The sequence below is a fragment of the Vibrio sp. 1874 genome, from assembly GCF_033344395.1.
Lineage (GTDB): Bacteria > Pseudomonadota > Gammaproteobacteria > Enterobacterales > Vibrionaceae > Vibrio > Vibrio alginolyticus.
In genome coordinates, this window is sequence record NZ_JAWPOR010000004.1 from 1 (window position 1) to 57,671 (window position 57,671).

The 57,671-nt window shown below is 45.7% G+C and carries 57 protein-coding genes (1 of these 57 running past the window's edge); 49 read left to right on the plus strand and 8 right to left on the minus strand.

What is annotated here, in order from left to right:
- From R8N46_RS09880 to fliJ, 15 genes are all read left to right on the plus strand, one after another.
- The coding region (locus R8N46_RS09880; RefSeq protein WP_254661342.1) for a flagellin at positions 1–105 on the plus strand (105 nt) is incomplete at its 5' end.
- A gap of 288 nt (positions 106–393) precedes the next feature.
- On the plus strand, positions 394–1,524 hold the full coding sequence (locus tag R8N46_RS09885) for a flagellin (protein WP_005380449.1): 1,131 nt from the start codon (positions 394–396) through the stop codon (positions 1,522–1,524).
- A gap of 92 nt (positions 1,525–1,616) precedes the next feature.
- On the plus strand, positions 1,617–2,051 hold the full coding sequence (flaG, locus tag R8N46_RS09890; protein ID WP_005384493.1) for a flagellar protein FlaG: 435 nt from the start codon (positions 1,617–1,619) through the stop codon (positions 2,049–2,051).
- 21 nt (positions 2,052–2,072) lie between these two features.
- Positions 2,073–4,067: a flagellar filament capping protein FliD gene (gene fliD, locus R8N46_RS09895; RefSeq protein WP_047102855.1), complete on the plus strand. Its 1,995-nt coding sequence runs from the start codon at positions 2,073–2,075 to the stop codon at positions 4,065–4,067.
- A gap of 3 nt (positions 4,068–4,070) precedes the next feature.
- Positions 4,071–4,376, plus strand: coding sequence for a flagellar protein FliT (locus R8N46_RS09900; protein ID WP_206949749.1), 306 nt, complete (start codon positions 4,071–4,073; stop codon positions 4,374–4,376).
- A gap of 12 nt (positions 4,377–4,388) precedes the next feature.
- A complete protein-coding gene (gene fliS, locus R8N46_RS09905; RefSeq protein WP_005380457.1) occupies positions 4,389–4,799 on the plus strand; it encodes a flagellar export chaperone FliS in 411 nt (136 codons plus the stop codon).
- A 287-nt stretch (positions 4,800–5,086) separates the two neighbouring features.
- Positions 5,087–6,553: a sigma-54 dependent transcriptional regulator gene (locus tag R8N46_RS09910; protein ID WP_054575511.1), complete on the plus strand. Its 1,467-nt coding sequence runs from the start codon at positions 5,087–5,089 to the stop codon at positions 6,551–6,553.
- A 201-nt stretch (positions 6,554–6,754) separates the two neighbouring features.
- A complete protein-coding gene (locus R8N46_RS09915) occupies positions 6,755–7,786 on the plus strand; it encodes a sensor histidine kinase (RefSeq protein ID WP_005380459.1) in 1,032 nt (343 codons plus the stop codon).
- A gap of 36 nt (positions 7,787–7,822) precedes the next feature.
- Complete coding sequence (locus tag R8N46_RS09920) at positions 7,823–9,232, plus strand: sigma-54-dependent transcriptional regulator (protein WP_005394318.1); 1,410 nt, start codon at positions 7,823–7,825, stop codon at positions 9,230–9,232.
- Positions 9,233–9,354: 122 nt separating this feature from the next.
- Positions 9,355–9,666, plus strand: coding sequence for a flagellar hook-basal body complex protein FliE (gene fliE, locus R8N46_RS09925; RefSeq protein WP_005384482.1), 312 nt, complete (start codon positions 9,355–9,357; stop codon positions 9,664–9,666).
- Positions 9,667–9,680: 14 nt separating this feature from the next.
- Positions 9,681–11,423, plus strand: coding sequence for a flagellar basal-body MS-ring/collar protein FliF (gene fliF / locus R8N46_RS09930; RefSeq protein WP_005380462.1), 1,743 nt, complete (start codon positions 9,681–9,683; stop codon positions 11,421–11,423).
- Entirely contained in the window at positions 11,416–12,471 is a 1,056-nt protein-coding gene (gene fliG, locus R8N46_RS09935; protein ID WP_005380470.1) for a flagellar motor switch protein FliG, read from the plus strand. Before fliF ends, fliG begins: the two co-directional genes overlap by 8 nt.
- A 71-nt stretch (positions 12,472–12,542) precedes the next feature.
- Positions 12,543–13,343: a flagellar assembly protein FliH gene (fliH, locus tag R8N46_RS09940; RefSeq protein ID WP_005380472.1), complete on the plus strand. Its 801-nt coding sequence runs from the start codon at positions 12,543–12,545 to the stop codon at positions 13,341–13,343.
- Positions 13,344–13,346: 3 nt separating this feature from the next.
- A complete protein-coding gene (gene fliI / locus R8N46_RS09945; RefSeq protein ID WP_213901782.1) occupies positions 13,347–14,666 on the plus strand; it encodes a flagellar protein export ATPase FliI in 1,320 nt (439 codons plus the stop codon).
- Positions 14,667–14,672: 6 nt separating this feature from the next.
- On the plus strand, positions 14,673–15,116 hold the full coding sequence (gene fliJ, locus R8N46_RS09950) for a flagellar export protein FliJ (RefSeq protein ID WP_054575510.1): 444 nt from the start codon (positions 14,673–14,675) through the stop codon (positions 15,114–15,116).
- Between the two features lie 40 nt (positions 15,117–15,156).
- Here the strand turns inward: fliJ and R8N46_RS09955 are convergent, their stop codons facing one another.
- Positions 15,157–15,471 carry an NIPSNAP family protein gene (locus tag R8N46_RS09955; protein ID WP_017635953.1) on the minus strand — a complete coding sequence of 105 codons (315 nt, stop codon included), beginning with the start codon at positions 15,469–15,471 and terminating at the stop codon, positions 15,157–15,159.
- A gap of 280 nt (positions 15,472–15,751) precedes the next feature.
- Between R8N46_RS09955 and R8N46_RS09960 the strand changes: the two genes are divergently transcribed.
- The 31 genes from R8N46_RS09960 to R8N46_RS10110 all read left to right on the plus strand — a co-directional run bounded on the left by R8N46_RS09960 (position 15,752) and on the right by R8N46_RS10110 (position 44,565).
- Entirely contained in the window at positions 15,752–17,605 is a 1,854-nt protein-coding gene (locus tag R8N46_RS09960; protein ID WP_213972413.1) for a flagellar hook-length control protein FliK, read from the plus strand.
- 85 nt (positions 17,606–17,690) lie between these two features.
- On the plus strand, positions 17,691–18,194 hold the full coding sequence (gene fliL, locus R8N46_RS09965) for a flagellar basal body-associated protein FliL (protein ID WP_213972414.1): 504 nt from the start codon (positions 17,691–17,693) through the stop codon (positions 18,192–18,194).
- A 7-nt stretch (positions 18,195–18,201) separates the two neighbouring features.
- Entirely contained in the window at positions 18,202–19,248 is a 1,047-nt protein-coding gene (gene fliM, locus R8N46_RS09970) for a flagellar motor switch protein FliM (protein WP_005380478.1), read from the plus strand.
- 58 nt (positions 19,249–19,306) lie between these two features.
- A complete protein-coding gene (gene fliN, locus R8N46_RS09975) occupies positions 19,307–19,717 on the plus strand; it encodes a flagellar motor switch protein FliN (RefSeq protein ID WP_005380479.1) in 411 nt (136 codons plus the stop codon).
- Between the two features lies 1 nt (position 19,718).
- Complete coding sequence (gene fliO / locus R8N46_RS09980) at positions 19,719–20,132, plus strand: flagellar biosynthetic protein FliO (protein ID WP_115386228.1); 414 nt, start codon at positions 19,719–19,721, stop codon at positions 20,130–20,132.
- A complete protein-coding gene (gene fliP / locus R8N46_RS09985; RefSeq protein WP_005384464.1) occupies positions 20,119–20,988 on the plus strand; it encodes a flagellar type III secretion system pore protein FliP in 870 nt (289 codons plus the stop codon). Before fliO ends, fliP begins: the two co-directional genes overlap by 14 nt.
- Positions 20,989–21,012: 24 nt before the next feature.
- Complete coding sequence (fliQ, locus tag R8N46_RS09990; RefSeq protein WP_005380488.1) at positions 21,013–21,282, plus strand: flagellar biosynthesis protein FliQ; 270 nt, start codon at positions 21,013–21,015, stop codon at positions 21,280–21,282.
- A gap of 8 nt (positions 21,283–21,290) precedes the next feature.
- On the plus strand, positions 21,291–22,073 hold the full coding sequence (gene fliR / locus R8N46_RS09995) for a flagellar biosynthetic protein FliR (protein WP_005384463.1): 783 nt from the start codon (positions 21,291–21,293) through the stop codon (positions 22,071–22,073).
- Between the two features lie 3 nt (positions 22,074–22,076).
- Positions 22,077–23,207 carry a flagellar biosynthesis protein FlhB gene (gene flhB, locus R8N46_RS10000; RefSeq protein ID WP_005380490.1) on the plus strand — a complete coding sequence of 377 codons (1,131 nt, stop codon included), beginning with the start codon at positions 22,077–22,079 and terminating at the stop codon, positions 23,205–23,207.
- A 210-nt stretch (positions 23,208–23,417) separates the two neighbouring features.
- Positions 23,418–25,517 carry a flagellar biosynthesis protein FlhA gene (gene flhA, locus R8N46_RS10005; protein ID WP_054576339.1) on the plus strand — a complete coding sequence of 700 codons (2,100 nt, stop codon included), beginning with the start codon at positions 23,418–23,420 and terminating at the stop codon, positions 25,515–25,517.
- Between the two features lie 28 nt (positions 25,518–25,545).
- Complete coding sequence (flhF, locus tag R8N46_RS10010; protein ID WP_115386227.1) at positions 25,546–27,063, plus strand: flagellar biosynthesis protein FlhF; 1,518 nt, start codon at positions 25,546–25,548, stop codon at positions 27,061–27,063.
- A 14-nt stretch (positions 27,064–27,077) separates the two neighbouring features.
- On the plus strand, positions 27,078–27,965 hold the full coding sequence (locus R8N46_RS10015; RefSeq protein WP_005380498.1) for a MinD/ParA family protein: 888 nt from the start codon (positions 27,078–27,080) through the stop codon (positions 27,963–27,965).
- Positions 27,958–28,692: an RNA polymerase sigma factor FliA gene (locus tag R8N46_RS10020; RefSeq protein WP_005380499.1), complete on the plus strand. Its 735-nt coding sequence runs from the start codon at positions 27,958–27,960 to the stop codon at positions 28,690–28,692. The genes R8N46_RS10015 and R8N46_RS10020 overlap by 8 nt, the downstream gene beginning before the upstream one ends.
- A 45-nt stretch (positions 28,693–28,737) precedes the next feature.
- Positions 28,738–29,106, plus strand: a complete 369-nt coding sequence (gene cheY, locus R8N46_RS10025) for a chemotaxis response regulator CheY (protein WP_017635949.1) — start codon at positions 28,738–28,740, stop codon at positions 29,104–29,106.
- Between the two features lie 118 nt (positions 29,107–29,224).
- On the plus strand, positions 29,225–29,965 hold the full coding sequence (locus R8N46_RS10030; protein WP_005380502.1) for a protein phosphatase CheZ: 741 nt from the start codon (positions 29,225–29,227) through the stop codon (positions 29,963–29,965).
- 9 nt (positions 29,966–29,974) lie between these two features.
- A complete protein-coding gene (locus R8N46_RS10035; protein ID WP_213972415.1) occupies positions 29,975–32,209 on the plus strand; it encodes a chemotaxis protein CheA in 2,235 nt (744 codons plus the stop codon).
- 29 nt (positions 32,210–32,238) lie between these two features.
- Positions 32,239–33,351, plus strand: a complete 1,113-nt coding sequence (locus R8N46_RS10040) for a protein-glutamate methylesterase/protein-glutamine glutaminase (RefSeq protein WP_005384458.1) — start codon at positions 32,239–32,241, stop codon at positions 33,349–33,351.
- Positions 33,352–33,359: 8 nt separating this feature from the next.
- Positions 33,360–34,139: a ParA family protein gene (locus R8N46_RS10045; RefSeq protein ID WP_005380505.1), complete on the plus strand. Its 780-nt coding sequence runs from the start codon at positions 33,360–33,362 to the stop codon at positions 34,137–34,139.
- Complete coding sequence (locus R8N46_RS10050) at positions 34,129–35,181, plus strand: chemotaxis protein CheW (protein WP_065274746.1); 1,053 nt, start codon at positions 34,129–34,131, stop codon at positions 35,179–35,181. Before R8N46_RS10045 ends, R8N46_RS10050 begins: the two co-directional genes overlap by 11 nt.
- A gap of 35 nt (positions 35,182–35,216) precedes the next feature.
- Complete coding sequence (locus R8N46_RS10055; RefSeq protein ID WP_005380507.1) at positions 35,217–35,711, plus strand: chemotaxis protein CheW; 495 nt, start codon at positions 35,217–35,219, stop codon at positions 35,709–35,711.
- A 13-nt stretch (positions 35,712–35,724) separates the two neighbouring features.
- Positions 35,725–36,219, plus strand: coding sequence for a DUF2802 domain-containing protein (locus tag R8N46_RS10060; protein WP_213972447.1), 495 nt, complete (start codon positions 35,725–35,727; stop codon positions 36,217–36,219).
- A 290-nt stretch (positions 36,220–36,509) separates the two neighbouring features.
- Positions 36,510–37,127 (plus strand): cytochrome c biogenesis heme-transporting ATPase CcmA, encoded by a 618-nt coding sequence (gene ccmA / locus R8N46_RS10065; protein ID WP_005380511.1) that lies wholly within the window; start codon positions 36,510–36,512, stop codon positions 37,125–37,127.
- A gap of 1 nt (position 37,128) precedes the next feature.
- Entirely contained in the window at positions 37,129–37,797 is a 669-nt protein-coding gene (ccmB, locus tag R8N46_RS10070; RefSeq protein ID WP_005380512.1) for a heme exporter protein CcmB, read from the plus strand.
- Positions 37,798–37,906: 109 nt separating this feature from the next.
- Positions 37,907–38,650: a heme ABC transporter permease gene (locus tag R8N46_RS10075; protein WP_005380513.1), complete on the plus strand. Its 744-nt coding sequence runs from the start codon at positions 37,907–37,909 to the stop codon at positions 38,648–38,650.
- Between the two features lie 11 nt (positions 38,651–38,661).
- Positions 38,662–38,868, plus strand: a complete 207-nt coding sequence (gene ccmD / locus R8N46_RS10080) for a heme exporter protein CcmD (RefSeq protein WP_005380515.1) — start codon at positions 38,662–38,664, stop codon at positions 38,866–38,868.
- The gene (gene ccmE / locus R8N46_RS10085) at positions 38,865–39,350 is read left to right on the plus strand and encodes a cytochrome c maturation protein CcmE (protein ID WP_005380516.1); all 486 of its coding nucleotides are present in this window, start codon (positions 38,865–38,867) and stop codon (positions 39,348–39,350) included. The genes ccmD and ccmE overlap by 4 nt, the downstream gene beginning before the upstream one ends.
- Positions 39,347–41,323, plus strand: coding sequence for a heme lyase CcmF/NrfE family subunit (locus R8N46_RS10090; RefSeq protein WP_017635943.1), 1,977 nt, complete (start codon positions 39,347–39,349; stop codon positions 41,321–41,323). The genes ccmE and R8N46_RS10090 overlap by 4 nt, the downstream gene beginning before the upstream one ends.
- 1 nt (position 41,324) lies before the next feature.
- Positions 41,325–41,879: a DsbE family thiol:disulfide interchange protein gene (locus R8N46_RS10095; RefSeq protein ID WP_005380518.1), complete on the plus strand. Its 555-nt coding sequence runs from the start codon at positions 41,325–41,327 to the stop codon at positions 41,877–41,879.
- Positions 41,876–42,361 carry a cytochrome c-type biogenesis protein gene (locus tag R8N46_RS10100; protein WP_318098464.1) on the plus strand — a complete coding sequence of 162 codons (486 nt, stop codon included), beginning with the start codon at positions 41,876–41,878 and terminating at the stop codon, positions 42,359–42,361. Before R8N46_RS10095 ends, R8N46_RS10100 begins: the two co-directional genes overlap by 4 nt.
- On the plus strand, positions 42,361–43,575 hold the full coding sequence (gene ccmI / locus R8N46_RS10105; protein ID WP_017820807.1) for a c-type cytochrome biogenesis protein CcmI: 1,215 nt from the start codon (positions 42,361–42,363) through the stop codon (positions 43,573–43,575). Before R8N46_RS10100 ends, ccmI begins: the two co-directional genes overlap by 1 nt.
- Before the next feature lie 216 nt (positions 43,576–43,791).
- Entirely contained in the window at positions 43,792–44,565 is a 774-nt protein-coding gene (locus R8N46_RS10110; RefSeq protein ID WP_206954207.1) for a VacJ family lipoprotein, read from the plus strand.
- Positions 44,566–44,639: 74 nt separating this feature from the next.
- Here the strand turns inward: R8N46_RS10110 and R8N46_RS10115 are convergent, their stop codons facing one another.
- The 4 genes from R8N46_RS10115 to R8N46_RS10130 all read right to left on the minus strand — a co-directional run bounded on the left by R8N46_RS10115 (position 44,640) and on the right by R8N46_RS10130 (position 49,122).
- Complete coding sequence (locus tag R8N46_RS10115) at positions 44,640–45,956, minus strand: outer membrane protein transport protein (RefSeq protein ID WP_213972416.1); 1,317 nt, start codon at positions 45,954–45,956, stop codon at positions 44,640–44,642.
- A 309-nt stretch (positions 45,957–46,265) separates the two neighbouring features.
- Positions 46,266–47,525, minus strand: coding sequence for an outer membrane protein transport protein (locus R8N46_RS10120; RefSeq protein WP_318098463.1), 1,260 nt, complete (start codon positions 47,523–47,525; stop codon positions 46,266–46,268).
- A gap of 297 nt (positions 47,526–47,822) precedes the next feature.
- The gene (locus R8N46_RS10125; protein ID WP_025767180.1) at positions 47,823–48,554 is read right to left on the minus strand and encodes a DUF3379 domain-containing protein; all 732 of its coding nucleotides are present in this window, start codon (positions 48,552–48,554) and stop codon (positions 47,823–47,825) included.
- Complete coding sequence (locus R8N46_RS10130) at positions 48,547–49,122, minus strand: sigma-70 family RNA polymerase sigma factor (RefSeq protein ID WP_005380528.1); 576 nt, start codon at positions 49,120–49,122, stop codon at positions 48,547–48,549. Before R8N46_RS10130 ends, R8N46_RS10125 begins: the two co-directional genes overlap by 8 nt.
- A 719-nt stretch (positions 49,123–49,841) precedes the next feature.
- Between R8N46_RS10130 and fadI the strand changes: the two genes are divergently transcribed.
- Together fadI and fadJ are read left to right on the plus strand one after the other, a co-directional pair.
- Positions 49,842–51,149 (plus strand): acetyl-CoA C-acyltransferase FadI, encoded by a 1,308-nt coding sequence (gene fadI, locus R8N46_RS10135; RefSeq protein ID WP_005384447.1) that lies wholly within the window; start codon positions 49,842–49,844, stop codon positions 51,147–51,149.
- Entirely contained in the window at positions 51,149–53,260 is a 2,112-nt protein-coding gene (gene fadJ, locus R8N46_RS10140; RefSeq protein WP_115386223.1) for a fatty acid oxidation complex subunit alpha FadJ, read from the plus strand. The genes fadI and fadJ overlap by 1 nt, the downstream gene beginning before the upstream one ends.
- A 62-nt stretch (positions 53,261–53,322) precedes the next feature.
- On the opposite strand, the gene R8N46_RS10145 is transcribed toward fadJ, so the two are convergent.
- Together R8N46_RS10145 and R8N46_RS10150 are read right to left on the minus strand one after the other, a co-directional pair.
- Positions 53,323–53,577, minus strand: coding sequence for a CG2 omega domain protein (locus R8N46_RS10145; RefSeq protein WP_065274741.1), 255 nt, complete (start codon positions 53,575–53,577; stop codon positions 53,323–53,325).
- A 166-nt stretch (positions 53,578–53,743) separates the two neighbouring features.
- Positions 53,744–56,521 carry an insulinase family protein gene (locus R8N46_RS10150; RefSeq protein WP_213972418.1) on the minus strand — a complete coding sequence of 926 codons (2,778 nt, stop codon included), beginning with the start codon at positions 56,519–56,521 and terminating at the stop codon, positions 53,744–53,746.
- Between the two features lie 374 nt (positions 56,522–56,895).
- On the opposite strand from R8N46_RS10150, the gene sixA reads away from it, so the two are divergent.
- Entirely contained in the window at positions 56,896–57,360 is a 465-nt protein-coding gene (gene sixA / locus R8N46_RS10155; RefSeq protein WP_005380537.1) for a phosphohistidine phosphatase SixA, read from the plus strand.
- A gap of 93 nt (positions 57,361–57,453) precedes the next feature.
- Here the strand turns inward: sixA and smrB are convergent, their stop codons facing one another.
- Positions 57,454–57,671 carry the 3' end of an endonuclease SmrB gene (smrB, locus tag R8N46_RS10160; protein ID WP_005380539.1) on the minus strand. 313 nt of this gene lie beyond the right edge of the window, so the window shows 218 of its 531 coding nt (coding positions 314–531); the start codon falls outside the window, past its right edge; the stop codon is at positions 57,454–57,456.

The window sequence follows — 57,671 nt, forward strand, 5'->3', positions numbered from 1 at the left end:
GAAACGACGGCAATGACCAAATCACAAATTCTATCGCAAGCGTCAAGCTCAATCCTTGCGCAAGCGAAACAAGCGCCAAACTCAGCGCTAAGTCTGCTAGGTTAATTTCAAACCTAAGACGAGAACCTCATTGGCTCGTGGTGAGAGATGAGCGAGTAAACCCAGCTTCGGCTGGGTTTTTTTCTGTCTTTTGGGGCCCCAGGATTTCTGCGAATCACGACATTAGAGCTTCATCACATTTCAGTAAGCCAAAGAAAATAATCGCAAAAAATTGAAAATTTCTTCTAAAGGATATTCATCGGTCGCCGTTAAAGGGACTGAGAGAAATGAGATGTACCTAAGTGAGGTGAGAGACACGACGGTACATTCACTAAAGCCTTAAGGAGAACAATTATGGCGATTAACGTTAATACTAACGTTTCTGCGATGACTGCACAGCGTTACCTAAACCAGGCAGCTGACGGTCAACAAAAATCAATGGAGCGTTTGTCTTCGGGTTATAAAATCAATAGCGCGAAAGACGATGCTGCAGGTCTACAGATTTCAAACCGTTTGAATGCACAAAGCCGTGGCCTAGATATGGCAGTGAAAAACGCAAACGACGGTATTTCTATTGCACAGGTTGCTGAAGGTGCAATGAATGAATCTACCAACATCCTACAACGTATGCGTGATCTTTCGCTTCAATCGGCGAACGGCTCTAACTCAAAAGCAGAACGTGTAGCGATCCAAGAAGAAGTAACAGCGCTAAACGACGAGCTAAACCGTATTGCTGAAACTACCTCTTTCGGTGGTAACAAGCTTCTAAACGGTACTTACGGTACTCAATCTTTCCAAATCGGTGCGGACTCAGGTGAAGCAGTGATGCTTTCTATGGGTAACCTACGCTCAGACACTTCAGCAATGGGTGGTAAGAGCTACGCAGCAGAAGAGGGTAAAGACGCATCTTGGACTGTTGGTGAGAAAACAGAGTTCAAAATGAGCTACACCAACAAGCAGGGTGAAGAGAAAGAGCTATCAATCAGCGCTAAGCAAGGCGATGATATTGAGCAGCTAGCGACATACATCAACGGTCAAAACGATGATGTAAAAGCCTCTGTTGGCGAAGATGGCAAACTACAAGTATTTGCTTCTTCTCAAAAAGTTGAAGGTGATGTTGAGTTTTCTGGCAACCTAGCAGACGAGATCGGCTTTGGTGGCCCGAAAGACGTAACAGTGAAAGACATCGATGTAACCACAGTAGCTGGCTCTCAAGAAGCAGTAGCGGTTATCGACGGTGCTCTTAAGTCCGTAGACAGCCAACGAGCTTCACTCGGTGCTTTCCAAAACCGCTTCAACCACGCAATCAGCAACCTAGACAACATTAACGAGAACGTTAACGCGTCTAAAAGCCGTATTAAAGATACTGATTACGCGAAGGAAACCACTGCGATGACTAAGTCGCAAATTCTTCAGCAAGCAAGTACTTCAATCCTGGCTCAAGCGAAGCAGTCTCCATCTGCAGCGCTAAGCTTGTTGGGCTAAGTGGTAAACCCAGCCTGAGGTCAACACCTTAGAGCTGGGGCACCAAAGCGATAGATTCTATCGTTAGCCCATAAGGTGGAAGGGAGATTGTAATGGATATATCCTCCTACGCATCGAACATCCAGCCTTACGGCACGCCAAATGGCACAAAGTTTGCAAATAAAAATGGCAATGATATAGGCACGTCTAGCCCAGCAAATTCAAATGGTGAGATTTCGCCGCAAAAAGCGAAAAACACCGAATACGACTTCTCTGTTCAAGCTGCGATCGAGATGGCTGAAAGCCGTCAAGAACTGAACAAAGAAGAACGTGAAAAATTGGTCGCACAAATGAATGAATTTGTAACGTCCATAAACAAAGGAGTCGCATTTCGAGTGGATGAAGAATCCGGACGAGATGTGGTGACGATTTATGAAGCCAATACCGGTGACGTGATTCGTCAAATTCCTGATGAAGAAATGCTAGTGGTATTGCGTCGCCTAGCTGAGCACACAGCCAACAGCGGGTTGTTGACTGAAAAAGTGTAAGTCGTTTTTAGAGGTGATTTGATGAGTTTAGGCCCTTTGGGGATGTCTGGCGGCATGGATATTAATTCCATGGTCAGCAAAATTGTGGATGCCGAACGCGTACCAAAGCAGCAACGCATCGACAACGAACGCACGACAATTAATGCCAGTATCAGTGCTTACGGGCGACTCAGAGAATCATTGGATACGATGAAAAATCTCATGGCGAACTTTCGTCAGGAGAAAGCATTTGCCGTTCGCACTGTCGAAACGACCAATGACAATATCGTATCTGCCACGGCAACCACAGATGCTATCGCTGGCAAATATGCTATCGATGTGTTGCAGCTTGCTCAGAGCCATAAAGTCGCTTCTGACGTATTGCCAGAAGACGCAAAATTTGGCCCTGGTAAGCTGCAGATTTCGCTTGGTGATGAGCGTTTTAATATCGATGTTCGTTCCCGATCTAAGCTCATCGATGTCGTACGTGGCATCAATGGCGCTAAAGATAACCCTGGCGTTCGTGCATCTCTTATTAACGACGTCGAAGGTCCACGCCTTATCCTTGCTTCTAACCTCTCTGGTAAGGATCATCAAATCAGAGTCAGTGTGGAGGCAGAAAAAGGCAACCCTCTTAAATATTTCGAATACCAAACACTTGAAGACCGCGTCAACGCGCTTGAAGAAGCTCGTTCAGCGGCGGAAGATGTCTTAGGTCCTCTTAAATTTCCGGAACAACCAGCAGAAGAGCTGGATGCAAACGGCAATCCTCTACCTCCAGAAGAGCAAAAAGCGGCAGACGATGTACAAGATGATGCATCGCAAGCGCCAATCTCTGCGGCGGGTGCAGAAGCAGCCAAAGCTGGTCAAGAAGCCATTGATGAAGCCAACCGACGCGCGAGTTTACGCCCTGAAGACAGAATTCCAGGGTGGACAGAAACTGCGTCAGGTACTTTGTTGGACTCTTATGAAGAACCAGAGCTCGAACTCGACGAAAAGGCAATCGAGAAGGCACCAGATGTACCAGGCTGGAATAATGCCGCATCGGGCACCCTAACCGATTCTTACGTTACGACGAAAGAGGCTAAGCAGCTTCTTGAGCAAGAAAAAGCGGAAATCGAGCAAAAAATTGCGAGTGAAAAGCAAGCGTTAGACGAAAAAGTGGCACGTGGTGAACTTTCCGAAGCGCAAGCTAAGCAAATTCATCGCGCTAAACTTGATCCTCAAGAACGTGAGCGTCTGGAAAAAATTGATGAAGCAGAAGCGAAAATCGCAAAGGCACAATCTGCTTTTGAAGAATACCTTGGAATGACAGAAGTACAAGCAGGGCAAGATTCAGAAGTTCTGCTTGATGGCGTGGCAAAGCTATCTAGCCACAACAATGTGATTGAAGATGCGATCGAAGGTGTTGATTTAACACTAAAAGGCAAATCAGAACCGAATAAACCGCCTGCTGAAATTGGTGTCGAGTACGACCGTCAAAGTGTACGCAACGATATCGAAAACTTTGTGGCAGCGTATAACTCGTTTTATCAAACCTCCCAAGCGTTGGCGAGTGTGGATCCGGTAACTGGTCAAAAAGGGCCGTTGTCAGGTGACAGCACCGTACGCAGTGCAGATTCACGATTAAAATCGGTTTTTTCTACTCGAATCGATAAAGCACCTGAAAACCTAAAGTCCTTAACAGAATTTGGCATTACGACCACACGTCAAGGCACACTAGAAATCAACTATGACATGCTAGACCGCCAGTTGAACAATAACTTCAACGAGTTAGAAAAGTTCTTCGGTGGCAACACAGGTTTTGCTAAACGAGTAGAAGATGCGATTCACGGTATCACAGGTATTACAGGCAGTATTCGTACTCGAGAAAAAAGTCTCACAGAACAAAATTACCGTTTGAGTGACGATCAAGCGGCATTAGATCGCCGCATGGAAAGCCTAGAGAAGCGTACTCATGCGAAGTTTACCGCGATGCAAGATGCGACCGGTAAAATGCAAGGCCAGTTAGGCGCTTTGATGAGTGCGTTGGGTTAATAAATGCAAAAAGAACTCATGGAAATTAGTGATATAGATCAACTAATTACGCAAGAATTAGAAAAAATTGATTTTAATGCTGAAGAAATTCTTCGCTTGGTCGATATCAGGGAACGGTTATTGCAAAACCTGTTACCAATTATTCATCAAAATCCTTTGGTTAGGCAGGATGCAGAGTGGCAAGCATTGCTAACTCGTACCAAAAGAATTGTCGAGCTGATGCAATCGGAAACGTCAAAGGTCGGAAAAGAGCTCCATAAGTTTCGTTATGGCCAGCGTTCACTTCAGCAGTACAAAAAATTTATTTAAAAGAGGATTACTATGCGCGGTTCTTTGCAAGCATACAAAAAGGTATCAGTCGACAGCCAGCTTAGCGCGGCTTCTCCGCACAAAGTCATTCAAATGCTTATGGCTGGTGCGATTGAGCGCCTTATTCAAGGTAAAGCAGCCATGCAAGCAGGCAATATTCCAGCAAAAGGTGAGCGCTTGGGTAAAGCGTTAGACATCATTATCGCGCTACGCAGCTGTCTATCTATGGATGACGGTGGTGATATTGCTTCAAACTTAGATTCACTGTATGAGTTTATGATCACGCAAATTTCTGCTGCTAACCATCAAAATGAGCCTCAGCTGATCGACGACGTTATCGATATTATCCGTGAGATCAAGTCCGCTTGGGACCAAATCCCAACAGAGTTTCATAATCTTACCGCTGCTGAAGTTGGTATTTAATAGTCAAAACAATGCGTTAAGATACTAGACGAATATATTTGTCAATTGCGCAACGAGTTGTGTAGCAAAGTTTCTATCAAGCTCACACCTCTCCATTGCTTGGTTGCCTTATTTTTATATTCAAATAAAATAGAAGCCATTAGTAGCCCTAATGGCTTTTTTGTTGCTGATTTTCCTATTTTGTCTATCGTAAATTGAGTGTGGTGGTTCTGCCTTCTTTAGCACCCAATTGCGCAAATCAAGGTTTGGCCGCAACGCACCTAAAATAAAGGCAATCATTCTTACTTATGCATGGTTTGGCAAAGCTGCTTGTAATTGATGATGACGCATCAAGTCGTTTAAATTTAAGCAATATATTGGAATTTGTTGGAGAAAATTGCGAAGCGGTCAGTTCTGATCAGCTCAGCGATGTTGATTGGTCTAGCGTATGGTCGTGCTGTATTGTTGGTAATATTCCAGCAGGTCAAGCGGCGAGTACGGTTATCTCTCATTTAAACAGCGCTTACCACATCCCTCTTCTAGTCATGGGCCGTTTTCCTTTGCCTGTTGATGATCTTCCAAATTTTGTTGGTGAACTAGAGCTGCCGCTTAATTACCCACAGCTTAGTGAAGCGTTACGCCACTGCAAAGATTTTCTGGGGCGAAAAGGAGTGAATGTTGTTGCTAGTGCACGCAAAAACACGCTTTTTCGCAGCTTAGTTGGTCAAAGTAGAGGTATTCAAGAAGTTCGACACCTGATTGAGCAAGTATCAAACACAGAAGCAAACGTGTTGATCTTAGGTGAGTCCGGTACGGGTAAAGAAGTTGTTGCGCGTAACATCCACTATCATTCTTCATACCGCGATGGCGCATTTGTACCTATTAACTGTGGTGCAATACCGCCTGAGCTCCTAGAAAGCGAATTATTTGGTCACGAAAAAGGCGCGTTTACTGGTGCGTTAACTGCCCGTAAAGGTCGATTTGAGCTCGCAGACGGTGGCACGATCTTTCTTGATGAGATTGGCGATATGCCAATGTCGATGCAAGTAAAGTTGCTTCGTGTATTGCAAGAACGCTGCTTTGAACGTGTAGGTGGCAATAGTACCATCAAGGTAAATGTTCGAGTGGTGGCGGCGACACACCGTAATCTAGAAAATATGATTGAAGAAGGCACGTTCCGAGAAGACTTGTTCTATCGCCTGAACGTGTTTCCAATTGAGATGCCAGCGCTGAAAGAGCGCAAACAAGATATACCATTGCTGCTGCAAGAACTGATGACACGTTTAGAGGCGGAAGGCGGACAACCTATCTGCTTTACACCTCGTGCAATCAACTCACTTATGGAGCATCACTGGCCGGGCAACGTACGCGAGTTGGCTAATCTTGTTGAGCGAATGATTATTCTGTATCCAAATAGCTTGGTGGATGTAAACCATCTACCAACCAAATATCGCTACAGTGACATCCCAGAGTTCCAACCAGAGAGCAATCCATTTGTTTCGGTGGAAGAGCAAGAGCGTGACGTATTCCAAGATATCTTCTCTGAAGATTTTAGCTTTGAAGATCAAGACGACCTTGATCACAGCATGAACGCCCCGCAAGCGCTGCCACCGGAAGGGGTTAATTTGAAAGAGCTGCTGGCTGATTTAGAAGTTAATATGATCAGCCAAGCATTAGAAGCGCAGGGTGGCGTTGTAGCAAGAGCGGCCGACATGCTGGGTATGCGACGTACTACGCTGGTGGAAAAAATGCGTAAGTACAACTTACAGCGCTAGGTAAAGTGAAGTTTTAAGACGATATCTGAATAATCACTTGGGCTGGTTAACATCGCTTTTCTGGCATCCAAAACCGTTATCTCTGAGTGTCAACTTATTGTCGATGGCTTAACGTCCTGATAAATATAAAAAAAATAGCTTGGTACGCTAATTGCTTACCAAGCTATTTTAGTTTTAGCGGCGATATTTCGACAGGCAGTAATGGATAACAACACCAATCAATCCCATTTAGATTCCGTAGAGAATCAGGTTGAGCGCTACAAACAGGTGCTCGATGTGATGCCTGCTGGAGTGATTTTGCTCGATACGTACGGAGTAGTGCGTGAAGCAAATCCAGAAGCGCACCGAATTCTTGAGATTCCACTGGTTAACGAAAAATGGTTCAACGTTATCCAGGCGGTGTTTGACCCACGTGAAGATGATGGCCATGAAGTTTCCCTGCGGAATGGCCGTAAAGTTCGACTCGCCATCTCGGCGTCCACAACAGGTCAATTGATCCTGATTACCGATTTAACCGAAACCCGTTTACTTCAAGCTCGTGTCAGTGATTTACAGCGCTTATCGTCGTTAGGACGTATGGTTGCGTCGCTTGCTCACCAAGTAAGAACGCCGCTGTCGAGCGCTATGTTATATGCATCCAATTTGGGAGCGCCAAATCTTCCTCCAGCGACAAAAGATCGCTTCCAAACCAAATTAATGGATCGACTGCACGATTTGGAAAAGCAGGTTAATGATATGCTGCTTTTTGCTAAAGGTGGTGATAATAAAGTCATTAAGCCATTCACGATTGCCCAGTTGGTAGCGGAATATCAGCCGATGGTCGAAACCGCGCTAAAAAACAACAGTATTGATTACTGCCTAGAAGTGGAAGAAGAACAAACTGAGCTACTAGGCAATGCGAACGCCATTGCATCCGCATTAAGTAATCTGGTCATGAATGCGATTCAAATGTCTGGTAAAGAATCGCAAGTCGATATTTTTTTCCGCCCGGTAAATGGTGAGTTACGCATTTCTGTGCAAGACAGCGGACCGGGAGTGCCCGAAGAACTGCAAGCCAAAATCATGGAGCCATTTTTTACCACACGTTCTCAAGGAACTGGATTAGGGTTGGCAGTTGTTCAAATGGTTTGCCGTGCCCATGACGGTCGATTGGAACTTATTTCAGAGCAGGGTGATGGAGCCTGCTTCACCATGTGCATTCCGCTAGAGCGAGTGCAAACAGAAGCGCAATAAGCGGCTTTTGGTAATAACAATTTCTGGAGAATCATAATGGCGCAAAGCAAAGTGCTGATCGTAGAAGACGATGAAGGTCTTCGTGAAGCCCTAGTCGATACTCTGGCTCTGGCAGGGTATGAATGGTTGGAAGCGGACTGTGCTGAAGATGCACTGTTGAAGCTGAAATCGAATACGGTTGATATCGTCGTTTCTGATGTGCAAATGGCGGGTATGGGTGGCTTAGCTCTGCTCAAAAGCATCAAGCAGAATTGGCCTAACTTACCAGTATTGCTAATGACGGCGTACGCCAACATTGAAGATGCCGTGTCTGCAATGAAAGATGGCGCGATTGACTACATGGCGAAACCATTTGCACCAGAAGTGTTGCTAAATATGGTCAGTCGTTATGCACCGATAAAAAGTGATGACAACGGTGATGCTATCGTTGCTGATGAAAAAAGTCTGCGTCTACTTGCGTTGGCCGATAAAGTGGCACGTACAGATGCGAATGTTATGGTGCTAGGTCCTAGTGGCTCAGGTAAAGAAGTGATGTCGCGCTATATTCACAACGCGTCAAATCGTAAAAATGGTCCTTTTGTCGCAATTAACTGTGCTGCGATTCCTGACAATATGCTCGAAGCAACACTGTTTGGCTATGAAAAGGGCGCATTTACTGGTGCTGTTCAGGCATGCCCAGGAAAGTTTGAACAAGCGCAAGGTGGCACAATCTTACTTGATGAAATCAGCGAAATGGACCTGAACCTGCAAGCGAAGTTGTTGCGTGTTTTGCAAGAGCGAGAAGTAGAGCGCCTAGGCAGTCGCAAAAGCATCAAGTTAGATGTTCGTGTGTTAGCGACGAGTAACCGTGATCTTAAGCAATACGTGTCAGAAGGAAACTTCAGAGAGGACTTATATTACCGCCTGAATGTATTCCCAATTGCGTGGCCTGCACTTAAAGAACGTAAAGGCGATATTGCACCGCTTGCCAAGCATCTTGCTGAGCGTCATTGCAGCAAAATGGGCATGCCAGTGCCTCAATTCTCGACCGTTGCGTTAGAAAAACTATTGCAATACCCTTGGCCGGGTAATGTTCGTGAATTGGATAACGTGGTTCAACGAGCGCTGATATTAAGTGAAAATGGCGACATCGATGCAGAGCACATTTTGCTTGAGGGCGTAGATTGGCAAGATGCCAATAGCTTGCAACACGTGGTGCAAAACGCAGATATGGTCGTGCCCAATGTTAAGCCAGTTGCTCAAGCTGAGAGTGTCAGCCGCCCAGTAACTGGTGGAGAAGGCTTAGGCAGCGAGCTGCGCGATCAAGAATACGCCATTATTTTGGAGACTTTGGTTGAGTGTAATGGTCGACGCAAAGAAATGGCGGAGAAACTGGGTATAAGCCCTCGAACCTTGCGCTATAAGCTTGCCAAAATGCGTGATGCTGGTATAGATATCCCGAATTAACACAGACAACGGCCATAAGACAAAAAGTGTAAGTAAATTGATTGCCAATGTCTTATGGCACGTTAATTGCTGTGTCAATAATCAGTTTTGTTAATAGTCAATCTTTTGGCTTAGAGGTGCTAATGAAAATTGATGGTATTCAGGCAGAAATGCGCGCCATGATGGTAGAAGCAACCAATACGGCTCCTACTGCAAGTGGGGCGAAAGTTGGAGCGGATTTTAACGATCTCCTAACTAAAGCCATCAATAACGTGAACACACTTCAAAAAGCATCTGGTGATTTACAAACCCGTTTTGATCGTGGTGATGCCGATGTATCCCTTTCTGACGTTATGATCGCTCGTAACAAGTCTAGTGTCGCTTTTGATGCGACGGTTCAAATTCGCAATAAACTCGTTGAGGCATATAAAGACCTCATGAACATGCCAGTGTAATTTAGGTAATAAGTGTGGCAGACAAGTCTACAGATTTAACCGTCACTGAAGGCGGCTCAGATGGTGCACTGGTAGCAAGTTCCGATGTGGATGTGGAGAGTCAAAATCCAGATCTAGAGGAGCGCAGTGCGTCAAAATTCGATATGGCAGTGGGCGACCTCGATTTACTTCGTCAGGTTGTGCTTGTGCTGTCGATCTCCATCTGTGTTGCATTGATCGTGATGCTGTTCTTTTGGGTCAAAGAACCGGAGATGCGCCCACTTGGTGCGTATGAGACCGAAGAATTGATCCCCGTTCTGGATTATCTGGACCAGCAGAAAATCAATTATAAGCTTGATGGCAATACTGTTTCTGTTGAATCGAGTGAGTACAACTCGATCAAACTTGGCATGGTTCGTTCCGGCGTTAACCAAGCTACAGAAGCAGGCGATGATATTTTGCTGCAAGACATGGGTTTTGGTGTTTCACAACGTCTCGAGCAAGAGCGTCTCAAACTCAGTCGAGAGCGCCAATTGGCTCAAGCGATTGAAGAAATGAAGCAAGTTCGCAAAGCACGAGTGTTATTGGCACTGCCAAAGCACAGCGTGTTTGTGCGTCATAACCAAGAAGCGTCTGCGTCGGTATTTTTGACATTGTCGACAGGCACGAACCTTAAGCAACAAGAAGTCGATTCTATTGTCGACATGGTGGCTAGTGCCGTGCCGGGAATGAAAACTTCTCGAATTACCGTCACAGATCAGCATGGCCGCTTACTCAGCTCAGGCTCCCAAGATCCTGCTTCTGCAGCGCGACGTAAAGAACAAGAATTAGAACGCAGCCAAGAGCAAGCGCTGCGCGAAAAAATTGATTCCGTACTATTACCGATTTTAGGTTATGGCAACTATACGGCGCAGGTTGATATCCAAATGGATTTCAGTGCGGTTGAACAAACTCGCAAACGCTTTGATCCGAACACCCCTGCGACCCGCAGTGAGTACGCACTCGAAGATTACAATAACGGTAACATGGTAGCGGGTATTCCGGGTGCGTTGAGTAATCAGCCTCCAGCGGATGCCTCTATTCCGCAAGATGTGGCTCAAATGAAAGATGGTTCTGTCATGGGGCAGGGGTCAGTTCGTAAAGAGTCCACGCGTAACTTTGAGCTAGATACCACCATCAGCCACGAGCGAAAGCAGACCGGGACGGTGGCTCGTCAGACCGTTTCTGTTGCGATTAAAGACCGTCGTCAAGTTAACCCTGATACGGGTGAAGTGACTTATACCCCAATGTCCGAATCTGAAATCAATGCCATTCGCCAAGTATTAATTGGTACCGTTGGCTTTGATCAAGGTCGTGGCGATTTACTGAATGTATTGAGTGTAAAGTTTGCTGAGCCAGAGGCTGAGCAGCTAGAAGAACCACCAATTTGGGAGCACCCTAACTTCAGTGATTGGGTTCGTTGGTTCGCAAGTGCATTAGTGATTATTGTGGTTGTGTTGGTTCTGGTTCGCCCAGCAATGAAGAAATTGCTTAACCCTACCAGCGATGATGAAGACGAAATGTACGGACCAGACGGCTTGCCGATTGGTGCGGATGGTGAAACTAGCTTGATTGGCAGTGACATCGAAAGCAGCGAACTGTTCGAGTTTGGCTCAAGTATTGATTTGCCAAACCTTCATAAAGATGAAGATGTATTGAAAGCGGTTCGCGCTCTGGTTGCGAATGAACCTGAACTGGCTGCTCAAGTAGTGAAAAACTGGATGAATGACAATGGCTAACGATATCGTACCTCAAGATGACAACGCCGCGGGAATGCCAGTAGAGCTGGATGTTTCAACCATTACTGGCGAAGAAAAAGCGGCAATTTTGCTACTGAGCCTTAATGAACAAGATGCAGCTGGCATTATCCGTCACCTAGAACCAAAACAGGTTCAGCGTGTTGGTAGTGCGATGGCTCGCGCGAAGGATCTCAGCCAAGACAAGGTATCTGCTGTTCATCGTGCGTTTTTGGAGGATATCCAGAAATACACCAACATTGGTATGGGCAGCGAAGACTTTATGCGTAATGCACTGGTTGCCGCTCTTGGTGAAGACAAAGCCAACAACTTAGTTGACCAGATCCTACTTGGTACGGGCTCAAAAGGTTTGGATTCTTTGAAATGGATGGACCCACGCCAAGTGGCGAGCATTATTGTCAATGAACACCCACAGATTCAAACTATCGTATTGTCTTATTTAGAAGCAGACCAATCTGCAGAGATTTTGTCTCAGTTCCCTGAGCGCGTGCGTTTGGATCTGATGATGCGTATTGCCAACCTTGAAGAAGTTCAGCCATCAGCATTGGCAGAGCTGAACGAAATCATGGAGAAACAGTTCGCGGGTCAAGCGGGTGCACAAGCAGCCAAAATTGGCGGCCTGAAAGCAGCAGCGGAGATCATGAACTACCTAGACAACAACGTCGAAGGTTTGTTGATGGAACAAATTCGCGATCAGGACGAAGACATGGCGACGCAAATCCAAGACCTAATGTTTGTCTTCGAAAACTTAGTCGAAGTGGACGACCAAGGTATTCAGAAGTTGCTGCGTGACGTACCACAAGACGTGTTGCAAAAAGCACTCAAAGGTGCAGATGACTCGTTACGTGAGAAAGTCTTCAAGAATATGTCTAAACGTGCTGCTGATATGATGCGTGATGATATAGAAGCGATGCCGCCAGTACGAGTGGCAGATGTAGAAGCCGCTCAGAAAGAAATCTTAGCAATTGCCCGTCGAATGGCGGATGCTGGTGAGCTCATGTTGTCTGGCGGTGCTGACGAATTCTTATAATTTCTATTGCTTCGCAATTATCCTATTGCGGAGCACCCTCACTTCTTAATCGAACACACAATAGGTAACCCATGGCTGGCGATAGAAAACGTGGATTTATCCGTCCTGATGAAGATGATTCGATGATCGAACCTCAACGTTGGGGGCTGCCTGATTATGGCGAGCCTAAAGCCAAACAAGCAAAACAAACCGCGTTCAACTATGACCCGGGATGGGTGCCGAATTTTGATGAGCCTGAAGAAGAGCAGCCACTTGCGCTAACCGAAGAGCAAATTGAACTGATTAAGCAAGGTGCTTATCAAGAAGGCTTACATCAAGGTCAGGAAGCTGGCTTTAAGCAAGGTTACGACAAAGGTAAAGAAGAAGGGTTGCAAGCCGGCCATGCTGAAGGTCTCGAGCTCGGAAAAGCTGAAGGGGTAACTGCAGGGCAAGAATACATTCAGCAGCAAGTTGAAACTTTTATGAACTTGGCCAATCAGTTTGCTCAACCTTTGGAGTTGATGAATGCTCAGGTTGAAAAGCAGCTGGTGGATATGGTGCTCTGCTTAGTCAAAGAAGTGGTGCACGTTGAAGTACAAACCAACCCTCAAATTATTTTAGATACAGTGAAGCAGTCGGTCGAGGCGCTACCAATATCAGGCCACCCTATTACCTTGCACCTGAATCCAGAAGATGTCGCGATTATTCGTTCAGCTTATGGTGAAGAAGACCTTGATTGTCGCAACTGGACGTTAGTTGCTGAACCATCGCTCAATCGAGGTGACGTCCAGATTGAAGCCGGTGAATCAAGCATTAATTATCGCATGGAAGAACGCGTCAAAAGCGTATTGCACAGCTTTTGTGGCGCAAACCGTCATCAAGAGGGTGAGTAATCCATGCAAGCACTCGCTGACCGCTTAAAAAGCTACAAAGTTGAAGGCCTTACGACGCGCCCTGTCGCCTCTGGCAAACTGGTGCGTGTGGTTGGGTTAACGTTGGAAGCAACCGGCTGTCGCGCACCAATTGGCAGTTTATGCTTAGTGGAAACCATGTCAGGTCAGATGGAAGCCGAGGTTGTCGGCTTTTCAGGTGACAACCTATTTTTAATGCCAAGCGAACAAATTACGGGCATTTTACCTGGCGCGAGAGTCACCCCTTTAACCAGTGACGCTGGTTTGCCTGTCGGCATGGAGTTACTTGGGCGCGTGATAGACGGGGTTGGGAATCCACTTGATGGACTTGGCCCTTTGTATACCGATCACCGTGCCTCTTTTAATGCCGAGCCGATCAACCCGTTGGCTCGAAAACCAATTTCTGAACCGCTCGATGTTGGCCTAAAAGCCATCAATGGTTTGTTGACGGTTGGTAAAGGTCAGCGTATCGGTCTGTTTGCAGGTTCTGGTGTGGGTAAATCGGTCACGCTTGGCATGATGACGCGAGGCACCACCGCACAGGTTGTGGTCGTCGGCCTGATAGGTGAGCGTGGACGTGAAGTTAAAGAGTTCATCGAAGAGATCTTGGGTGAGGACGGTCGTCGCCGCTCAGTGGTGGTCGCGGCGCCTGCCGATGCTTCACCTCTAATGCGCTTAAAGGGGTGCCAAACGGCATTAACGATTGCTGAATACTTCCGGGACCAAGGGTTAGATGTTCTGCTATTGATGGACTCGTTGACTCGTTTTGCACAAGCACAGCGTGAAATCGCACTTTCTGTTGGTGAGCCGCCAGCGACGAAAGGCTACCCGCCTTCTGTATTTGCCAAGCTGCCAGCGCTGGTTGAGCGAGCGGGTAATGGAAGTGCCGAACAAGGCTCGATTACGGCGTTCTTTACCGTGTTGACCGAAGGGGATGATTTGCAAGATCCGATAGCGGACGCATCGCGAGCCATTCTTGATGGCCATATTGTACTTTCTCGTGAAATGGCGGATGCAGGCCATTATCCGGCGATTGATGTCGAGAAGTCGGTGAGCCGTGTTATGCCGCAAATCACGACCGAAGAGCACGTTCTGATGTCAAAAGCGGTGCGACAGGTCTTGTCTATTTGTCGCAAGAATCAAGATTTGGTCTCGATTGGAGCGTACAAACCGGGTACCGATCCTGCTATTGATGGCGCATTTACTTTGAAACCGAAGTTAGACGAATACTTGCGGCAGAGCATGAAAGAATCGGTGCCATACGATATGTGCGTCAATATGCTTAGAAACATTTTGGGTGGGTGATAGCGCATGAATAATGCGATGGAGTTTCTACTTGAGCAAACTAAGGATCGTGAAGACCAAGCTGTGCTTGCACTGAACAAAGCGCGTTCTGAACTCGAAGATTATTACCGTCAGGTTGAACAAATTGAAAAGTATCGGCTTGATTATTGCCAGCAACTCGTCGACCGTGGTCAGGCGGGCCTAACGGCAAGTCAATATGGGCACTTAAATCGATTCCTTACCCAGCTAGATGAAACTTTATCTAAGCAAAAGCAAGCAGAAAGTCATTTCAAAGAGCAGGTTGAAAACTGTAAAGAATATTGGTTAACCGTGCGTAAAGAACGCAAATCCTATGAGTGGATGATAGACAAACGCGAAAAAGAGAAACAACTTGCTGAAGCTAAGCGCGAACAAAAGCAAATGGACGAGTTTTCCACCTTACTTTACAGTCGAAAACCACATAGTTTCTAAAGGTTATCGGTTCGATATTGCATTACGGTGTTGCAGCTGACTACATTTCTACCGATTCAAGTAAGGTAACTTTGATTGAGTCTTGTTCAATTAACTCAAACACCTTCGGTCGAATCTCGCGAACCCACCACTCGTTGTATGTTTTTTCGTAGAGAGCCTGGCGTGCTTGTTCATTGTCGAACTCTCTAAGCCAAACAAAATAGTCATGTCCATCATCACCAGTGTGGACGTAAGTATTCAGTACACGCATGCCTTGTGAACGTTGATAGGGCAACAGTTCTTCCTTCATCCAACTTAGCCACTGTTCTGTTTTGCCTGCTTTGATTCTATATTGGCGTAATTCTGTGATCTTCAAAGTGATTCCTTAATTGTTAAGCCAAGTGTCTGTTTACGCTTATCGTTTTTCAAAGTCAATCAAGTAGCTGTACATCATGTTAGGAACCAGGTTCTCGGATAGTACTGTTGATGTTTGTTCCATAAACATGCCATCTATTAGCTTACCGAGAATTGACTCAATATTGTGGTGTGATTTTTGCATTTTAGCTGTCAGTGTCGGGTCTTTTTGACCTTTGTTTGCCGCTAGTATTGCTGTCTGTCAGCGATACGCTCAGAGCCACGAGAACGAGAGTTTCTAAATGAGTGTGAATTTGTCCCATGTATCTGCGACTACCAAGACGCCAGTTTCTGATGTGTCCGCTAAAGCGTCCGCAGAGAGCACTGAGAGCAAGGGATTTTTAGAAACGTTAACCGATGCGTTTGCTAGTAAACAAAAGCCCGAAAAAGTAGCAACAGAATCGACAGTAGTTGAAGAAAAAGAAAGAGCGGATGTAGGCAGTACTTCTTCTGCTAACGTCTCGGACGAATTGTTGGCGCAAGAAAGCCAAGAATCCGTCAGTGACGAGCCCCATGGTTTTGATGAAATATCAGCAAACAAACCGAATGCAACCTTAAGTGAAGAAGCAAGTTTACAAAAGGCGAGTAACAGCACACCTTTGGAGAATGATGTTGAAGCTATTGAAAAAGTGAAATCAACATCAATCGATACGAGCAACCCATCAAATACAGTGGACGTAAAAAGCACGATGGGCGAAGGACAACAGCTTCTTGGTCGAATTGAACAAGCGAATCAAACCCTGAATGCGAGTAATGCATCCATCGATAGTGGCAAAGTTTTGCCTCAGAGCGCGAATTTAGTGCATTCGTTCCACGAGCAAGCAACCGTTTCGACACACCTTGATGAGCTGGCTTTGAATGAAACGCCATCAGTTCATTCGCTTGAACAAGCACAGATGATCCCAGGACAAGACTTAGAGCCAATTTTAGATAAGAATGGTCAACCTATCGATGTCGACAAACTTTCGCCTGAGTTTGCTGCTTGGCAAGAGCTAGCGAAACAAGCCAGCCATCCGACGGCTAAGAGCGCAGTCAGTGGTGAAGTAGCTAATGATCTGTCGCCGTTGTTAACAGACGTTGATGGTTCCAACATCGACGCGCTTCCACGAGTCTCCTTGGATGAACTTGAAGTTATAGATACTAAGTTGGCGCAAGGAAAACCACTGACTCGGCAAGAAGCTCAGATCATTGAAGGGTTGAAACAAGGAAGGATCACGGCGGATATTCCTGAGCAAGACCTTGCCCAATTTGTTGCGCTCCCTAATGACATTAAACAGATTCTCGCAGAGCAACAAGTACAACATAATTTAACTCGCCAGGCTGGAGCTATGGCAGTGTCTCAGCAAATCCAGCATGCAGCGGCTCAAGCCCTCCAGCCACAAGCTACTCATAGTGGAGATAAAGTAGCATTATCTTCAACGCCCGATACGTTGATAGCCGCGCAAGTGCCGACGTCGCTTCAAGGTGTGAAAGACGGAGAGATTAGCCAGAAAGTGATGAACGCAGCATTGGCGACTGGTGCGCTAAAGGCGCCTGCGGATAGACAAGATAAGCCGGATCTCCAACACGGTTTCGCTGGACAGCTTCAGGCTATGGCAGGTCAGCAAGGAATTAATGTACAGCAACAAGCGCGTATTGATGCTGCACAACAAGCTCAGCTTCCGTTGCAACTAACTAAAGAGCTAGCCAACGAGCAAGTTGCGGAAAAAGTGCAAATGATGATGTCGAAGAATCTGAAAAATCTCGATATTCGTCTTGATCCACCAGAGTTAGGTCGTATGCAAATTCGTATGACCATGAATAATGACGTTGCCAATGTACATTTTACAGTGAACAACCCGCAAGCTCGTGACATTATTGAACAGACGCTCCCTCGTTTGAGAGAAATGCTAGCGCAACAAGGTATGCAGCTGGCTGATTCTTCCGTCCAGCAACAAAACAGCGGGCAACAGCAAGGTAGGTATACTGCTGAACAACATGCTCAAAGCGCGCAAAGTGGCGGTTTCTCTGGACAGTCCGAAGAGGGTTTTGAATCTGATGTCAATCTGGATTTGAATGTCGCTTCAAAGCGTGATGGAATTAGTTTTTACGCATAAAAGGCCGTTTAACGGCAATGGAATATGGTTACCAAGCAACTCACTAAAACGTCTTGGTAACTCAAAAGAACAATAAGAGACAAGAATGGCAGAAGAACAGTTACAAGGGGCCGATGCGCCGAAAGGAAAAAGCAAGTTACTTATCATCATCATCGCTGTTGTAGTATTACTACTTGGTGGCGGGGCAGCGGCATTTTTTCTAATGGGCTCTGATGAACCTGCTCAGGCTGAATCGTCTCAACAGGCTCAAGTGAAGGCATCGGATGCTGCGCCCATCGCGTATGTGAATCTTCCTCAGGCATTTGTATTTAACGTTACTGGGGATAGCCGCGATAGGTTGGTTCAAATTAAAGCGCAGTTAATGGTTCGCGGTGCAGAAAATGAAGGGTTGGCGCGGTATCATTCGCCACTGATTGAAAGCTCTATGCTATCAACGTTTGCTTCCGCGACGGTTGATCAATTGCGCTCTCCTACAGGACGAGTGGAATTGCGCGATCGTGCTTCCGAAGATATCAAAGCAGCGCTGAATGCTGCGGTCGGTAAGCCAGTGATTGAAAAAGTACTGTTTACAGATTTTGTTATTCAATAGGTAAAACGTGACCGATCTATTAAGCCAAGACGAAATTGATGCGCTATTGCATGGGGTTGACGATGTTGATGACGTCGATGAACCGATAGAAAACGACACTGAGGGTGCCGTCAATTTTGATTTCTCGTCGCAAGACAGAATCGTACGTGGTCGAATGCCGACGCTCGAACTTATCAACGAGCGCTTTGCACGGCACATGCGTATTAGTCTGTTTAATATGCTGCGTAAAACGGCAGAGGTGTCGATCAATGGCGTGCAGATGATGAAGTTTGGTGAATACCAGAACACATTGTACGTGCCAACCAGTTTGAACATGGTGCGTTTTCGTCCGTTAAAAGGCACTGCGTTGATCACCATGGAGGCTCGTTTAGTCTTTATTCTGGTAGAAAACTTCTTTGGCGGTGATGGTCGATTCCACGCCAAAATCGAAGGCCGTGAATTTACCCCAACGGAACGCCGCATCATTCAGTTGTTACTGAAAATTGTATTTGAAGATTATAAAGAAGCGTGGTCGCCAGTGATGGGGGTAGAGTTCGAATATCTCGACTCTGAAGTAAACCCAAGCATGGCAAACATTGTCAGCCCGACAGAAGTGATTGTCGTGAGTTCATTCCATATAGAAGTTGACGGCGGTGGCGGCGATTTTCATGTCGTTATGCCTTACTCCATGGTTGAGCCTATTCGTGAACTATTGGATGCAGGTGTTCAGTCCGACAAGATGGAAACGGACGTTCGCTGGAGCTCAGCACTACGTGAAGAGATCATGGATTGTCCGGTTAACTTCCGCGTGAACTTGCTCGAAAAAGACATTTCTTTGCGTGATCTCATGGAGCTGCAACCGGGCGATATCATCCCGATTGAAATGCCAGAACATGCGACGATGTTTGTAGAAGACCTACCGACCTATCGCGTAAAAATGGGTCGTTCGGAAGACAAATTAGCGGTGCAAATTTCTGAGGAAATTGAGCGCCCACATGTCGTCAAAACAGATTTAGCTTTCTTAGGTAAAGACATCATGTCTGAGCTTGAGAGTGAAGACGATATAGACCATTAAGATACCTTATTAAACAGACATGCTATGGCATGAGTAAGGCGTAACACAGGATAGAAAAATGGAACCAAGTGACGATCAAAAGCTAGCAGACGAATGGGCAGCCGCTCTTGGCGAAGACCCGTCTGCCCCTTCTGTAGACGTAGATGAAGTATTGGCTGCGCCACTGGAAGAGCTAAAAGACACTTCAAGCCCAATTAGCGAAGATGAGCGTCGTAAACTCGACACTATTATGGATATCCCGGTGACGATTTCGATGGAAGTCGGTCGTTCTCAAATTAGCATTCGGAACCTGTTGCAGCTTAACCAAGGTTCGGTTGTTGAGTTGGATCGTCTAGCCGGTGAGTCGCTCGACGTATTGGTTAACGGTACTTTGATTGCTCACGGCGAAGTCGTGGTCGTCAACGATAAGTTTGGTATCCGTTTGACGGATGTGATCAGCCAAACTGAACGAATTAAGAAGCTGCGTTAAGATGAGTCGTTCAATCAAAATGCGATTGAAGCAAATCACTGGAGCACTGAGCTTAATGCTAAGTGCTCCTTATGCATTGGCTGCCGCACCAAATAATCTGGATCTTGCGACGACACTTGGCTCGCTTGTGCTTGTAATCGGCGTGATTCTTTTGCTGGCTTGGTTGCTGAAACGTATGCAAGTGCCAGCGATGGGACAACAAAAGGGCTTGCGTATAGTGAGTCAGTTGCCAGTGGGTACAAAAGAAAGAATCGCAGTAGTTCAAGTGGGTGAAGAACAGTTTTTGGTTGGGATTACTAGCCAATCGATCCAAACTTTAGCCAAGTTAGATAAGCCACTGAAAGAGGAAGAGTTGGCGACCAATGCTTTTGCGACTCAATTTAGCCAGCTGATCAAAAAACATGACAAAGGGTAATCCAATTCGTTTGCTCCTGAGTACGTTGTTACTTTTTGTCGGCGTGCTGTTTTCTTCATTTACCTTTGCTGAAGCAGAGGAGTCAGCGCTGCCAGATAACTTAGCCGATGGAAGTAGTGTTACAGTTCAGGCTATGCAAAGTGATACTGGTGCTAGCCGTGCTATGTCCGTTTCTAGTGGCGGTGGTATTCCAGCATTCACCATGACCACGAACCCTGATGGCAGTGAAGACTACTCGGTTACACTACAAATTTTAGCGTTAATGACCATGCTTGGCTTCTTGCCTGCCATGGTGATTCTGATGACCTCATTCACTCGAATTGTAGTGGTGATGTCGATATTGCGTCAGGCAATGGGTTTGCAACAAACGCCTTCTAATCAGGTCATTATTGGTATTGCGCTGTTTTTGACCTTTTTTGTTATGTCTCCTGTCCTGAACGAAATCAACGACAAAGCTGTTCAGCCTTATTTGAACGAGCAAGTTACGGCGCGAGAAGCGTTTGATGCAGCACAAGCGCCAATGAAAGCATTTATGCTTAAGCAGACCCGAATCAAAGATTTGGAGACGTTCGTAACCATGTCTGGAGAGCAAGTCGAGGATCCAGAAGATGTGTCGATGGCGGTGTTGATTCCGGCTTTTATCACCTCAGAGCTAAAAACTGCATTCCAAATTGGCTTTATGCTCTTCTTGCCGTTTTTGATTATTGACCTTGTAGTCGCTTCGGTACTGATGGCAATGGGTATGATGATGTTGTCACCAATGATTGTTTCGTTGCCGTTCAAGTTGATGTTGTTCGTATTGGTCGATGGTTGGAACTTGATACTCTCGACACTTGCGGGCAGCTTTGCCCTTTAGATAAGCGCAGATAGAGGATAAGACATGACACCAGAAATGTTTGTCGAGCTTTTCCGTGAAGCACTTTGGATGGTGCTTATCATGGTCTGCGCCATTATCATCCCAAGCTTGCTTATCGGCCTTGTAGTTGCGATTTTTCAAGCTGCGACATCCATCAACGAACAAACATTGAGCTTCTTACCGCGTTTGATTGTCACGCTTTTGGCCCTGATGCTGTTTGGGCATTGGATGACGCAAATGTTGATGGAATATTTCTATGGCTTGATTGAACGCTTACCTCAGGTGCTTTATTAGAGGCGCCTATGGAGTACCCCACTAGCGTTGTCTTAGATTGGATCGCAAACTACTTCTGGCCCTATGTTCGTATCTCATCCATGTTGATGGTGATGACAGTAACCGGGGCCCGATTTGTTTCGCCAAGAATCCGCCTTTACCTCGGTTTAGCCATCACTTTCGCTGTCATGCCAGCCATCCCCGCCGTACCTCAGGACATTGAGCTACTCTCGTTTCGTGGCTTCATGACCATTGCCGAGCAAATGATCATCGGCATAGCGATGGGTATGGTTACTCAATTTATGATTCAAACCTTTGTCCTACTTGGTCAAATATTGGGTATGCAATCAAGTTTGGGCTTTGCTTCTATGGTTGATCCTGCAAATGGTCAGAACACGCCATTGCTTGGTCAGTTATTCATGTTCTTAACGACAATGTTTTTTCTTGCCACCGATGGACACTTAAAAATGCTGCAATTGGTGGTGTTCAGTTTCAAAACTTTGCCGATTGGCTCCGGCTCGCTCAACGCGGTTGATTTCCGTGAAATGGCAGGCTGGCTTGGTATTATGTTCCAAACGGCACTGAGTATGTCTCTATCTGGCATTATTGCGCTACTGACCATTAACTTGTCGTTTGGTGTAATGACCCGTGCCGCACCACAGCTGAACATCTTCTCGCTTGGTTTTGCTTTTGCTTTGATGGTGGGTCTATTACTTTGTTGGTACATACTGGCTGGTCTATACAGTCATTATGAAATGTTCTGGACAGTGGGTGAGGCGCAGATTTGTCGGCTTATTCGCTTGGAGTGCTAAGATTTGGCAGAATCAGACGGTCAGGAACGCACCGAAGAAGCCACGCCCCGACGGTTACAACAAGCCAGAGAAAAGGGGCAGGTCGCTCGATCTAAAGAGCTCGCATCAGCATCTGTGCTGATCGTTGGCGCCATTTCATTGATGTGGTTTGGCGAGGCGTTAGCACGTTCATTGTTTTCCATCATGAGCCGTTTATTTGATCTTCAACGAGAAGAGATTTTCGATACTGCAAAACTGTTTGATATCGCTTTGGGCGCGATGAGTGATTTGTTGTTCCCACTATTTTTGGTGTTAGCGACATTGTTTACCGCCGCCATGATTGGAGCAGCAGGTGTGGGAGGAATCAGTTTTTCTGCCCAAGCGGCCATGCCCAAGCTGTCGAAAATGAATCCGCTTAGCGGCTTAAAGCGAATGGTTGGAATGCAAAGCTGGGTAGAGTTGATCAAATCAATCCTTAAAGTGGTTCTGGTCACTGGTGTCGCCATCTATTTGATCCAAGCATCGCAGGCCGATCTGATTCAATTGAGCATGGATGTGTATCCGCAAAACATCTTCCATGCTTTAGATATTTTGCTGAACTTTATTTTGCTGATCAGTTGCTCGCTATTGATTGTGGTTGCCATCGATATTCCATTTCAAATCTGGCAGCACGCCGATCAGTTAAAAATGACCAAGCAAGAAGTCAAAGACGAATACAAAGAGACTGAAGGTAAGCCGGAAGTGAAAGGCCGTATTCGTATGTTGCAAAGGGAAGCGGCTCAACGTCGAATGATGGCGGATGTTCCTCAAGCTGATGTTATTGTTACTAACCCTGAGCACTTCTCGGTAGCGCTTCGTTATAAGCAGAAGACAGACCGTGCGCCAGTCGTGATCGCTAAAGGTACTGACCACATGGCGATGAAGATTCGAGAAGTCGCCCGCGAACATGACATTACGATTGTGCCCGCACCACCTTTGGCTCGTGCGTTGTACCACACGACAGAGCTCGAGCAAGAGATCCCCGATGGGTTATTTACTGCCGTCGCTCAGGTTTTGGCATTTGTATTCCAATTGAAGCAATACCGAAAACGAGGTGGACAGCGCCCGAAAATTCAAGATTATGATTTGCCAATCCCGCCCGAGCACCGTCATTGATACGAAAAGCGGTAAAGCCTTAAAAAAGCTCGTTTGATCAAAAGCTAAGCTCTATTTGAGTGTTTAGTCATTATTTTGGCGCTAATTCTGGTACATAGATTGCTTAAAACGCTTTAATTATCAACCCTACCTAAACTTTTAGGCTAAAGCGGTCGCGTATTAATAGTAAGAGCTTACGTGACGCTTCAATCGATTGAGATCTCTCGCAGTATGAAGTTAAGCCTGCCGTTTGCAGATAAATTGCCACGAATCCCTCAACGTGAAATGCCAGCTATTGGTGCTCCGGTGATGGTTTTGGCCACCCTAGCGATGGTGGTACTGCCGATTCCAGCATTTTTGTTGGATATGTTCTTCACCTTTAACATCGCGCTGTCGATGGTGGTGTTGTTAGTGACCGTTTACACACGTCGTCCTTTGGACTTCGCTGCTTTTCCAACGGTATTGCTGATCGCCACGTTGCTCCGCTTGGCTTTGAACGTTGCCTCGACTCGTGTCGTCTTACTGCATGGTCATGAAGGCGGTAATGCGGCAGGTAACGTAATTGAGGCGTTCGGTAACGTCGTTATTGGTGGTAACTACGCGGTCGGCCTAGTGGTTTTCCTCATCTTAATGATCATCAACTTTATGGTGGTGACCAAAGGTGCGGGTCGTATCTCTGAGGTAAGTGCTCGCTTTACGCTTGATGCGTTGCCGGGTAAGCAAATGGCGATTGATGCGGACTTGAATGCCGGATTGATAGACCAAGAGCAGGCAAGAGTTCGTCGTTTTGAAGTGACCAAAGAAGCGGATTTCTATGGCTCGATGGATGGTGCCTCGAAGTTCGTAAAAGGGGACGCGATTGCCGGTATTTTGATTCTGTTTATCAACATCGTCGGCGGTCTGTCGATCGGTATGGCGCAGTATGGATTGGGTTTCGGTGAAGCGATTGAAATCTATACCTTACTGACAATCGGTGATGGTTTGGTCGCACAAATCCCATCGCTATTGCTGTCGATTGCAGCGGCAATGATGGTGACGCGCCAAAACACCGATGAAGACATGGGTGAACAGCTGGTCTTCCAGATGTTCGACAACCCAAAAGCGCTGATGATTACTGCGGCTATTCTTGGTGTGATGGGCATCGTACCGGGCATGCCACACTTTGCGTTTTTGAGCCTGGCAGTCGCGGCCGGTGCAGCGGCATATTTCATCGACAAACGGCAGAAGCAGAAAGCGAAAGAGCCCGCTTTACCAGCAACAGCAGACGAAGGTGCAGAACCTTCCTCACAGCGCGAACTGTCTTGGGATGACGTCCAGCCAGTCGATATTATTGGCTTGGAAGTCGGTTATCGCTTAATCCCTTTGGTGGACAGAGACCAAGGTGGGGAACTGTTAGAGCGCGTAAAAGGTGTGCGTAAAAAGTTATCGCAAGATTTTGGGTTCCTAATTCCAGCGGTTCATATTCGTGACAATCTTGAGCTGACCCCAAACAGTTACCGAATTACATTGATGGGGGTTGCGGTGGGCGAAGCAGAGATTCGTCCGGATCAAGAGCTAGCGATTAACCCAGGTCAGGTGTATGGCATGATTGATGGTGAGCCAACCATTGACCCTGCTTTTGGACTGGAAGCCGTATGGATCCGAGAAGATCAGCGTGAGCACGCGCAGGCTCTGGGTTATACGGTTGTTGATTCATCAACGGTATTAGCGACGCACCTAAGCCAGCTATTGACCAACAACGCATCACAGCTAATTGGCCATGAAGAAGTAGAGAATTTATTAGAAATGTTGGGACGCAGCGCGCCTAAGTTGGTCGAGAACTTTGTTCCTGACCAATTACCATTAGGTGTGGTGGTGAAAGTCCTACAAAACTTGTTAAACGAGGCCATTCCAATCCGCGATATTCGCACGATTGTTCAAACTTTGGCTGAGTACTCAAGTAAGAGTCAAGAAGCTGACATATTGACGGCAGCAGTTCGAATTAGTCTTAAACGTCTAATTGTTCAAGAAATCAATGGTATAGAGCCTGAGTTACCAGTGATTACTTTGATACCTGAACTGGAACAAATATTGCATCAAACTATGCAAGCATCAGGAGGCGAATCCGCGGGGATTGAACCGGGACTCGCTGAGCGATTGCAGTCTTCACTAAGCCAAGCGACACAGGAACAAGAACTGAAAGGCGAACCTGCCGTTCTGCTTACTTCTGGTGTATTACGCTCGACGTTGGCTAAATTTGTGAAGAACACAATACCTAATCTCCGGGTACTGTCTTACCAAGAAATCCCGGATGAAAAACAGATCAGAATTGTGCAAGCCGTGGGTAACTGATCTCACGCATCATTAATGGATTCATAGTTTGAAAATAAAGCGATTTTTTGCCAAAGACATGAGAACGGCGCTGCTCCAAGTGAAAGAGGAGTTAGGCGCGGAAGCGGTGATCATGTCAAACAAGAAAGTGGCTGGTGGAGTAGCGATTGTTGCGGCGATAGATAGTGAATCTAATCCGCCTCAAGCAAGCGCAGCGTCACAGCAAAATCGCGGTGCTTCTCAATCGAATCGCTATAACGAACATCGTCAAATGTCATCGTCTTCTGCTGATCGTTACCAAGATCGTCATTTAGATGAAGATAAAATTAGCCTGAACAGTAATAACAGTAACAATGAAAAAACAGGCTCAATGACGCAGCGATTCGCTAATATGCTTAAGCAATATAGCGGTGGTGCAGCAGAGGCTGACGACCACGTAGCGGAAAATGAAGATTCGCTCTCTGCTTTGCTGCAACGCCAAAATAAGCATCGCGACGGCTACAACCAAGAAAAGCCAGCGCCATATCAACCAGATTCACCTTTGGCGAAGCTAATCGCACAGGACAATCGATTTGAACGTCCGACGCCCAAGCTGGACCCGACGCGCTATGACCGACGTCGCCCAAGTGATGAGCGTGACGAATCGGCCGATGAGCTAGAAAGCATGCGCGAAGAGATGACGTCAATTCGTCGTCTGTTGGAGCACCAAGTTTCTGGCCTGATGTGGCAAGAAGTAGAACGCCGTGAGCCGCTAAGAGCAATGCTGATTAAGCGCTTAGAGCGAATGGGCGTTTCTCCGGAGTTAGCAGACCAGATGGCCTGTTATATTCCGGAAGATACAAAGCCAGCGCGAGCGTGGAAAGCGTTATTGTCGCTGGTGGCGGATCAAATCAATATTCCTAAACAGGACATTTTAAAACGTGGTGGCGTAGTCGCATTGTTGGGTCCGACTGGGGTTGGGAAAACAACAACCGTAGCGAAACTCGCAGCACGCGCAGCCATGGAATACGGTGCCGACAATGTGGCCCTTGTGACAACAGACACATATCGCATAGGTGCACATGAGCAACTCTCAATTTACGGAAGAATCATGGGTTGTCCCGTAAGAGTTGCTAAAGATTCTAACGAGTTAGCCGATGTTATATATCAGCTAAGAAACAGAAGACTGATTTTGGTCGATACGGCAGGGATGGGGCAACGAGATGTGAGGCTTTCCGAGCAGCTCGACACTCTAATGCAAGAGAGCGGAGAAGTGATTCACAGCTACCTTGTTTTGCCGGCTACCGCACAACGTCGTGTTCTACAAGAAACGCTGGATCACTTCCGACGTATACCACTTTCGGGTTGTATTATGACGAAGCTTGATGAGTCATTAAGCCTAGGCGAATTCATCAGTGTAGTGATTCAAAACGCAATGCCAGTAGCTTACATCGCTAATGGTCAGCGCGTACCAGAAGACATTGTGATAGCGCAACCAAAATATATGCTTGCGAAAGCAAATGAACTGTTAGAGAAGTCGACAGAGAACGAACCTCACTTTTGGAACAGTGACAGTGAAGGACTCTAAGGCGGCGGACTACTATGACTGAGAATATGATACACGATCAAGCAAGCGGCCTCCGTCGCTTAACACAACCATCGTTGACCAAAGTGATTGCTGTTACTGGCGGCAAAGGTGGTGTGGGGAAATCAAACGTAACACTGGGTCTGGCGATTTGTATGGCTCGCCAAGGCAAGAAGGTGATGGTTCTCGACGCTGATTTAGGTCTGGCCAATGTGGACGTGATGCTCGGAATTCGTGCAAAACGTAATCTAGGACATGTCTTAGCGGGTGAATGTGAGCTAAAAGATGCGATTGTCGAAGGGCCTTATGGTATAAAGATAATTCCTGCAACTTCTGGCACACAGAGCATGACAGAGCTTTCTCACGCTCAGCATGCTGGACTCATTCGAGCATTTGGTAGTCTTGAAGACGAAATGGATGTCCTGCTGATTGATACCGCTGCTGGTATCTCTGACATGGTAATCAGTTTTTCGCGAGCAGCTCAAGATGTGGTTGTAGTTGTGTGTGATGAACCGACGTCAATCACAGATGCCTATGCATTAATCAAGCTGTTGAGTAAAGAACACCAAGTTCAACGCTTTAAAGTTGTAGCAAATATGGTCAGAAGCTACCGTGAAGGGCGAGAATTGTTTGCAAAGTTGACACTAGTCACAGAGCGATTCTTGAATGTTAGCCTTGAACTCGTAGCATGTATTCCATTAGATGATAAAGTTCGACAGGCTGTAAAAAGACAAAAAATTGTCGTTGATGCGTTCCCACGCTCGCCTGCCGCTTTAGCTATCAGCTCACTAGCAAACAAAGCGTTGACGTGGCCACTACCGAAAACACCAAGTGGACACTTGGAATTTTTTGTGGAAAGGTTGCTAAATCGTACCGAATTCGCAGAGGACCCTTTTGGTGAATAAAGCGATAACCTATGACCAACATGGCAAATTTAATAGCCAGCAGGCGTTCATTGAACGTTATTCAGTGTTGGTTAAGCGCATTGCTCACCACCTACTAGGCCGTTTACCGCCGAGTGTTCAGGTAGAGGATTTAATTCAGGCCGGCATGATCGGTCTTATCGAAGCTCAGCAGAATTATGATGGTTCTAAAGGTGCGAGCTTTGAAACTTATGCAGGTATCCGTATTCGTGGCGCAATGTTAGATGACATGCGTAAAGGCGATTGGGTACCGCGTTCTGTTCATAAAAATAATCGAGAGATTAACCAAGCGATTGCGGAGCTGGAAGGCGAATTAAATCGAGATCCTACTGATTCTGAAGTAGCCACGCATCTCGGTATGACACTGGATCAATATCATAGTGCTCTTACCGATATCAACTGCTCAAAATTAGTCGGTATTGAAGATTTAGGCGTTTCTGATGATGTGATTTCACCGGCGGATGAAACCGATGACAGCAACCCATTCAAAGGGGTAGTTGATGAATCATTTCGAAAAGCACTGGTTGAATCAATAAAACAGCTTCCAGAGCGTGAAGCTTTGGTTCTTTCGCTTTATTATGATGAAGAACTCAATTTGAAAGAAATTGGCGATGTGTTAGGCGTAAGCGAATCTCGCGTAAGTCAAATACTGAGTCAAGCGATGCAACGTTTACGTACCAAGCTCAGTGCGTGGACACAAAATGACTAAAAACACTGATTTTACGATTCAGTGGAGGCAATTTTGAATAAAAACATGAAGATCCTTATTGTTGATGATTTCTCAACAATGCGCCGTATTGTTAAAAACCTGCTTCGTGACTTGGGTTTCAATAACACTCAAGAAGCGGACGATGGTTTAACCGCATTACCAATGCTGAAAAAAGGTGACTTCGATTTTGTTGTAACTGACTGGAACATGCCAGGTATGCAAGGCATCGATTTGCTTAAACACATCCGCGCGGATGCAGAACTTAAGCATCTGCCAGTTCTAATGATCACGGCTGAAGCGAAGCGTGAGCAGATCATTGAAGCTGCTCAAGCAGGTGTAAACGGCTACATTGTTAAGCCATTTACTGCTGCAACATTAAAAGAAAAATTAGATAAAATTTTCGAGCGTTTATAACTCTCTCTTTCTCTTTGTTATTCGAGTCATTCATACCAATTATTAAATACCTATTAAATGACTCGTTTAGCGTTTTCAAAGTGATAAGAAGAACTAAACGTAAAAGGGTCTATTCAGAATGATCTCACTAGAGCAGGCGAAGTCACTCGTTCAAATGCTAGAAAACGGGGAACAAGACCAAGCCAATATGCTTGTTGCCTCGATCTACGAAGGTGCCGATAACCCAATGCTGCAAGAAATTGGAGCGTTAACTCGAGACCTTCACGAATCACTCAAGCAGTTCAGTCTCGATCAGCGCATGACCGAAATTGCGAAAGACGAAATCCCTAACGCTAGGGATCGTCTCAATTATGTGATCGAGAAGACAGAGCTTGCAGCCAACAAAACAATGGATGCGGTCGACTGCTGCCTTCCTATCGCTGATAACCTGCATGATTGCCTTCTAAAAGTTCGTCCTCAATGGAATGAACTCATGCACGGGCGCATAGAATTAAGCGAATTTAAAGCACTGTGCCACCGAATCGACGGGCTATTAGTGCAAGTCGAAGGTGACAGCACTGAATTGCGCGGCCAGTTGACCGAAATTCTCATGGCGCAAGACTTCCAAGACCTAACTGGCCAAATCATTCGCCGCGTAATTACGTTGGTTAATGAAGTAGAAGGCCGCTTAGTGGAAATCCTAACCGTATTCTCTGGAAATAAACTTGAAGAACACATTCAAGTTTTGTCAGAACCGGCAGATAAAAAGAATACACAAACAAGCGAAGCCGAAGGCCCGATTCTTCATCCAGAACTGAGAGAAGATGCGGTTTCATCGCAGGACGAAGTCGATGACTTGTTGTCCAGTCTTGGATTTTAAAGGTAACGTATGAGCTACGATTTAGACGAAGATATTCTTCAGGACTTTCTCATTGAGGCTGGGGAAATTCTCGAGCTGCTTTCTGAGCAGTTGGTTGAATTGGAAAATAACCCAGAAGACAAAGACTTACTTAATGCTATTTTCCGCGGGTTTCATACCGTAAAAGGCGGTGCCGGCTTCCTTTCATTGGCAGAGCTAGTCGATACTTGTCATGGTGCGGAGAACGTGTTCGACGTTTTACGAAACGGTCAACGCACGGTAACGCAAAACTTAATGGATACGATGCTAAAAGCCTTGGATACGGTTAATACCCAGTTCCAGGCTGTTCAAGATCGTGAGCCGTTAGAAGCTGCGGACCCTGAGCTTCTTGAAGAACTTCATCGTCTATGCAAACCTGAGTCAGAAGATGAAGTAGCGGCAACCGTAGTTGAAGAACCAGTGGCTACTCCAGAGCCTATTATTCCCGAGCCTATCATCGAAGAACCTGCTGCGCCGTCAGCACCATCAAGTGTCGGCTCTGTTGATGAAATTACCCAAGACGAATTCGAAAAGCTACTTGATGAGCTTCATGGTAAAGGTTCAGCGCCAGGCACCTCAATGTCTGCGACACCTACAACGCCATCTGAACCGCCTCAATCGAGTGCGCCATCAGTTGAAAGTGGTGATATCACTGATGATGAGTTTGAACGTTTACTCGATGAACTGCACGGTGTAGGAAAAAGCCCTTCTACGGCAGAGGCTGCTGCATCTGTACCAGTAGAGCCACCTAAAGCGGCAGAGCCTTCCGCTCCAGTGTCATCTTCATCAAATCAAGACAGTGACTTAATGACGGACGAAGAGTTCGAAAAGTTACTCGATGAGCTACATGGTTCAGGTAAAGGTCCAACGCTAGAAGAATTGGATATGGCAACGAAGCCAGCTTCAGCAAACGTAGAGCAAATCCCTGCGAAACCTGAGCTTGTTGCTAAGCCAGCACCGGTTCAAGCAGCGCCAGCACCAAAGCCAGAATCTAAACCAGTCGCGGTAAAAGAAGAAGCCAAAGCACCAGCGGTTAAAAAACCTCAGGCTGAAGCAACCGTTCGTGTTGATACCTCGACGCTTGATACCATCATGAACATGGTGGGTGAGCTCGTATTGGTTCGAAACCGCCTATTAAGCCTTGGTTTGAATAGCGACAACGAAGAGATGTCCAAAGCGGTCGCTAACCTTGATGTGGTAACTGCGGATCTACAAGGCGCGGTAATGAAAACGCGTATGCAGCCAATTAAGAAAGTGTTTGGCCGTTTCCCACGCGTTGTCCGTGACTTGGCTCGTAACCTAAATAAAGACATCGTGCTAGAAATGCGCGGTGAAGAAACCGATCTCGATAAAAACCTTGTAGAAGCATTGGCCGATCCGTTGATTCACTTGGTGCGTAACTCGGTTGATCACGGTATTGAAATGCCAGAGGCACGCGCGAAGGCCGGCAAATCACGCACAGGTAAAGTGATTTTGTCAGCATCGCAAGAAGGGGACCATATTGAACTATCCATCGTAGATGATGGTGGCGGTATGGACCCGAACAAACTGCGTGGCATCGCGGTGAAGCGTGGCATGATGGATGAAGATGCGGCGGCACGTTTAACAGATAAAGAGTGCTTCAACCTTATCTTCGCACCTGGCTTCTCAAGTAAAGATAAAATTTCTGACATCTCTGGTCGTGGTGTGGGTATGGACGTGGTTAAGACGGCGATCAATACCTTAAACGGTTCAATCGATATCGATTCTGAGCTAGGCAAGGGCACTAAGATTACGATCAAAGTACCACTAACGTTAGCGATTTTACCGACTCTGATGGTTGGTGTTGGCGGTCATCCTTTTGCTCTACCACTGGCTTCGGTGAGTGAAATTTTCCACTTGGATCTTAGTCGTACAAACGTGGTAGATGGTCAGCTGACGATTATTGTGCGTGAGAAATCTATCCCACTATTTTACTTACAAAACTGGTTGGCATCCAAATCGCAAAACGTCCAAGAGCGTACTGGTCACGGTCACGTGGTGATTGTACAGATTGGTAACCAGCGCGTTGGTTTTGTTGTGGATACGCTTATTGGTCAAGAAGAAGTGGTTATTAAGCCACTCGATAATCTATTACAGGGCACTCCAGGTATGGCTGGTGCGACAATTACTAGCGATGGCCATATTGCATTAATTCTAGATGTGCCTGATTTACTTAAGCGATATGCTGCGGCTTCACGCCTTTAAGCAAAGCTGACGTTATTAAAAGGAATAAGATGGCGATTAAAGTACTAGTCGTTGATGATTCGAGTTTTTTCCGACGTCGCGTGAGCGAAATCATCAACTCAGAATCGCGCCTAGAAGTGATTGACGTTGCGGTAAATGGTAGAGAGGCGGTTGAGAAAGCCAAATCTCTCAAACCTGACGTCATCACGATGGATATTGAAATGCCAGTGATGGATGGCATTACAGCTGTACGTGAAATTATGGCCGCTGCTCCAACGCCAATTCTAATGTTTTCGTCCCTGACCCACGACGGGGCGAAAGCTACGCTTGATGCGCTAGATGCGGGCGCATTGGACTTCTTACCGAAAAAGTTTGAGGACATTGCGCGTAACCGTGAAGAAGCGGTGTCATTACTTCAACAGCGTGTGATTCAGATTGCCTCGAAGCGCGCTTTCATGCGTCGACCTATCGCTCGCCCAACAGCGAGTACCAGCACGACTACTCGACCATTAGGTTCAAGAACGGCTTCACCTGTGACTCCAACACCAACTCGACCTGCTGCGACAAAGTACCGTGCTTCTGGTAAGAAGTATCAACTGACGGCAATTGGCACATCAACAGGTGGCCCCGTTGCTCTACAAAAAATTCTGACGCGTTTGCCGATGAACTATCCGCATCCGATTGTATTGATTCAACACATGCCAGCAACATTTACTGCTGCGTTTGCCAGTCGTTTGAACACCTTGTGTAAGATTCAAGTGAAAGAAGCACAAGATGGCGATGTGTTACAGCCCGGTGTGGCATACCTTGCACCAGGTGGGAAACAAATGATGGTGGATGGACGAGCGGGCGCTGCTCGTCTTCGCATTATTGATGGCGGCGACCGCATGAACTACAAACCATGTGTGGATGTGACTTTTGGTTCTGCCGCAAAAGTATATGGCGACAAAGTGCTCTCTTTAGTGTTGACAGGCATGGGTGCAGACGGTCGTGAGGGCGCTCGCATGTTGAAGTCTTCAGGCTCAACTATTTGGGCACAAGATGAAGAAAGTTGTGTTGTTTATGGCATGCCCCAAGCGGTTGCTAAAGCAGGCATTTCTTCAGAAGATTTACCGCTTGACCGCATTGCTGAACGCATGTTGGTGGAAGTTGGCCTAGCTTAGGATTCATCATGATTGTTTGGAGTGTAGCTAACCAGAAAGGAGGCGTGGGTAAAACCACCTCAACAGTGACATTGGCGGGCTTATTGAGCCAGAAAGGCCATCGAGTATTGATGGTTGATACTGATCCTCACGCCTCACTGACTACTTATCTCGGTTATGATCCTGATGCAGTAACTTCGAGCCTATTTGATTTATTCCAGTTGAAGACGTTTTCTCGTGAGACGGTTAAGCCGTTGATTTTAGAAACAGAGCTGGAAGGAATGGATATCATTCCCGCGCATATGTCCCTTGCCACGCTTGATCGCGTAATGGGTAATCGCAGTGGTATGGGATTAATCTTAAAACGGGCGCTGCAAACTGTCTCACAAGACTATGACTATGTGTTGATTGACTGTCCGCCAATCCTTGGCGTGATGATGGTGAACGCGTTGGCAGCCAGTGACCGAATTTTGATTCCTGTTCAAACAGAGTTTTTGGCGATGAAAGGTCTGGAGCGCATGATGCGTACGCTAACCATTATGCAAAAATCTCGCCCGGGCGGTTTCAAAGTGACTATCGTCCCAACCATGTACGATAAGCGCACGAAAGCGTCATTGCAGACATTGATGCAACTGAAAAAAGATTACCCAAATCAAGTGTGGACCTCAGCGGTGCCTATTGATACCAAGTTCCGCGATGCCAGTTTAAAGCACTTGCCAGCTTCGCATTTTGCATCTGGTAGCCGTGGTGTGTTTGCCTATAAACAGCTACTGATTTACCTGGAGAGGTTGGCGTTCGATGAGCAGTAATGATGTGCTGTCCAGTGAACAAGCACTTGATGACTACTTTAATGCATTACTGGATGATGAAACTGAAATAACGACTCTTGAGGAAGACCTTGACCTGTTGGCTCAAGAGGTATCATCTGCAGAGCCAGAGCCAGAGCCAGAGCCAGAGCCAGAGCCAGAGCCAGAGCCAGAGCCAGAATTACAGCTACAATACTCGGAGCCAGAAACGTACCAGTTTCAAGAAACATATCCGCCAGAGTTGGAAGCTCCAAACCTGGAAGATGTTCAAAGGCTATTAAGTCAGCTTGAAGCAAGCAACCCAGTGGCTGAGTTGGATATTGATAGTATTCTTGAACAAAATACGATTGATATTGCAGCAGAGATAAAAGCGGCTGAGCCTGAGGTACAAACCTTTAGTGAGGTGCCTGAGCTTCAGGGTGTTGAGGAAATACAGGACTGGGTGATTGATGAGCCAGTTTTTGAGGAAGCGCAACCAGAGGTGGATGAACCTCACGCAGTGATCGAACAAAGTATCAATATAGAATCGAACGTCGATACTGAACTCGAAACACAAGCAGATTCCGATATACCAACGGTCTGGGAAAGCACGAAGCGAAGTGAGGACTTCCAAGTTCTTTACTTTGATGTGAATGGTGTCACGTTTGCTGTACCTCTTGATGAGTTAGGTGGTATTCATCGCATTAGCGAGCTTAACCATTTGATAGGAAAACCCGCCTGGTATTTGGGGCTACAAACAAATCGCGAGCAGCAGTTTGATGTCGTCGATACCGCGAAATGGGTGATGGCAGATAAGCTTCGTGATGATAGCTATAAAGATAACTACCAATATGTCGTCATGCTTGGTGAGAGCATGTGGGGGTTGGCCAGTAACCAATTAATGGGGACTGAAACGCTTAATATCGACAAGGTTCGCTGGCGTGAGCAGGCGGGTAAACGCCCTTGGCTAGCGGGCATGGTAAAAGAAAAAATGTGTGCCTTAATTCATGTCCAGGCGCTCATTGACATGCTAAACGCCGGTTTAGATGTCAAATCACTGAATTAGATTTAAGTCGGGAACGACATTAACGAGGATTAACTATGTCTCAAGCTTTTGAAGTAGAAGTGAAGAAAGATGCATCGAATGACGAAGTTCTTCAGTGGGTGACGTTCCAGCTAGAAGAAGAAACGTACGGCATCAACGTAATGCAAGTTCGTGAAGTACTTCGTTATACTGAAATTGCCCCTGTTCCAGGTGCACCAGATTATGTACTTGGTATCATCAACCTACGCGGTAATGTAGTTACTGTTATCGATACACGTTCACGTTTTGGCCTGATGGAAGGCGAAGTCACTGACAACACTCGTATTATTGTGATCGAGTCTGAGCGTCAAGTGATTGGTATCTTAGTAGATAGCGTGGCAGAAGTTGTTTATCTGCGTTCTTCTGAAATTGATACGACGCCTTCAGTTGGTACCGACGAGAGTGCGAAGTTCATCCAGGGTGTGAGCAACCGTGACGGCAAGCTTCTTATCCTTGTGGATTTGAACAAGCTGCTAACAGATGACGAGTGGGACGAGATGGCTCACCTTTAATGGCTGAATGATGATGGCTGAAGAGACTCTTTTATCTGCTCCATTCCTTGCGGGTGGCGTCGCTTTTATCGTGTTAGTATTGGTTGTTTTGCAACTGCGGATTCGCTCGGGGTTACAAAAGCAGTTAGACCAACAACGATCTCAATCTCGACACGCAGATAAAGAAGTGCAAAAGTTGAGTAAGCAGTTACTCGAAGTGCGCTCGGTTGTCGTTGGTCTTGGACAAAAAGTGACGGAGCAACAAGACATTATTCAGCACTTAAACGAGAGAATTCGCGAACTCGAACACGCTGATACTGATGGTCGCTTGTACAGTCGCGCTTCTAAAATGGTACAGCTTGGCGCTGATATCAACGAGCTGATTGAAGAGTGCGAACTACCAAAAGCCGAAGCTGAGTTGATGCTTTCACTGCAGAAGAAACTGGCGGGGAAAGAGAAGATTCCACCATTAAGTGGTCAGCCATCAGATGACGCAGAATATCCAGCGCGTGGACGTCGTCGACGCTAAAGGTTATCAAGCGATAAAAAAGAGGCGTTATTACGCCTCTTTTTTTGTTTTTAGCCGCTAATGCTCTTCTTAAATACAACCCTAGATAACCTTCAGTCGATCTTGCTCTTAGCTCTGGCCTCTCAAATTCAAAATGAGCGCTTATAACTACTTATAGTTAATTTTATTAAAGTGTGATGATTAATTAACAAAAATACATGAACTTACATGTAACCTAGCCCTCTTATCCTGTTTTGTCATAACTAAGCTGTGCTAATATAGCGGCTCGTTCATTTTTTAGTTGAAGCTCTATGTTAGAAGTGTCTAACCTGACAGCAATCCGTGATGAAAGGGTTCTGTTTGAAAACCTGCAGTTTGAAATTAAGCCTGGTGAATTGGTCCAGATCGAAGGGCGTAATGGTACTGGTAAAACTACATTGCTACGGATTGTGACAGGGTTAGGTGATAGAGAAGAAGGTGTCATTAAATGGAAAGGCGAAGAGGTTGAAAAATCTCGTGATGTTTTCCATCAAGATCTGCTTTTCTTAGGACATCAAACAGGAGTGAAACGAGAGCTTACCGCATTAGAAAACTTACGTTTTTATCAATCTATTCAAAATAATCGCTCTTCAGACGAAGAAATCTTTATCGCTTTGACTCAAGTAGGATTAGCTGGTCGAGAAGATGTGCCTGTAGCACAACTTTCCGCAGGTCAGCAACGACGAGTCGCATTGGCAAGGTTATGGCTCAGTAAGCAAATTTTATGGATCTTAGATGAGCCGTTGACTGCCATTGATAAGCAAGGTGTCAAGGTGCTTGAATCTTTGTTCGCAAGTCATGCTGATAATGGCGGTATTGTTGTGTTGACGACGCATCAAGATATGTTTGCGGACAGCCCGAAACTTAGAAAAATAAAGCTGGGTGACTGATATGATTTCCTCGATGACCACCATCATTCGTCGTGAGCTCCTAATCGCATTTCGCCGTCAGGCAGACATTCTGAACCCGCTGTGGTTCTTTATTATTGTCATTACTCTCTTTCCTCTGAGTATTGGACCAGAACCTAATTTGTTAGCACGTATTGCAGCGGGCATCGTTTGGGTTGCCGCATTGCTGTCTGCCTTATTATCATTAGAGCGTCTATTTCGTGATGATTTTCAAGACGGTGCACTAGAACAAATGATGCTAATGCCGATTCCATTGCAACTTGTAGTGGTTTCAAAGGTCATAGCACATTGGTTGTTAACAGGGTTACCTCTGATTTTAATTAGCCCATTATTGGCGGTTTTACTTTCGCTCGACTTCAATACTTGGCTATCGGTTGTATTAACCTTGATGATCGGTACACCAACACTAAGTTTTATTGGCGCCATTGGTGTGGCGTTGACTGTTGGGTTGCAAAAGGGTGGCGTTCTTTTGAGTTTGCTTATTCTTCCGCTCTACATCCCAATTTTGATTTTCGCAACATCGGCAATTGATGCTGCCGCACTCGGTATGGCGTATAACGGTCAACTAGCGATTTTAGGTGCGATGCTAATGGGGGCGATGACATTAACGCCTTTTGCCATCAGTGCCGCATTACGAGTTAGTGTCAACTAACTCAATAAAGTGCCAATGAAGCGGCGCTTGATCAAAGAATTATTATTAAAGCACTGCTACGGTCTCAACCCTTTAGACAGTGTCCCTGAAGTAAGAGTGAGAACAAAACATGTGGAAATGGCTACATCCTTATGCCAAGCCAGAAGCAGCTTATCGTTTGAGTGGTAAGTTTCTGCCTTGGTTTTCTGTATTGGCCCTCGTATGCTTATCGGTTGGTACGGTTTGGGGGCTTGCATTTGCGCCTTCAGATTACCAACAAGGTGACAGTTTCCGAATCATCTACATTCATGTCCCATCAGCTATTTGGTCTATGGGCGTTTATATGTCGATGGCGATCGCTGCATTTATTGGCCTAGTATGGCAAGTTCGCCTATCTGATATGGCGGCACTTGCGATGGCTCCGATTGGTGCAGTATTTACTTTTATTGCTCTACTTACAGGTGCTGTTTGGGGCAAGCCTATGTGGGGCACTTGGTGGGTATGGGATGCCCGTCTTACATCTGAATTGATTCTTCTATTTCTCTACCTTGGTGTGATTGCGCTTTACCATGCGTTTGACGATCAAAAAACCGCCGCAAAAGCTGCTGGTATTTTAGCGATCGTAGGCGTAGTAAACCTACCTATCATTCACTTTTCCGTGGAATGGTGGAACACGCTTCATCAAGGTGCGACGATCACGAAATTTGAACAACCTTCTATTTCATCCGACATGCTTTGGCCGTTATTGCTGAACATCTTTGGCTTTGCGTTCTTCTTTGGTGCCGTGACGATGGTCCGTTTTCGTAACGAAATCATCAGTAAAGAAAGTCACCGCCCTTGGGTGCGCAAACTCGCAACAGAACAAACTCAGTGAGGTAACTGATTATGCATTTTGAATCTCTGAGCGACTTTTTTGCCATGGGTGGCTACGCATCATACGTATGGAGTGCGTTTGGTATTACTTTCTTATCCATGCTGATTCTTCTGATCACTAGCCTTCGCCGCGGTGATGCATTATTGAAAGAAGTGAAAGCAAAAATTGACCGTCAAGCTCGTATCGACGCAGCGAAGAACATGGAGAACACCTTATGAACCCGAGACGTAAAAAGAGGCTAGGTATTGTACTAGCGATCTTTATCGGTATTAGTGCCACCATTGGTTTGATACTTTATGCGCTTAATCAAAATATGGACCTTTTCTACACTCCAACGGAATTGGTTAATGGTAAGCCAGATGGCACCAAGCCAGAAGTAGGCCAGCGTCTGCGTATCGGTGGAATGGTGGTTGTGGGCTCAGTTCGTCGAGATCCTAATTCTTTGAAAGTGAGTTTTGACCTGCACGATGTCGGTCCGAAAGTGACGATTACCTATGACGGTATTCTTCCTGACTTGTTCCGTGAAGGGCAGGGTATTGTTGCTCAAGGTGTACTGAAAGATGCCACGACAGTTGAGGCATTTGAGGTCCTAGCGAAGCACGATGAAGAATACATGCCACCAGAAATTGCAGAAGCGATGAAGAAAACGCATGAACCGCTTCAATACAGCACCGAACAGAAACAAGGAAGCGGCCAATGATTGCTGAAATCGGTCACTTTGCTCTCATTCTTTCGCTTGCAATGGCAGTGCTGTTGAGCGTATTGCCATTGTGGGGAGCATCGAATAATAACACCATGCTAATGAACACAGCGCGACCGCTATCTTGGTCTATGTTCCTGATGCTGTTGTTCTCTTTCGCCATTTTATGTTGGGGATTTTATACCAACGACTTCACGTTACAGTATGTAGCGAGCAACTCGAATAGTCAGCTTCCTTGGTACTACCGTTTAACCGCAGTATGGGGTGCACACGAAGGTTCACTGTTGCTATGGGTTTTAATCCAAGCTGCTTGGACTGTCGCTGTAGCGACGTTTAGTCGTGGTATGCCGCAAGAGTCGGTTGCACGTGTACTTGCTGTTATGGGCATGATCTCAGTGGGTTTCCTACTGTTTATCATCTTAACGTCAAATCCATTCCTACGTACGTTACCGTTCTTCCCGGTTGACGGACGTGACTTGAACCCTCTGCTTCAAGACCCTGGTTTGATTGTTCACCCGCCAATGCTTTACATGGGCTATGTTGGTTTCTCGGTTGCGTTCTCTTTTGCGATCGCATCCCTAATGACCGGACGCCTTGATACGGCTTGGGCTCGTTGGTCTCGTCCTTGGACAACCGCTGCATGGGTATTTTTAACACTTGGTATCGCACTAGGTTCTTGGTGGGCTTACTACGAACTTGGCTGGGGTGGCTGGTGGTTCTGGGACCCAGTAGAAAACGCATCATTCATGCCTTGGTTAGCGGGTACCGCATTAATGCACTCTCTTGCCGTGACAGAAAAACGCGGCACATTTAAAGCGTGGACGGTACTATTGGCAATCTCTGCATTTTCGTTGAGTTTGTTGGGCACCTTCTTAGTCCGTTCCGGTATTTTAGTATCGGTGCACGCGTTCGCGTCTGACCCGTCGCGCGGTATGTTTATTCTAGGCTTCCTCGTTTTCGTTATCGGTGGCTCTTTATTGCTGTTTGCCGTAAAAGGGGCAGCAGTGCGTGTACGAGGTAACTTCGACTTAGTCTCACGTGAAAATGCGCTCTTAGCCAACAACGTATTACTTATCGCAGCACTTGTTGTGGTGTTAGTGGGGACACTGTTGCCGCTCGTACACAAGCAGCTTGGTTTGGGGTCGGTCTCTATCGGTGCGCCATTCTTTGACATGCTATTTGCGTGGTTAATGATGCCATTTGCTTTCCTGCTTGGTATTGGTCCTCTTATTCGTTGGAAGCGAGACAATTTGTCTAAACTTGTGAAGCCAATGCTCGTTTCAGGTGTGCTTGCTTTCGCCTTGGCCGCGCTATGCGTGTACCTGTTTGCCGATTTCTTCTCAACCATGGCTTACATTGGTTGGGTGATGGCGATTTGGATTATTGCGATGCATGGCTTTGAACTGTACGAGCGCGCAACGCACCGTCATAGCTTTAGTGAAGGTGTTCGCAAGCTGCAACGTAGCCACTGGGCAATGATGTTGGGTCATGTTGGTCTGGCGGTATCTGTTATCGGTATTGCGATGGTACAGAACTACAGCATCGAGCGTGATGTACGTTTAGCACCTGGCGAACACTTCCAAATTCAAGGCTATGATTTCTACTTCTCAGGCTTGCGTGATAAAGATGGTCCAAACTACGATGGCTACATCGCAGACTTTGAGATCACACATGATGGCAAATACGTGAATACGCTTCACGCAGAGAAGCGCTTCTACCGTACGGCTAAGTCTATGATGACTGAAGCAGCCATTGACCGTGGTATTAGCCGCGACCTATACATTGCAATGGGTGAACGTTTAGACGACAACCGATCTTGGGCTGTTCGTATTTACTATAAACCGTTCGTTCGTTGGATTTGGGCTGGCTCTTTGATTATGGCATTAGGCGGCGCACTAGCGATTTCTGATAAACGCTACCGCTTCCGTAAATCGCCGAAGAAAAATGCGAAGTCAAAAGAGCAGGAGGCATAACATGAATAAGAAAATCTTATTTATTCCGCTTGTCGCTTTCATGATTCTAGCGGGCATTTTCGCAACCCAATTAATGCGTAACCAAGAGGGCGATGATCCAACTAAATTGGAGTCGGTTTTGGTTGGCAAGCCAGTTCCTGAGTTTCATTTAGAAGACCTGGCTGAGCCTGGAAAACAGTACGACCAATCAATTTTTAAAGGTGAACCGTTGCTCTTGAACGTTTGGGCAACGTGGTGCCCAACGTGTTATGCAGAGCATAAATACCTAAACGAATTGGCGGGTAAGGGCGTTAAGATCATCGGTATGAATTACAAAGATGATCGTAATAAAGCAATAGGTTGGCTGAATGATCTCGGCAACCCGTACTTGATCAGCCTATTTGATGGCAGTGGTATGCTTGGCCTTGACCTTGGCGTTTATGGTGCTCCAGAAACATTCATTATTGATGCAAATGGTGTGATTCGCTATCGCCATGTAGGGGATGTAAACCCACGTAATTGGTCAGAAACACTGGAGCCGCTTTACAACAAATTGGTTGAGGAGGCGAAGCAATGAGAAAGCTAATTCTTGCCGTTTTTGCTGCGATGACATTATCTCTTGCTGCTCATGCGGCCATTGAAGTGTACGAGTTTGATAATTTGGAACAAGAACAGCAGTTCAAAGAGTTAAGCCATACGCTCCGTTGCCCTAAATGTCAGAACAACACGATCTCGGATTCTAACGCTGAACTTGCTCAGGACTTACGCCATAAGGTGTACGAAATGACCAAAGAAGGTAAGTCCAAAGATGAGATCGTTGATTACATGATCGCCCGTTACGGTAACTTCGTGACTTACAACCCACCATTTACGGTCGCGACTGCGATTTTGTGGCTAGGGCCACTCGCTGTAGTACTGGGTGGTTTTGGTTTGATTGTACTGTGTAGCCGTAAATCTAAAGTTAAGGCAAAAGCGAGCAGTGACGAGCAATGGGATGAGCAAAAAGAAGCTCGTTTAAAAGCATTGCTTGAAGAAGAGAACAACGGAGATAAGAAGTAATGACACTATTTTGGATTTCCACCGTTGCTCTCACGCTTATTGCTTGTGCGCTGGTGGCTTTGCCGCTGCTTAAACAAAAAGCGAACAATGATGATGTGTTACGCGATGAGCTCAACAAGGCATTTTATAAAGACCGACTATCTGAGCTTGCAGAAGAAACTGACGAAGGTCTGGTTGAAAGTGAAGACGAACTGATTTCTGATCTAAAGCAATCACTGCTTGACGATATCCCTGGTGATAAAGCGCAAAAAGAAACCAAGGTTTCTCCAATCGCGGTTTTAGTTCCATCGGTAATTCTGACGGTGGTGCTGAGCTATGGTTTGTATTATAAATTTGGCGCGTCAGACGATATTGTTCAATGGCAAGAAGTGTCTGCAAATCTACCTGAGTTATCGAAAAAGCTGATGTCGGCTTCTTCTGAGCCGCTGAGTGACGATGAAATGGCGGATTTGACCCTAGCCCTTCGAACTCGCTTACATTATCAGCCGGAAGACTCGACAGGTTGGTTACTGCTAGGTCGTATTGCGTTAGCAAATCGTGATGTCACCACAGCTATCGATGCGATGGAAAAATCGTACCGCCTAGAGCCAAAAGACCCAGATGTGATGTTGGGTTATGCACAAGCTCTGATGCTGTCTCAAGAGGAAATGGATCAAGCGACGGCTCGCTCATTACTCGGCAAGCTGATGCAGCAAGACTATGTCGATCTGCGTGTGTTTTCTTTGTTAGCGTTCGATGCGTTTGAGCGTCAAGACTTCCCGGCAGCCATCAAGTACTGGGGAATCATGCAGCAAATGATTGGTCCAGAAGATAGCCGCTACGAGATGTTGTCACGCAGTATTGAGAGTGCTCGTAAGCAAATGGGCGAAGCGGTTTCACCGGATAAGAGTGTAGCTGTGACAATTAATGTGGCACCAAATGCTCAGTTGGATCCAAACGCAGTTCTGATTGTGTCAGTACATCGTTCAGATGGCTCCCCGATGCCTGTGGCTGCTGCTCGTTATCCGCTAGGTACTTTCCCTCGCACAGTCGTATTAGATGATGGCAATGCCATGATGCAAGGGCAAAAGTTATCTTCACTCGATAAGCTAATCGTCCGTGTGCGTGTAGATTCTGACGGTAACGTAGCAACGCGTGATCAAGATTGGCACGGAGAAAGTGACGTCGTTGAATTTGGCGCACCAGTAGAAGTGACCATTGATCAGCAGTATTAATTGTTAACATCTGTCTCTGAAACATGACAACGAGGTAGAGTCAGTTGCCTTTAGTGGTATGACTCTAAACGATCGAGTAGAATACCGAAGGCCAGCGATTGCTGGCCTTTATTTATTCCCATATCTGAGTCATCTTTACTATGTATCCTGCTCAACATACGTACAATGGTTAATCGGGGTGACTTAGGTACATTAATAGTCGTTATGGAAAATAAAATGTATAACAAGGGTAAATCTACCTTCTTGTTGCTGTTAGCCGTTGGACTGGTTGGCTGTTCAAGTGCGCCTGATGAAGCAGTAACAGGACAAGAAACAAATCAAACGACTTCTGATGTGTATGACCCGTTGGAAGGCTTTAACCGAACCATGTGGGAACTCAACTACGAATATTTAGATCCGTATTTGGTTCGTCCTGTATCACTTGCGTATGTAGAATACACGCCAGTTCCTATTCGTTCTGGTATCGCTAACTTCTTATCGAACTTAGATGAGCCAGCAAGCATGGTTAATAACTTAATCATGGGTAATGGTACGAAAGCCGTGGACCACTTTAACCGTTTTTGGATTAACTCGACGTTCGGTATTTTCGGTTTATTCGATATTGCAAGTGCCGCGGGTATTACGAAGTACGACGAGAAAGCGTTCAGTGATGCGGTAGGCTACTATGGTGTTGGAAATGGTCCTTACTTCATGGTTCCAGGTTATGGTCCGTATACCTTACGTGAAGTGACAGATACCGTAGATAGTACGTATTTACCCCTCTCTTATCTCAACTTCTGGGCGAGTTTGGGTAAGTGGGCGTTTGAAGGAATGGAGAAGCGTGCTTTATTAGTACCGCAAGAAGCGCAGCTAGACTCGTCGCCGGATCCATATATTCTAACTCGCGATGTTTATATCCAGCGTCAAAACTTTAAAGCAGAAGTTGAAACGGTAGAAGAAGTTAACATCGAAGAAGAAGAGTATTTAGACGAATACCTAGAAGACTTTTAAGCGTTGTTCTTCACAATAGAGAAATGAAAAAAGGCTTAGCTGATGCTAAGCCTTTTTTGTATTTTGCAGCTTGGTTAGAAACGGTAGTTTACTTGAACACCGATTAGCCAAACATTACCCGTAGTTTCGCCTACGAATTGGCCACCGACTTGTTCTGCAGTGTCGTCTGACTTGTAACCACGAGACTCAACGATTGGTGCGTCTTTCGCAAAAATATAGGTGAAGCCAGCGTCTAGGCTGAAGTCTTTCGTCCAATCGTACGTTGCGCCAATACTTAGCCAAGTGCGGTCAGTTTCTGGAATAGTGATCGTACGGTTTTTGTCGCTTACCGCTGAAGTATCGTATGCAATACCAGTGCGTAGCGCTAGCTTAGGATCAAGCTGGTAAGTAGCACCAACAGCAAAGCGATAGTTGTCTTCCCAGTTTTCTACTTTAACCATATGCGTGCCAGCAGTATTTAGACGTGCTTCCAATTTCTCGAAAGAGCTCCAATCCGTCCAGTTAACGCTTGCGTGTAACGCAAGTTGGTCTGTTACTTGGTGGAAGCTTGCCAATTCAGCCGTTGCAGGCAGGTTTAGATACATGTAGCCGTTGTCGCGTTCAGAAGTACCGAAGCCAAAACCAAGACCTTCAGCATGGCCTTCAAGCTTCAGTTCAACTTCAGATTTGTACGCGAAGCCGATACGGTTATTTTCATTGATCTGCCATGCTGTACCAACTTGCCAGCCCCAAGCGGTATCGTCACCTTCCATGTATTTTAGAGCGGTACCTTGAGGAACACTGATTGGTTGATTAGTTTCAGGATTTAACCCTACAACGTTATTCTTAGGAGCTGCTGCGCCAAAGCTGCCTTCGCCGATGATGTAACGGATACCACCACCAACGCTGATCGATTCATTGACTTTGTAAGCTGCGTTTAAGTTCGCTTCCATTGTCGTTACGCTTGCTTCGTTACCGAAGTGCGATGCACCAAAGCCTTTACCTAAATCGGTTTCCATGCCGTAGTTGGTGCCAAATGCCAAACCAATCGCGAATTTCTCATTATATTGGTGTGATAGGTAGAAGTTTGGAATGATTGCATCATGTGCGAAGTCATCTGAAGATGCAGAAGAAGTGCTACCGTGGAAGTTTACATCACCTTCAATATCAATATTTGGGTTCACATAGATTGCACCAACGGACACTTGAGTGCCTTCCAAATAAGTTAGCATTGCTGGGTTACGCCATTGTGCACTTGCGTTGTCAGCCATTGCTGCTTCACCAGCATATGCTCGACCTAGGCCTGTTGCAGAATATTCAGCAAGTTGGAAACCTGCTGCGTTAGCCATGCCCGTTGTGCCAAGTAGGCTTAATGCCACTGCTGTTGATAGAAGAGTCTTGTTGGTTTTCATTCGAATGTTCGCTGATTTGTTTATAACGTGGGACGAAAGTTTAAAGGTAGAGTTTTTACTTTAGAAATGAAAATCCAGCGTAAGTGGTCATTTGGAATATTATCCTTTCAAATGTTATTTGTGTGGTTTAATAATCTAACTGTGAAAGGCTTGTAAACGGAATTCAGCGAACAGCTGTGCGTCCTAATTGTGAGATTTAGATACACGTGTTCACTCAAATTGAGTGGGCAATAAATCGCAGATATGAAAAAAGGCTGGAAATCCAGCCTTTTATATAAAGTATTTTTCTACTAACTAACAGCGAAGCGTTTAGAAGCTACGGCTGTATTGTAAGCCGAATAGAATTGCATCAGCATGAGTTGTTGCTGTTACACCGGTAGAAAGACCAGGAGCTAATTGAGTATTCTCATTAACTTTTACATCTTCACCTAACAAGTACGTGAAGCCAAAATCGATGTTTGAGCTAATATCAATATGGTAAGAGAAACCTGTGGAGAACCACTGGCGATCCGAGTCTGGTACCGAGATAGACGTTACTTTATCTTGAGCGCTTGTGTCGTACATGTAACCAGCACGAAGTGTCCAGTTGTTGTTTAGGTAGTAAGTACCACCAATTGCGTAGTGCCAGCCATCTTGCCATTGATAGTCTTTCGAGTAACCACCTTTAAGTAAACCCTGATTTAGGTTCTCAAAATCAATTTGGTCGAAATCTTTCCAGCCGATGTATTGGATGCTGTAGTGTACAGCAAATTTAGTGTCTTGGATTTTGTGGAAACCGGAAAACTCGGCCATATCTGGTAGAGGTAGCGTGATTTCCTGACCTTTGTCGTCTTTCGCCGTAAATTCAGGGCTGTAACGATACGCTAGACCAAAACGGTTGTTTTCATCTAGTTCGTACACAGTACCAACGTTAAAACCAACAGCCCAACCATCAGCTTTATCTACGTCCAGAATTTTTTGACCGCCAACCCCTGGGACTGAAGAGCTAGTTGTACGCTTCATTGTGCCTTGGCCGTAGATTAAATCTAAACCAGCACCAAAGCTCAATTGTTCGTTTAAACGGTAAGAACCCGCCAATCCAAAGTTGAAGCTTTTTACATCCGTAAGACCACCGTACTCGGTTGCGGTGTAGTTATCTGAAAATTCAGTTTTAGTGCCGAAATTAGAGTATGCGTTTACGCCCCATGCAAACTTGTCATTTACTGGAACGATTAGGTGAATGTTTGGAGCTATTGACGTATCACCCACATCATCAGTGTCAGCAACATTTACAGTACTGGAGCCCAAAGGAGTATTAACGTTATATTTCGCATCTTTCACTTCAATCATTGAAGTAATGCTTTCGAAACCTAGCGACAGTTCCATTTTATCAAACAGAGCCATTGCTGCTGGGTTACGAGCCATTACCGCGGCGTTATCTGCGATTACCGCGTCACCAGCAAATGCACGGCCGATGCCAGTTGCTGATTGAGCGTTGATTTGGAAACCCGCTGCCATCGATTGACCTGAGGCAAAAGCTACCGTTACTGCTAGGAGAGTCTTTTTAAACAGACGCGTGTTCTGAGTCATTTGTTTTTCCTTATTAGATTCGTCTCTTTGGACGATAAATTGAGCTTTTGCTCAGTGGCGCAGATAGTAGTATCAATAATTGCTTGGACAAATCCGACCATTGGATAAAATTGAATAAAAATTGCAGAAATGATGTCTAAAAGACGGGAAATTGCACTTAAAATGCATAATTTAGAGTTTAAGCTCTAAATGCTATAGCGGTGGTGAATGTTTTGTGTTCTATTTATACAAAAATGCCGCTAAATAAGATCATTTAGCGGCATTTAACCTTTTGAAAGCTGGAAATCGTCGAAGTTGTTACATCGGCTTAATCATTGATGCAAGAGTCGTAGCGAGCGCATCAATATTTTCACCTTCTTCCCCGACTAAAATCAGGCTTGAACTCCCGACAGGCTGAACGATTCCGGTCATGCCATCCTTATTAAAGTCGGTACTTTGTTCGCTTGGAATACCAGTAATAAATAACGTTACTTTACCTTTTGGACCTTGGAACACCATATGCACCGCATTGGATTCACCAAAACCGCAGTGGTTTAGGTAGTAAACGTGATATGGAAAGTTTTCACTAAACTGGTAATGAAATGGTGACATTTTCGCATTAATTTGCGAGCTCGGTACATCCTCATCAAGATGACGAACAAACGGTTCTTCATGAATTACGTGTTTCATCGCGGTATCCGCTAAACTGGCTTGTGCTGGAGACACCAAAACATTTCCCCAGTTTACTTGACCAACTAATAACCCTGCGGTGAACGCAATAGAAGCGGCAAGTGCCATTGCTTTGCGGACAAAGTTTGGTCTTACGACCTTCTCTTCATCAAGTGCACTCGACGTCTGGCTAAATAAAATCTTATCTGCGAGATCTTCGGGTACATCCACATTCATGGCTTGTTTAATTTTTACATCGAGATCCAAAACGTCATCAACAAACTTATTGTTGGCGTCGCTACCAGCTAAAGCTTGCAGAATCTCTTCATCCTTTTGTTTTGGATCCGACAAAATACGACGACGAAATTCTAAATCATCCATTTTTTTGTCCTCTCTTGGTATCTTGAGAATCCAACATCTCTTTAAGTTGATTACGAGCGCGAAATAGTCGAGTCATCACTGTGTTTTTATTTAAATCAAGAATGTCGCCAATTTCTTCTCCACTGAAACCACCGACAACTTGGAGAAATAAAGGCTCACGGTATTCAACATCGAGCTTCATGATCTGTGCCTGCAGCCATTCTTGCTGATGATGTGAGTCATCGCTGACTTTAGCATCATTGCCGTAATCATCGATATCAACTAGATCAAATTGTTTACGTTCGAAGCGGCGCGCATTTTCTCGTCTCAATATTGTGATGAGCCAAGACTTGGCAGCTTTTTCGTCTTGGAGGCTATCGAGTGACTTCCAAGCTCTAAGACAGGTTTCCTGAACTAGATCTTCCGCGACCGCTTTATCTTTGCACAACCAATATGCGTAGCGGTACAAGTCACGATGATACCCTCGGACGAGCGCTTCGTATTTTCTTTGCTTGTCCATATCAGAGTTGACCGGACTGTTGGAATTTTTCTTTCCAAACATTTTTAATATGGCCACAGGAGCCTCCATCCTCGCTCTGTGAGTTTCTTATTTGTTCTGAGCATGACTTTACTTGCTTCATCGCTTAGCGGTTTTGGTTGCAGGATTTGTCATGCAACCCCTTTGACACAATAAGCCATGTGGTTACCTAAAAGTGTATACGCAAATGTCAGATATCATCGAACACGAATTGATATATATTGTTAACAATATCATCATTAGTAATCAATGGCTTGGATAAGTTCACTCGATGGAGCATTAAAAGGGACTTCTGATGGTGGATTCTTGAATTGTTTTGAATCAATAATCGCTTTAGGTGAGCTTAAAACTCGTAAAATCACTATAAAATTGATCTATTTCAAAATATCAAGCAGTGAAGGGGTTATAGTACACCTTGTCATCTCGTTAGTCATTGCGACTAACATGTTGAGCAAGATGACACTTCCTTTTGAAGGCTGACTTTACTTTCTCCTAATCAGGAAACTGATTACTTTTCAATTGGCGTAAGTTAATTGTTTTATAGATATTCCGACCACACAGTTATGTGTGGTTTTTTTTTGCTTCGATTTACTTTCCGTATACCTCTTACCGTTTTAACTCTCTATAGTTAACCATTAGTAATCGCATAAGAATCAAAGAAGTAGAGTAATTGAACTACTTGCTTCACGTTTATTTAAACGCACGTTTGATAAATTTAACAAATTCATTACAATGCATCAGGTCAGACCTCTTGTATTTAAGGAGAAACAATGGGCAAGCAGGAAGTAAAAACACGCAATGGTGAGCGTGTCGCTATTGTCGCGGGGCTTCGAACTCCCTTTGCTCGTCAAAGCACGGAATTTAGCCAAGTGCCAGCGGTCGATTTAGGGAAAATGGTAGTAAGCGAAATGCTTGCTCGAACAGATATTGATCCGAAGCTAATCGAACAAGTGGTATTTGGACAAGTAGTACAAATGCCTGAAGCGCCAAACATCGCACGAGAAATCGTGTTAGGCACCGGTATGAACATCCATACTGATGCTTACAGTGTGACTCGAGCGTGTGCGACGAGTTTTCAAGCGGCGGTTAATGTCGCAGAAAGCATCATGGCGGGAACCATCGATATTGGTATTGCTGGCGGTGCAGACTCTTCTTCCGTCCTGCCTATTGGCGTATCAAAGAAACTGGCCGCTAATCTGCTTGCTCTTAGTAAGACAAAAACAATGGGTCAGAAGCTTAGTATCCTCAAAAACTTGAGCTTTAAAGACCTGATGCCAGTGCCACCAGCAGTAGCAGAGTACTCTACGGGTTTATCCATGGGACAAACTGCAGAGCAAATGGCTAAAACACATGGTATTTCTCGCGCAGAACAGGATGCGCTTGCACATCGTTCTCATACGCTGGCTTCTCAGGCTTGGAAAGAAGGAAAAATCCAAGATGAAGTGATGACGGCTTTCCCTGAACCATACAAAAAATGGATTTCGGAAGACAACAATATCCGTCATGACTCAACGGTTGAGGGATACGCGAAATTGCGACCTGCGTTTGATCGTCAGTATGGCAGTGTTACGGCAGCGAACAGTACGCCATTGACTGATGGTGGTGCGGCAGTGATGTTGATGCGAGAAGGTAAAGCGAAAGAGCTCGGAATGGAGATCCTTGGTTACATCCGAGGTTATGCATTCTCTGCTATCGGCGTGGAAAAGGACATGCTGATGGGGCCGACTTATGCCACAGCGAAAGTGCTTGAAAATACAGGCTTGGAACTGTCAGACCTGACGTTGATCGACATGCACGAGGCCTTTGCTGCTCAAGCATTGGCGAATGTGAAGATGTTTGCTTCCGATAAGTTTGCTCAAGAAAACCTTGGTCGCTCAAAAGCGATTGGTGAAATTGATATGGATAAGTTCAACGTGCTTGGCGGATCAATTGCTTATGGTCACCCATTTGCTGCGACTGGTGCGCGTATGATGACGCAAACCCTACGAGAGCTAAAACGCCGTGGCGGTGGTATTGCATTGAATACTGCATGTGCTGCTGGTGGTCTTGGTGCGGCAATGATTCTGGAGGTTGAGTAATGAGCGAGCAAAAAGCATTTAGTCTAAAGGTTGATGAGCAAAATATTGCTTGGTTAGCCATCGATGTTCCTAATGAAAAAATGAATACGCTGCAGGCGGCTTTTGCTGACGAAATGAAAGAAATTTTTGCTCAGCTAAAAGACTCCAGTGGTATTAAAGGGATGATCATCCACTCCCTAAAACCGGACAATTTTGTTGCGGGTGCTGATGTTCGAATGCTAGAAGCATGCACCACAGCAAGTGAAGCGGAAGCCTTAGCAAGGCAAGGTCAGGAGTTGTTCCAGCAGCTATCGGACTTACCTTATCCTGTCGTTGCGGCTATTCATGGCCCATGTTTGGGCGGTGGTTTAGAACTGGCTCTTGCATGTGATTATCGTGTTTGTACGGATTCTGACAAAACGCGTTTAGGTCTGCCAGAAGTACAACTTGGTTTATTGCCAGGTTCTGGTGGTACTCAGCGTCTGCCACGTTTGATTGGCCTGTTACCGTCGTTGGACTTGATCCTGACGGGTAAACAACTTCGTGCGAAGAAAGCTAAAAAATTGGGCGTTGTGGACGCCTGTGTGCCTGACACCATTTTGCTCGACGTAGCAAAACAGTTTATCGACAAAGGTAAAAACAAGGGCACGAAAAAGCTATCGACGAAAGAAAAGGTGATGTCTGGTAGCGGGCTAGGGCGCAAGTTTGTATTTGAGCAAGCTGCGAAGAAAACGAATCAAAAAACTCGCGGTAACTATCCAGCAACGGTTGCAATTCTAGAAGTTATTCAACATGGCTTAGAGAAAGGCTTCGCTAAAGGTCAAGAACTTGAAGCGAAGCGCTTCGGTGAGCTTGTGATGAGCTCAGAGTCAAAAGCGCTCCGTTCGATCTTCTTTGCCACAACAGAAATGAAGAAAGAAAATGGCACGGATGCGAAACCAGCACCAGTTCATAAAGTTGGTGTGCTTGGTGGTGGTCTGATGGGCGCCGGAATCAGCCATGTGTCTGTTGCAAAAGCAAAAGTACCTGTTCGCATCAAAGACGTTAGCAACGATGGCGTTTTAAATGCGCTCAACTACAACTACAAGTTATTTGAGAAACAGCGCAAACGTCGCATTCTATCCAAGGCCGATCTGCAAGCGAAAATGCTGCAACTGTCTGGTGGTGTCGATTTTACCAGTTTTAATCATATTGATGTCGTAATTGAAGCCGTTTTTGAAGACTTAGATCTTAAGCAAAAAATGGTGGCGGACATTGAAGCAAACGCTAAGACAGAAACTATCTTTGCGACCAATACTTCTTCGTTGCCTATCCACAAAATTGCAGAAAAAGCGGAGCGTCCAGAAAACGTAGTGGGTTTGCATTACTTCAGCCCGGTAGAAAAAATGCCGTTGGTGGAAGTGATTCCGCATGAAACGACGTCAGATGAAACCATTTCAACAGTCGTTGCACTTGCTAAAAAGCAAGGTAAAACCCCGATCGTAGTGAAAGACAAAGCGGGCTTTTACGTGAACCGCATTCTTGCGCCATACATGAACGAAGCGGCGCATATTCTGCTGGCTAACGAACCGATCGAAAAGATTGATACGGCGTTGCTTGATTTTGGTTTCCCTGTTGGCCCGATTACCTTGTTGGATGAAGTTGGTGTCGACATTGGCGCAAAAATTATGCCGATCCTGGTTAATGAGTTAGGTGACCGATTCAAAGGGCCGGATGTGTTTGATATCTTGTTAAATGATGGACGTAAAGGACGCAAGAGTGGTAAGGGCTTTTACAGTTACAAGGGCAAGAAGAAAGATGTCGACAAATCGGTTTACAAACTGCTTAAGCTCGACCCTGAATCTAAGCTAAGCGATAACGATATTGCGTTGCGCTGTGTGCTGCCAATGTTGAATGAAGCGGTACGTTGTTTGGATGATGGCGTCATTCGCTCGCCACGTGACGGTGATATTGGCGCGATATTTGGTATTGGTTTCCCACCGTTCTTGGGTGGTCCGTTCCGTTACATGGACCAATTTGGCATTAAAGAGCTCGTAGAGAAAATGAATGAGTTTGCATCGAAGTATGGCGATCGTTACGCGCCATGTGATGGTTTGCTTACTCGAGCTGGTGAAGGGACAACGTTCTATTAAACGTTGCTTCGGTAGAGAAAAAGGCTTGCCAGTGGCAAGCCTTTTTCATAAAGAAGAAATGGTTACTTCTTCTTGTCTTTCTTATCTTTATTGTGGCCTTTACCTGGGTTGTCGTCCCCGTGAACGCTGCTGTTACCTTTTTTGTCTTTATCATTCCACTGCTTTGAAGAGCAATCATCTGATTTGATGGATACATTGTCTCCGCTAAGGCGCACACAGTCGTCACTTAATTCGAAGCCATCGCCTTTGACTGAGATTTCAGCGTAAGCAGATGCCAATGGCAGTATAAGAGCCACTAGTAAAAGTGCTTTTTTCATGATTACCTCATTAAGTTATTTTTAGTGCGGTAATTAGAGATAAGCCGCAATGGCGTAATTTCAATTTTCTGCCAATTATGGTGCCGATTCAATCTATGAGACCGACAACCTCATGGGTTTGTAGGTACATTCTAGTAATCGACAATTTTATTTCTGAGCAACTAGATCACCCCAAGCCGCAATCTTTTGGCCGAAGTTGGAACTCTTCAATCGATCCTATTTCTTGTCCTAGATGGATGCGCGGAGCCTCCGAATGCGCTTGACCTTGAGAGTGCATGATCAAACGATTTGCAGTACGAGGTTTCAATTCGTTCACAACGAAGCGAATCATGTCTGCGCGCGTCAGCTTCTTCAACTCCGTAAGTACCTTGTCACGTTGGTTAAACTCAGTGTCTTTGTTTCCTATTGCAACCCAAAGACGTTGAGCTCGTCCTCGAAGTGTGGTGTCAGGCGTTGCTATTTGGTTCCACAAGCCGCGCTTACTGCTGTGCCATTGGTAATCGTTTAACTCTAACAACACCATATAAAAGGCATTTAAAAACTCATCGATTGAGGTAACCAGCTCGGCAGGTGCTGCATTAGGTGACTGCACATACAGTACAATACCAGGGTGACGATTTAGCGGCATATTGCCAGTGCCTACCATGTAACCTAATTGCTGCTTGGTACGGATTTCGTGGAAAAACGTTGCCGACATAAGGTGATTGGCCAATGAGTATAGCGCGATACTGCGAGGCTCAATATCCTCGCACTGGTGGTAAATAACGACCGCGGAATCTTGCTGATTACAATGCACCTCACGTTGAAAACTGCCATTTTTACCTAGCATAATGAGCGGACGAAGTGCCTCTTCATAACGTTGCTCGTTAACTCTTAGAGCATCCTTTAAGGTCGTTGCCATGTCATGGGCTTGCTGGCGTTGCCAGTCTCCGTAAACAAACATTTCAACGTGCAGTTCTGCAAGAATGGATTCTACGAATACCGAGAGTTCATCGACTTCGATTTCTTCTAGCGCTTCGACTAAGGTTGCGAAAGGCGGGTTATTGGGTTGAAGTAACCCAGTAAGTGCGTTAAACAGCTGCGAAATAGGGCGATCTTGTGAAGCATTTCTCCAGTTTCGTAACAGTTGTTGTTTGATGGTTTCAAAGCGAGCAGGGCTGAAATCTCGAGAAGCAAAACGGTGCAGAATCATTTCTAGCAACTGAGGCAGCTTTTGACTGAACCCTGAGAGGGTTAAGGTCACGCCACCTTGGTGAGCGTACATGTTGTAACCCATCCCTGCGATTTCTGCTTGATAGGTTTCTTTTGCTAGCGAATCGAGGAACATCTCTACACATAAGCGCGTTTTGACGATGTTCTTTGGTGATGCAACGGCATGAGAGCTGTCGATAGCGACATAAACGACACCTTTAGGCACGCGAAATTCGTCATCTTGCAAATGCCACAGCCGAAACCCTTCGAGATCCTCAATCAACTCTGGCAGCGAATCACCATTTTCGAGTGGCATGGGGTCGAGGTCGTAGCAAATATAAGGGTTCTTTTTCGGTAAGACGAATTGCCAGCTTGGGTCGATTTGTTGATAGAAACGACGTTGGCCTTCACTAAAAGGTGTGACGGAGTACGGGGTAAAGTACCATTCGGCAGTACGGTTGTATTCCAGGCCTTTAGCAATCAAAGTGACGCGTACATTATCGATGGTTAAGTATCGCAGCAATGAACGCTGTAACTCCTCATCGTAGCCCGCCATTTTGTAGTCACCATAAACCGTGTCTTCCGGTTGATAGTGCTGCATGTTGATCACCAGATGGCTGACGAGATCCATTGGGCGCGATGGCTCTTGGAAGCGGAAAGCCGATTCTAATACCGCTTGTTTTTCGAGATAGCGCCATTCATCTAACCCGTCTTGTTTGATCATCGAGAGGTATTGAAAAACCGCTTGAACGATATCATCAACATGATCTAAGCCGTTTGGCGTCAGGGTGCAGCTTACGGTAAAGTCTCGGTAGTTACTGCCACTCGCGCCGCCGCCCGCTGAGAGAGAGGTAATCCAGCCTTTTTCTTTGAGTTGAAGCATCAAACTGCCTTCTCCTTCATAACCCAACAGGTGAGCAAAGTAGGAGAGTGGCTTCACGCTATAATGCGCATCCATTCCCGGCATGGGGAATGTGAGAATCAGTTTACGGAACTCTTTGAGCGGCTCGACTTGAACCAAAATGCCCGTGCTTTCCTCAGTGCCGATCGGTACATCAATCGATTTTCCACGAAGATGGTGATTTGGGATGTCGGCAAACATGGCTTCTACCCAAGCTTGCTGTTCATCGAGCGGCTGTGGCCCAAATAGAGTCAGTGTCATCAAATCGGCGGAATACTGAGAGTGGTGAAACTCTACAATTTCGTCGCGGATGGATTTACCATCTCGGTCGCCAAGAGTATCTAAGTTTCCGACAGAGAATTTTGAAAACGGGTGCTCTGGATTTATGACTTCTTTGTTAACTTGATACAGGCGACGAGAATCATCATTAAGTTTGAGCTTGTATTCGGAGTCGACAGCCTGTCGCTCTTTGTCTAATGCTTCTTCGTTAAACAAAGGTGCGGTAAAGAATTGGCTAAATCGATCTAAGGCACTTTCAAAGGCATTTGGAGCAATATTGAAAAAGAAACAAGTGTGCTCTGTGCCCGTCCAAGCGTTGTTTGTTCCACCGTGTTGGCTAATATAGCTTTGAAACTCGCCCACTTTAGGGTATTTTTCCGTACCCAAAAAAAGCATGTGTTCTAAATAGTGTGCCAGACCTTGGCGATCGTTTGGGTCGTCGAAGTGTCCAACGTTCACTGCCAGAGCAGCTGCCGACTGTTGAGCTGTATCGGAATGAATCAGCAGTACACGCAGTTCATTGCTCAAGGTAATGTAGCGGTATTGATTTGAATCGTTAGGACTTAGATGCACGATGCGTCTCCAGATTTCGCATTACAGTAATTTAGGCTCCCCTCGCGGGGGGCGCAAAGTTTGCGTTTCGACAAATACTGCTTGCCGTATTTTTGTTATTCGTAGACTTCTGCACAGGCCCATCGCGTTTGCGTATGGGGAAGAACTGTTTGAGTGAATGCTCTGAACTCATTGCACAGTTAAATAGTGTGATGAACTGAGTACATTCTTTTAATAGATTGTTAAGAAAGTCGCTATCTTTAACAAGCGAATTGGTATAATGAATAGATAATTATATCAGTATTTTTGTTTCGTCATTGTTAAAGTTAGCCCCGTCTATCTAATAAAGATAGCAGTCAACCTTTTGGTAGCGTTAGCTATCCCTAGGAAATAACATGAAAATATTCATCATGCGTCACGGTGAAGCCGAGCATTTTGCAGATTCAGACGCAGCACGACAATTGACCCCAAGAGGCAGAGTCGAATCAGAAGCGGTTGCGAGAGCCTGTAAAGAACAGGGTTTTGCGCAATTCGATAAAGTGTTGGTGAGTCCGTACATTAGAGCTCAACAAACTTGGCAAGAGATCAGTGCGTATTTCTCTGCAAAAAGCATTGAAACTTGTGAAGATATTACACCTTATGGCCAGTCCGAGCATGTCTTCGATTTCGCAAGTGCATTAATCGAAGTCGAACAATTGGACTCGCTTTTGTTCGTATCGCATTTGCCTTTGGTCGGTTATCTGACTTCAGAGTTTGTAAAAGACATGACACCACCGATGTTTCCTACATCAGGGCTAGTGTGCATTGAATATGATTTACAAACACAAAATGGTGAAGTGCTTTGGCATATTACGCCATAAGTGTCTAAACCAAAATAAGCGTTTGCAAATTAGAGACAGAATAAGAAAGGCAGGAGATCCCTGCCTTTTCGTTTAGTGTCTACAGCAAGCCTGTTACTTTTCAGGAATAGAAAGCAACACTAACAACGCACCATCACCACCAAATTCTAGTGGCGCTTGGTGAAAAGCCATAACGTCAGGATGCTGTGCTAACCAAAGTGGGGCTTTCTGTTTCAGGATGTGTTTCCCAATACCATGTTGCACACACGCACAATGAATCTCGTTTTTGATGCAATAGGCTATCATCGCACCAAGCTCGCGTTTTGCTTCTT

Coding starts and splice junctions, on each gene's coding strand:
- flhA (WP_054576339.1), top strand. CDS start 23,418: ATGAAGTTAAGCCTGCCGTTTGCAGATAAATTGCCACGAATCCCTCAA.
- fadI (WP_005384447.1), top strand. CDS start 49,842: ATGGGCAAGCAGGAAGTAAAAACACGCAATGGTGAGCGTGTCGCTATT.
- R8N46_RS10100 (WP_318098464.1), top strand. CDS start 41,876: ATGAGAAAGCTAATTCTTGCCGTTTTTGCTGCGATGACATTATCTCTT.
- cheY (WP_017635949.1), top strand. CDS start 28,738: ATGAAGATCCTTATTGTTGATGATTTCTCAACAATGCGCCGTATTGTT.
- R8N46_RS10030 (WP_005380502.1), top strand. CDS start 29,225: ATGATCTCACTAGAGCAGGCGAAGTCACTCGTTCAAATGCTAGAAAAC.
- R8N46_RS10115 (WP_213972416.1), bottom strand. CDS start 45,956: ATGAAAACCAACAAGACTCTTCTATCAACAGCAGTGGCATTAAGCCTA.
- R8N46_RS10040 (WP_005384458.1), top strand. CDS start 32,239: ATGGCGATTAAAGTACTAGTCGTTGATGATTCGAGTTTTTTCCGACGT.
- R8N46_RS10090 (WP_017635943.1), top strand. CDS start 39,347: ATGATTGCTGAAATCGGTCACTTTGCTCTCATTCTTTCGCTTGCAATG.
- fliJ (WP_054575510.1), top strand. CDS start 14,673: ATGAATAATGCGATGGAGTTTCTACTTGAGCAAACTAAGGATCGTGAA.
- R8N46_RS09960 (WP_213972413.1), top strand. CDS start 15,752: ATGAGTGTGAATTTGTCCCATGTATCTGCGACTACCAAGACGCCAGTT.
- R8N46_RS10050 (WP_065274746.1), top strand. CDS start 34,129: ATGAGCAGTAATGATGTGCTGTCCAGTGAACAAGCACTTGATGACTAC.
- R8N46_RS10145 (WP_065274741.1), bottom strand. CDS start 53,577: ATGAAAAAAGCACTTTTACTAGTGGCTCTTATACTGCCATTGGCATCT.
- R8N46_RS09900 (WP_206949749.1), top strand. CDS start 4,071: ATGCAAAAAGAACTCATGGAAATTAGTGATATAGATCAACTAATTACG.
- R8N46_RS10110 (WP_206954207.1), top strand. CDS start 43,792: ATGTATAACAAGGGTAAATCTACCTTCTTGTTGCTGTTAGCCGTTGGA.
- R8N46_RS10095 (WP_005380518.1), top strand. CDS start 41,325: ATGAATAAGAAAATCTTATTTATTCCGCTTGTCGCTTTCATGATTCTA.
- fliI (WP_213901782.1), top strand. CDS start 13,347: ATGCAAGCACTCGCTGACCGCTTAAAAAGCTACAAAGTTGAAGGCCTT.
- fliO (WP_115386228.1), top strand. CDS start 19,719: ATGAGTCGTTCAATCAAAATGCGATTGAAGCAAATCACTGGAGCACTG.
- ccmB (WP_005380512.1), top strand. CDS start 37,129: ATGATTTCCTCGATGACCACCATCATTCGTCGTGAGCTCCTAATCGCA.
- fliE (WP_005384482.1), top strand. CDS start 9,355: ATGAAAATTGATGGTATTCAGGCAGAAATGCGCGCCATGATGGTAGAA.
- fliG (WP_005380470.1), top strand. CDS start 11,416: ATGGCTAACGATATCGTACCTCAAGATGACAACGCCGCGGGAATGCCA.
- ccmD (WP_005380515.1), top strand. CDS start 38,662: ATGCATTTTGAATCTCTGAGCGACTTTTTTGCCATGGGTGGCTACGCA.
- R8N46_RS10045 (WP_005380505.1), top strand. CDS start 33,360: ATGATTGTTTGGAGTGTAGCTAACCAGAAAGGAGGCGTGGGTAAAACC.
- sixA (WP_005380537.1), top strand. CDS start 56,896: ATGAAAATATTCATCATGCGTCACGGTGAAGCCGAGCATTTTGCAGAT.
- R8N46_RS09920 (WP_005394318.1), top strand. CDS start 7,823: ATGGCGCAAAGCAAAGTGCTGATCGTAGAAGACGATGAAGGTCTTCGT.
- R8N46_RS10035 (WP_213972415.1), top strand. CDS start 29,975: ATGAGCTACGATTTAGACGAAGATATTCTTCAGGACTTTCTCATTGAG.
- R8N46_RS10015 (WP_005380498.1), top strand. CDS start 27,078: ATGACTGAGAATATGATACACGATCAAGCAAGCGGCCTCCGTCGCTTA.
- R8N46_RS09885 (WP_005380449.1), top strand. CDS start 394: ATGGCGATTAACGTTAATACTAACGTTTCTGCGATGACTGCACAGCGT.
- fliQ (WP_005380488.1), top strand. CDS start 21,013: ATGACACCAGAAATGTTTGTCGAGCTTTTCCGTGAAGCACTTTGGATG.
- R8N46_RS10125 (WP_025767180.1), bottom strand. CDS start 48,554: ATGGATGATTTAGAATTTCGTCGTCGTATTTTGTCGGATCCAAAACAA.
- R8N46_RS09915 (WP_005380459.1), top strand. CDS start 6,755: ATGGATAACAACACCAATCAATCCCATTTAGATTCCGTAGAGAATCAG.
- fliD (WP_047102855.1), top strand. CDS start 2,073: ATGAGTTTAGGCCCTTTGGGGATGTCTGGCGGCATGGATATTAATTCC.
- fliP (WP_005384464.1), top strand. CDS start 20,119: ATGACAAAGGGTAATCCAATTCGTTTGCTCCTGAGTACGTTGTTACTT.
- fliH (WP_005380472.1), top strand. CDS start 12,543: ATGGCTGGCGATAGAAAACGTGGATTTATCCGTCCTGATGAAGATGAT.
- fadJ (WP_115386223.1), top strand. CDS start 51,149: ATGAGCGAGCAAAAAGCATTTAGTCTAAAGGTTGATGAGCAAAATATT.
- ccmA (WP_005380511.1), top strand. CDS start 36,510: ATGTTAGAAGTGTCTAACCTGACAGCAATCCGTGATGAAAGGGTTCTG.
- R8N46_RS10130 (WP_005380528.1), bottom strand. CDS start 49,122: ATGGAGGCTCCTGTGGCCATATTAAAAATGTTTGGAAAGAAAAATTCC.
- R8N46_RS10120 (WP_318098463.1), bottom strand. CDS start 47,525: ATGACTCAGAACACGCGTCTGTTTAAAAAGACTCTCCTAGCAGTAACG.
- flaG (WP_005384493.1), top strand. CDS start 1,617: ATGGATATATCCTCCTACGCATCGAACATCCAGCCTTACGGCACGCCA.
- R8N46_RS10060 (WP_213972447.1), top strand. CDS start 35,725: ATGGCTGAAGAGACTCTTTTATCTGCTCCATTCCTTGCGGGTGGCGTC.
- fliS (WP_005380457.1), top strand. CDS start 4,389: ATGCGCGGTTCTTTGCAAGCATACAAAAAGGTATCAGTCGACAGCCAG.
- fliR (WP_005384463.1), top strand. CDS start 21,291: ATGGAGTACCCCACTAGCGTTGTCTTAGATTGGATCGCAAACTACTTC.
- R8N46_RS10075 (WP_005380513.1), top strand. CDS start 37,907: ATGTGGAAATGGCTACATCCTTATGCCAAGCCAGAAGCAGCTTATCGT.
- R8N46_RS09910 (WP_054575511.1), top strand. CDS start 5,087: ATGCATGGTTTGGCAAAGCTGCTTGTAATTGATGATGACGCATCAAGT.
- ccmE (WP_005380516.1), top strand. CDS start 38,865: ATGAACCCGAGACGTAAAAAGAGGCTAGGTATTGTACTAGCGATCTTT.
- fliN (WP_005380479.1), top strand. CDS start 19,307: ATGGAACCAAGTGACGATCAAAAGCTAGCAGACGAATGGGCAGCCGCT.
- ccmI (WP_017820807.1), top strand. CDS start 42,361: ATGACACTATTTTGGATTTCCACCGTTGCTCTCACGCTTATTGCTTGT.
- fliL (WP_213972414.1), top strand. CDS start 17,691: ATGGCAGAAGAACAGTTACAAGGGGCCGATGCGCCGAAAGGAAAAAGC.
- R8N46_RS10055 (WP_005380507.1), top strand. CDS start 35,217: ATGTCTCAAGCTTTTGAAGTAGAAGTGAAGAAAGATGCATCGAATGAC.